Source organism: Pseudomonas sp. DSP3-2-3 (assembly GCF_049898225.1).
In the GTDB taxonomy this organism is placed as follows: domain Bacteria; phylum Pseudomonadota; class Gammaproteobacteria; order Pseudomonadales; family Pseudomonadaceae; genus Aquipseudomonas.
The window spans coordinates 55,491-113,161 of record NZ_JAFCXH010000018.1 but is presented as its reverse complement, the minus strand read 5'-3'; the positions used below and the strand labels follow the sequence as shown (position 1 = coordinate 113,161).

50 protein-coding genes and 1 pseudogene (2 of these 51 cut by a window edge) are annotated in these 57,671 nt (G+C 57.6%); 26 read left to right on the top strand and 25 right to left on the bottom strand.

Annotated features, from left to right (window positions below):
* The 7 genes from ACP7E4_RS20390 to ssuE all read left to right on the top strand — a co-directional run.
* Positions 1–539, top strand: partial view of a glycosyltransferase family 4 protein gene (locus ACP7E4_RS20390; protein ID WP_426117445.1) — the 3' portion only. The gene continues 712 nt to the left of window position 1, outside the view; only the last 539 of its 1,251 coding nucleotides appear in the window; the start codon falls outside the window, past its left edge; the stop codon is at positions 537–539.
* Between the two features lie 93 nt (positions 540–632).
* Positions 633–1,943: a hypothetical protein gene (locus tag ACP7E4_RS20385; RefSeq protein ID WP_426117443.1), complete on the top strand. Its 1,311-nt coding sequence runs from the start codon at positions 633–635 to the stop codon at positions 1,941–1,943.
* Positions 1,944–2,067: 124 nt separating this feature from the next.
* Entirely contained in the window at positions 2,068–3,186 is a 1,119-nt protein-coding gene (locus tag ACP7E4_RS20380) for a glycosyltransferase family 4 protein (RefSeq protein WP_426117441.1), read from the top strand.
* A 138-nt stretch (positions 3,187–3,324) separates the two neighbouring features.
* Entirely contained in the window at positions 3,325–4,542 is a 1,218-nt protein-coding gene (locus tag ACP7E4_RS20375; protein ID WP_426117439.1) for a glycosyltransferase family 4 protein, read from the top strand.
* 13 nt (positions 4,543–4,555) lie between these two features.
* Entirely contained in the window at positions 4,556–5,968 is a 1,413-nt protein-coding gene (locus tag ACP7E4_RS20370) for an undecaprenyl-phosphate glucose phosphotransferase (protein ID WP_426117437.1), read from the top strand.
* 155 nt (positions 5,969–6,123) lie between these two features.
* Positions 6,124–7,212 carry a polysaccharide biosynthesis/export family protein gene (locus ACP7E4_RS20365; protein ID WP_426117435.1) on the top strand — a complete coding sequence of 363 codons (1,089 nt, stop codon included), beginning with the start codon at positions 6,124–6,126 and terminating at the stop codon, positions 7,210–7,212.
* A gap of 270 nt (positions 7,213–7,482) precedes the next feature.
* Complete coding sequence (gene ssuE / locus ACP7E4_RS20360) at positions 7,483–8,064, top strand: NADPH-dependent FMN reductase (protein WP_426117433.1); 582 nt, start codon at positions 7,483–7,485, stop codon at positions 8,062–8,064.
* A 10-nt stretch (positions 8,065–8,074) separates the two neighbouring features.
* Here ssuE and ACP7E4_RS20355 read toward each other — a convergent pair whose 3' ends face one another.
* The 4 genes from ACP7E4_RS20355 to ACP7E4_RS20340 all read right to left on the bottom strand — a co-directional run bounded on the left by ACP7E4_RS20355 (position 8,075) and on the right by ACP7E4_RS20340 (position 11,743).
* Positions 8,075–8,680, bottom strand: coding sequence for a LysE family translocator (locus ACP7E4_RS20355; RefSeq protein ID WP_426117431.1), 606 nt, complete (start codon positions 8,678–8,680; stop codon positions 8,075–8,077).
* Positions 8,681–8,814: 134 nt separating this feature from the next.
* The gene (locus ACP7E4_RS20350) at positions 8,815–9,090 is read right to left on the bottom strand and encodes a hypothetical protein (protein WP_426117429.1); all 276 of its coding nucleotides are present in this window, start codon (positions 9,088–9,090) and stop codon (positions 8,815–8,817) included.
* A gap of 252 nt (positions 9,091–9,342) precedes the next feature.
* Positions 9,343–10,713, bottom strand: a complete 1,371-nt coding sequence (locus ACP7E4_RS20345) for a gluconate:H+ symporter (protein WP_426117427.1) — start codon at positions 10,711–10,713, stop codon at positions 9,343–9,345.
* A 121-nt stretch (positions 10,714–10,834) separates the two neighbouring features.
* Entirely contained in the window at positions 10,835–11,743 is a 909-nt protein-coding gene (locus tag ACP7E4_RS20340; protein WP_426117425.1) for a LysR family transcriptional regulator, read from the bottom strand.
* Positions 11,744–11,870: 127 nt separating this feature from the next.
* Here ACP7E4_RS20340 and ACP7E4_RS20335 point away from each other — a divergent pair, with 127 nt between their 5' ends.
* The 3 genes from ACP7E4_RS20335 (at position 11,871) to ACP7E4_RS20325 (ending at position 14,790) form a co-directional block, all read left to right on the top strand.
* A complete protein-coding gene (locus tag ACP7E4_RS20335; RefSeq protein ID WP_426117423.1) occupies positions 11,871–12,572 on the top strand; it encodes a CoA transferase subunit A in 702 nt (233 codons plus the stop codon).
* 71 nt (positions 12,573–12,643) lie between these two features.
* The gene (locus ACP7E4_RS20330) at positions 12,644–13,300 is read left to right on the top strand and encodes a CoA transferase subunit B (RefSeq protein WP_065834704.1); all 657 of its coding nucleotides are present in this window, start codon (positions 12,644–12,646) and stop codon (positions 13,298–13,300) included.
* Between the two features lie 71 nt (positions 13,301–13,371).
* Positions 13,372–14,790, top strand: coding sequence for a short-chain fatty acid transporter (locus tag ACP7E4_RS20325; RefSeq protein WP_426117420.1), 1,419 nt, complete (start codon positions 13,372–13,374; stop codon positions 14,788–14,790).
* Between the two features lie 45 nt (positions 14,791–14,835).
* On the opposite strand, the gene ACP7E4_RS20320 is transcribed toward ACP7E4_RS20325, so the two are convergent.
* From ACP7E4_RS20320 to ACP7E4_RS20295, 6 genes and pseudogenes are all read right to left on the bottom strand, one after another.
* Positions 14,836–15,348 carry a MarR family winged helix-turn-helix transcriptional regulator gene (locus ACP7E4_RS20320; RefSeq protein ID WP_426117418.1) on the bottom strand — a complete coding sequence of 171 codons (513 nt, stop codon included), beginning with the start codon at positions 15,346–15,348 and terminating at the stop codon, positions 14,836–14,838.
* 99 nt (positions 15,349–15,447) lie between these two features.
* The gene (locus ACP7E4_RS20315; RefSeq protein ID WP_426117416.1) at positions 15,448–16,014 is read right to left on the bottom strand and encodes a YbhB/YbcL family Raf kinase inhibitor-like protein; all 567 of its coding nucleotides are present in this window, start codon (positions 16,012–16,014) and stop codon (positions 15,448–15,450) included.
* 111 nt (positions 16,015–16,125) lie between these two features.
* A pseudogene (locus ACP7E4_RS20310) lies at positions 16,126–16,556 on the bottom strand (hypothetical protein); the annotation flags it as partial.
* 97 nt (positions 16,557–16,653) lie between these two features.
* Complete coding sequence (locus ACP7E4_RS20305) at positions 16,654–17,568, bottom strand: AraC family transcriptional regulator (RefSeq protein ID WP_426117414.1); 915 nt, start codon at positions 17,566–17,568, stop codon at positions 16,654–16,656.
* An 82-nt stretch (positions 17,569–17,650) separates the two neighbouring features.
* Positions 17,651–18,346 carry a fumarylacetoacetate hydrolase family protein gene (locus ACP7E4_RS20300; protein ID WP_426117412.1) on the bottom strand — a complete coding sequence of 232 codons (696 nt, stop codon included), beginning with the start codon at positions 18,344–18,346 and terminating at the stop codon, positions 17,651–17,653.
* Between the two features lie 128 nt (positions 18,347–18,474).
* Positions 18,475–19,410: a 2-hydroxyacid dehydrogenase gene (locus ACP7E4_RS20295; protein WP_426117410.1), complete on the bottom strand. Its 936-nt coding sequence runs from the start codon at positions 19,408–19,410 to the stop codon at positions 18,475–18,477.
* A gap of 316 nt (positions 19,411–19,726) precedes the next feature.
* On the opposite strand from ACP7E4_RS20295, the gene ACP7E4_RS20290 reads away from it, so the two are divergent.
* On the top strand, positions 19,727–20,155 hold the full coding sequence (locus ACP7E4_RS20290) for a DUF4160 domain-containing protein (protein WP_426117408.1): 429 nt from the start codon (positions 19,727–19,729) through the stop codon (positions 20,153–20,155).
* The gene (locus ACP7E4_RS20285) at positions 20,152–20,601 is read left to right on the top strand and encodes a DUF2442 domain-containing protein (RefSeq protein WP_426117406.1); all 450 of its coding nucleotides are present in this window, start codon (positions 20,152–20,154) and stop codon (positions 20,599–20,601) included. The genes ACP7E4_RS20290 and ACP7E4_RS20285 overlap by 4 nt, the downstream gene beginning before the upstream one ends.
* Before the next feature lie 12 nt (positions 20,602–20,613).
* On the opposite strand, the gene ACP7E4_RS20280 is transcribed toward ACP7E4_RS20285, so the two are convergent.
* Positions 20,614–21,957, bottom strand: coding sequence for a diguanylate cyclase domain-containing protein (locus ACP7E4_RS20280; protein ID WP_426117404.1), 1,344 nt, complete (start codon positions 21,955–21,957; stop codon positions 20,614–20,616).
* A gap of 290 nt (positions 21,958–22,247) precedes the next feature.
* On the opposite strand from ACP7E4_RS20280, the gene ACP7E4_RS20275 reads away from it, so the two are divergent.
* Positions 22,248–23,363, top strand: coding sequence for a glycerophosphodiester phosphodiesterase (locus ACP7E4_RS20275; RefSeq protein WP_426117481.1), 1,116 nt, complete (start codon positions 22,248–22,250; stop codon positions 23,361–23,363).
* Between the two features lie 475 nt (positions 23,364–23,838).
* Entirely contained in the window at positions 23,839–25,182 is a 1,344-nt protein-coding gene (pssA, locus tag ACP7E4_RS20270) for a CDP-diacylglycerol--serine O-phosphatidyltransferase (protein ID WP_426117402.1), read from the top strand.
* A gap of 171 nt (positions 25,183–25,353) precedes the next feature.
* Here the strand turns inward: pssA and ACP7E4_RS20265 are convergent, their stop codons facing one another.
* Together ACP7E4_RS20265 and ACP7E4_RS20260 are read right to left on the bottom strand one after the other, a co-directional pair.
* A complete protein-coding gene (locus tag ACP7E4_RS20265; RefSeq protein ID WP_426117400.1) occupies positions 25,354–28,914 on the bottom strand; it encodes a molybdopterin cofactor-binding domain-containing protein in 3,561 nt (1,186 codons plus the stop codon).
* Between the two features lie 13 nt (positions 28,915–28,927).
* Positions 28,928–29,416, bottom strand: coding sequence for a (2Fe-2S)-binding protein (locus ACP7E4_RS20260; protein WP_426117398.1), 489 nt, complete (start codon positions 29,414–29,416; stop codon positions 28,928–28,930).
* Between the two features lie 338 nt (positions 29,417–29,754).
* On the opposite strand from ACP7E4_RS20260, the gene ACP7E4_RS20255 reads away from it, so the two are divergent.
* The gene (locus ACP7E4_RS20255; protein WP_426117396.1) at positions 29,755–31,068 is read left to right on the top strand and encodes an MFS transporter; all 1,314 of its coding nucleotides are present in this window, start codon (positions 29,755–29,757) and stop codon (positions 31,066–31,068) included.
* Between the two features lie 113 nt (positions 31,069–31,181).
* On the opposite strand, the gene ACP7E4_RS20250 is transcribed toward ACP7E4_RS20255, so the two are convergent.
* Positions 31,182–32,156 (bottom strand): aldo/keto reductase, encoded by a 975-nt coding sequence (locus tag ACP7E4_RS20250; RefSeq protein WP_426117394.1) that lies wholly within the window; start codon positions 32,154–32,156, stop codon positions 31,182–31,184.
* A gap of 10 nt (positions 32,157–32,166) precedes the next feature.
* On the bottom strand, positions 32,167–33,435 hold the full coding sequence (locus ACP7E4_RS20245) for an NTP/NDP exchange transporter (RefSeq protein WP_426117392.1): 1,269 nt from the start codon (positions 33,433–33,435) through the stop codon (positions 32,167–32,169).
* A gap of 195 nt (positions 33,436–33,630) precedes the next feature.
* Between ACP7E4_RS20245 and ACP7E4_RS20240 the strand changes: the two genes are divergently transcribed.
* Positions 33,631–33,969: a hypothetical protein gene (locus ACP7E4_RS20240; protein WP_426117390.1), complete on the top strand. Its 339-nt coding sequence runs from the start codon at positions 33,631–33,633 to the stop codon at positions 33,967–33,969.
* Positions 33,970–34,000: 31 nt separating this feature from the next.
* On the opposite strand, the gene ligD is transcribed toward ACP7E4_RS20240, so the two are convergent.
* Positions 34,001–35,563 carry a DNA ligase D gene (gene ligD, locus ACP7E4_RS20235; RefSeq protein WP_426117388.1) on the bottom strand — a complete coding sequence of 521 codons (1,563 nt, stop codon included), beginning with the start codon at positions 35,561–35,563 and terminating at the stop codon, positions 34,001–34,003.
* 21 nt (positions 35,564–35,584) lie between these two features.
* Positions 35,585–36,490 carry a Ku protein gene (locus ACP7E4_RS20230; RefSeq protein ID WP_426117386.1) on the bottom strand — a complete coding sequence of 302 codons (906 nt, stop codon included), beginning with the start codon at positions 36,488–36,490 and terminating at the stop codon, positions 35,585–35,587.
* Positions 36,491–37,249: 759 nt separating this feature from the next.
* On the opposite strand from ACP7E4_RS20230, the gene ACP7E4_RS20225 reads away from it, so the two are divergent.
* The 5 genes from ACP7E4_RS20225 to ACP7E4_RS20205 all read left to right on the top strand — a co-directional run bounded on the left by ACP7E4_RS20225 (position 37,250) and on the right by ACP7E4_RS20205 (position 42,842).
* Positions 37,250–38,263, top strand: coding sequence for a SagB/ThcOx family dehydrogenase (locus ACP7E4_RS20225; RefSeq protein ID WP_426117384.1), 1,014 nt, complete (start codon positions 37,250–37,252; stop codon positions 38,261–38,263).
* The gene (locus ACP7E4_RS20220) at positions 38,260–39,258 is read left to right on the top strand and encodes a hypothetical protein (RefSeq protein ID WP_426117382.1); all 999 of its coding nucleotides are present in this window, start codon (positions 38,260–38,262) and stop codon (positions 39,256–39,258) included. Before ACP7E4_RS20225 ends, ACP7E4_RS20220 begins: the two co-directional genes overlap by 4 nt.
* 1,946 nt (positions 39,259–41,204) lie before the next feature.
* Positions 41,205–41,822 (top strand): hypothetical protein, encoded by a 618-nt coding sequence (locus tag ACP7E4_RS20215; protein WP_426117380.1) that lies wholly within the window; start codon positions 41,205–41,207, stop codon positions 41,820–41,822.
* The gene (locus ACP7E4_RS20210) at positions 41,794–42,363 is read left to right on the top strand and encodes a 2OG-Fe(II) oxygenase (RefSeq protein ID WP_426117378.1); all 570 of its coding nucleotides are present in this window, start codon (positions 41,794–41,796) and stop codon (positions 42,361–42,363) included. The genes ACP7E4_RS20215 and ACP7E4_RS20210 overlap by 29 nt, the downstream gene beginning before the upstream one ends.
* Before the next feature lie 2 nt (positions 42,364–42,365).
* The gene (locus ACP7E4_RS20205) at positions 42,366–42,842 is read left to right on the top strand and encodes a GNAT family N-acetyltransferase (protein ID WP_426117376.1); all 477 of its coding nucleotides are present in this window, start codon (positions 42,366–42,368) and stop codon (positions 42,840–42,842) included.
* A 269-nt stretch (positions 42,843–43,111) separates the two neighbouring features.
* On the opposite strand, the gene ACP7E4_RS20200 is transcribed toward ACP7E4_RS20205, so the two are convergent.
* The 5 genes from ACP7E4_RS20200 to ACP7E4_RS20180 all read right to left on the bottom strand — a co-directional run bounded on the left by ACP7E4_RS20200 (position 43,112) and on the right by ACP7E4_RS20180 (position 48,212).
* Positions 43,112–43,540, bottom strand: coding sequence for a helix-turn-helix domain-containing protein (locus ACP7E4_RS20200; RefSeq protein WP_426117374.1), 429 nt, complete (start codon positions 43,538–43,540; stop codon positions 43,112–43,114).
* A 72-nt stretch (positions 43,541–43,612) separates the two neighbouring features.
* The gene (locus tag ACP7E4_RS20195) at positions 43,613–44,950 is read right to left on the bottom strand and encodes an MFS transporter (protein ID WP_426117372.1); all 1,338 of its coding nucleotides are present in this window, start codon (positions 44,948–44,950) and stop codon (positions 43,613–43,615) included.
* 102 nt (positions 44,951–45,052) lie between these two features.
* Positions 45,053–45,991, bottom strand: a complete 939-nt coding sequence (locus ACP7E4_RS20190) for a hydroxymethylglutaryl-CoA lyase (protein ID WP_426117370.1) — start codon at positions 45,989–45,991, stop codon at positions 45,053–45,055.
* Positions 45,988–47,181, bottom strand: a complete 1,194-nt coding sequence (locus tag ACP7E4_RS20185; protein ID WP_426117368.1) for a CaiB/BaiF CoA transferase family protein — start codon at positions 47,179–47,181, stop codon at positions 45,988–45,990. Before ACP7E4_RS20185 ends, ACP7E4_RS20190 begins: the two co-directional genes overlap by 4 nt.
* A gap of 116 nt (positions 47,182–47,297) precedes the next feature.
* Positions 47,298–48,212: a LysR substrate-binding domain-containing protein gene (locus ACP7E4_RS20180; protein ID WP_426117366.1), complete on the bottom strand. Its 915-nt coding sequence runs from the start codon at positions 48,210–48,212 to the stop codon at positions 47,298–47,300.
* Between the two features lie 246 nt (positions 48,213–48,458).
* Between ACP7E4_RS20180 and ssuD the strand changes: the two genes are divergently transcribed.
* Both ssuD and ACP7E4_RS20170 read left to right on the top strand, forming a co-directional pair.
* Positions 48,459–49,595, top strand: a complete 1,137-nt coding sequence (gene ssuD / locus ACP7E4_RS20175; protein WP_426117364.1) for an FMNH2-dependent alkanesulfonate monooxygenase — start codon at positions 48,459–48,461, stop codon at positions 49,593–49,595.
* 5 nt (positions 49,596–49,600) lie between these two features.
* The gene (locus tag ACP7E4_RS20170) at positions 49,601–50,701 is read left to right on the top strand and encodes a sigma-54 interaction domain-containing protein (RefSeq protein ID WP_426117362.1); all 1,101 of its coding nucleotides are present in this window, start codon (positions 49,601–49,603) and stop codon (positions 50,699–50,701) included.
* 13 nt (positions 50,702–50,714) lie between these two features.
* Here the strand turns inward: ACP7E4_RS20170 and ACP7E4_RS20165 are convergent, their stop codons facing one another.
* Entirely contained in the window at positions 50,715–51,041 is a 327-nt protein-coding gene (locus tag ACP7E4_RS20165; RefSeq protein ID WP_426117360.1) for an antibiotic biosynthesis monooxygenase, read from the bottom strand.
* A gap of 94 nt (positions 51,042–51,135) precedes the next feature.
* On the opposite strand from ACP7E4_RS20165, the gene soxR reads away from it, so the two are divergent.
* A complete protein-coding gene (gene soxR, locus ACP7E4_RS20160; protein WP_426117358.1) occupies positions 51,136–51,597 on the top strand; it encodes a redox-sensitive transcriptional activator SoxR in 462 nt (153 codons plus the stop codon).
* 54 nt (positions 51,598–51,651) lie between these two features.
* On the opposite strand, the gene ACP7E4_RS20155 is transcribed toward soxR, so the two are convergent.
* Together ACP7E4_RS20155 and ACP7E4_RS20150 are read right to left on the bottom strand one after the other, a co-directional pair.
* On the bottom strand, positions 51,652–53,076 hold the full coding sequence (locus tag ACP7E4_RS20155; protein ID WP_426117356.1) for an FAD/NAD(P)-binding protein: 1,425 nt from the start codon (positions 53,074–53,076) through the stop codon (positions 51,652–51,654).
* Between the two features lie 208 nt (positions 53,077–53,284).
* Positions 53,285–53,848 carry a helix-turn-helix domain-containing protein gene (locus ACP7E4_RS20150; protein ID WP_426117354.1) on the bottom strand — a complete coding sequence of 188 codons (564 nt, stop codon included), beginning with the start codon at positions 53,846–53,848 and terminating at the stop codon, positions 53,285–53,287.
* 104 nt (positions 53,849–53,952) lie between these two features.
* Between ACP7E4_RS20150 and ACP7E4_RS20145 the strand changes: the two genes are divergently transcribed.
* Together ACP7E4_RS20145 and ACP7E4_RS20140 are read left to right on the top strand one after the other, a co-directional pair.
* On the top strand, positions 53,953–54,876 hold the full coding sequence (locus tag ACP7E4_RS20145; protein WP_426117352.1) for a DMT family transporter: 924 nt from the start codon (positions 53,953–53,955) through the stop codon (positions 54,874–54,876).
* 158 nt (positions 54,877–55,034) lie between these two features.
* Positions 55,035–57,671, top strand: partial view of a monovalent cation/H+ antiporter subunit A gene (locus tag ACP7E4_RS20140; protein ID WP_426117350.1) — the 5' portion only. It continues 294 nt past the right edge of the window; the window shows 2,637 of its 2,931 coding nt (coding positions 1–2,637); the start codon lies at positions 55,035–55,037; its stop codon lies beyond the right edge, outside the window.

Below are 57,671 nucleotides of genomic sequence, written 5' to 3'. Positions count from 1 at the left end.
CGGAGCCTAAAGGCGTGCGCTGGCTGATCGAGCAATTCCAGACGCTGCCCTTTGATGCAACGCTGCAAATTGCCGGTCGCGGGCAAACGGACGACGAGGCCCGCTTCAAGGCGTTGGCGGCGGAATCGCCCCGCATCAGTTTTGTCGGCTACCAGACACCCGAGGCCTTCTATAAACAGATCGATGTGGCCATCGTGCCATCGATCTGGAATGAGCCATTCGGCATGGTCGCCGTCGAGGCCTGCGCTTATGCAAAACCGGTGATTGCCAGTCGCATGGGCGGTCTGCGGGAGATTATCCAGGACCAGCTCAACGGTCTGTTGTGCAGCCCGGACGACCCGGACTCCCTGGGGCTGGCCATGCTCAAACTGCACCAGCAACCGGCTTTGCTGGCACGCTTGAGTTCCCAGGCCCGGGTCAGCGTTGCTTCGCTGCTGGACATGGATCTGATGCTCGACAGCTACCAGAGTATCTTTGCGCAGACCCTGTTGGACAAGATCGTACGGCACGATGAGCCGTCGGTTTCCGATCGCGGCTAGGTCAACCTCGCTACACGTCTTGCAGTGTTATCCATCGGCCCGTGACTCACCTGAGCAAGCGCTCCGGACCGTGCCTCTTCATTGAGACAAAATATGCCCAAGCCGCCCATCGCCCGATCGCGACCGCTGACGATGCTTGTGATTTGCCTGTTCATGAGCTGTATGGCACTGGCCGATGAGCGATTCATCATCGGCGTCGATACTCATTTGATGAACAAAAGCAGCTCATCGGCCAAGGCACTGCAACTGCTCGAAGAAGCCGGAGTCGATTCGGTCCGCGATGATGCCTACTGGTCGACCGCCGAACCCCGACGCGGCATGTTGCGCATCGACCCGGCCTGGCAAGCGTATTTGAGCAAGGCCCAGGAACATCGACTGCGCCCCTTGCTGGTGTTGGGTTACGGCAATACGTATTACGGCAACTACGCCAAACCTCGTACTCCACTGGTCAAGGAAGGTTTTGGCAACTACGTGTCATTCGTGGCCCGGGAACTGGCCGACAGTGTGGACTTTTACGAAATCTGGAATGAGTGGGATAAAGAAAATCCCGTGGACCCGGGCTTCGCCAGGGACTACAGCAATCTGGTAGAAGAAACCGCGCTGCGCATCCGTCAGCAGAAAAAACCGGTAACGATTCTTGCCGGTGCGGTGACCAGCCTCGGCATGGACCTGGGCTTCGCCGACCGGCTGGTGGAGGCCGGTGTACTCAACCACGCAGACGGCCTTTCGCTGCATCCTTATGTGCATTGCCGGCATGAGGAACGACATACCCCGGAACGCTGGATCGCCTGGCTGCGCTGGGTGGACGCTGATCTCAGGGCCTTGGCCTCGCGCCCGGTGCCCTTGTATCTGACCGAGATGGGCTGGCCCAGCAACACCGGTAAATGCGGCCTGAGCGAACAGACCCAGGCCGCCTACCTTGCGCGCAGTTTCTTCCTTGCCCAGACGCTGCCGGATATCAAAGGGTTGTGGTGGTACGACTTATTCAATGATGGCAATGACATCAACGATCCGGAGCAGAACTTCGGTCTGCTCAAACAGGACCTGACGTTGAAGCCGTCGTACCTGACGCTCAAGGCAATCAGTCCAATCCTGCATGAGTACCGCTACGACGCCGAAAAAAGCCGCGAGCTGGATTCAACCTACCTGCTGCGTTTTGCCAAAGGCTCGGAGCAGGCGCTGGTGGCCTGGACAACCGGTGAGCCGCGCCTGATCCGGGTCGAGGCAAGCAGCGTCCAGCGCGGCAACGTCCTGCTGATTGACAGTGGCAAACCGGGTAAAGGGTTGATCGATACCGGCATTGCCTGGGACTGCAACGACAGCCGTTGTTCGGCCCAGGTGCCCATCGACGAGTTTCCGAAAATCATCAGTCTGGGCAGTAAGCCACCGCTGTTTGCCCAATGAGTTATTAGTCCAATAACGACGGCGCACGGCGCCCAGGTATCGCGCAGTGCAAGCAGCCCATCGGTCAAGGCCTGCTTGCGCGAACCCCTTAATCGACCCAATTCTCTTTTCAGGTCGCGCCCCAATGATTGTGATCAATGCCCGTTTTCTGACCCAGGAAATACGCGGAGTGCAGCGCTTCGCCGAGCAGACTTGCCTGGCCCTCAAACAGCTGCGAGACGATGTGGTTTTCGTCGCCCCCCACGACATCAAAATGCATGAAAGCGCCAAAGCGCTGAACGTGCAATGCATCGGTCGCAACAGCGGCCACCTGTGGGAACAACTGGATTTGCCGCTGTACCTGTACCGCCATGGCAGCCCGTTACTGGTCTCGCTGACCAGCACCGCGCCGATCTGGTACAGCAATCAGATAGCAACCCACCTGGACATCAATTACATACGCTACCCGCAAAGTTATTCCCGAGCGTTTCGCACCGCTTACCGCGCCCTCACCCCGGTGCTGCTGTCCCGGCTCAAGGCGCTGATGACCGTGAGCCAGTTTTCCAAGGGCGAGATTGCCAGCTTTTATGGTTTCCCGGAGAACCGGATCTACGTCATCCCGGCTGCGGTCAGCGACGCGTTCGTACCGGCGCATGCTGCTGCCGATCAGCCTGAATACCTGCTGGCGGTTTCTTCGCCCAGCGCCCACAAAAACTTCAACCGCATGATCCAGGCGTTTCTCAGCCTGCGCGGCCAGGAAAACGTTCAGCTGCATATCGTCGGTGGCGGCAACGATGTCTTTGCCGACCCCAACCTGCAACGCCTGGCCAGCCGCGATCCGCGTATCCACTTTCTCGGGCGACTCAACGACGCTGAATTGATCGCGCAGTATCAGGGCGCAACGGCGTTCGTTTTCCCCTCGTTGTATGAAGGGTTCGGCATTCCGCCCCTTGAGGCCCAGGCCTGCGGTTGCCCGGTATTGGCCGCCAACGCTGCGTCGATCCCGGAAGTGCTGCAAGCCAGCGCGTTGTATTTCGACCCGCTGGACGTCAGCCACATGGCCGCGGCCATGGAGCGCATTCTGACCGACCTGCCGCTGCGGCAATCCTTGCGGCGTCGCGGTTTGACCAACGTCCGGCGCTTTTCCTGGGAGGAATCAGCACGCCGGGTTTCGCAACGTATCGACGCGCTGATCAACGCGCAATCCGATCCCGCGCCAACATCTCGAGGGCCGGTCACAGACCCCTCGTCAGGCAAGTCTTGAAACGCCGAGGGAACGGCCAGTGCTTTCACTGCAAGTGATAACGCCTGGCTCACCAGGGCAAATAACTCAACAACGACACGCCAAGACGCAGCCTGCCCGCGTCTGAAGTGGAGCATGTGCCAATAGAAGGGAAACCCAATGAGAATAGCTATAGTCCACGACTGGCTAGTGACCTACGCCGGTGCCGAGCGCGTACTGGCTTCGCTGCTGAAGGTCTGGCCCGAGGCCGATCTGTTTTCCGTGATTGACTTTCTCAGCGCCCAGGATCGCGCCCATCTTGGCGGCAAGGTCGCCAAAACCACGTTTATCCAACGCCTGCCCAAAGCCAGGACTCACTATCAACGCTACCTGCCACTGATGCCGCTGGCCATCGAACAACTGGACCTGTCGGGCTACGACCTGATCATCAGCAGCAGCCACGCCGTGGCAAAGGGCGTGCTCAGCGGCCCTGATCAACTGCACATCAGTTACGTGCATTCGCCCATTCGTTATGCCTGGGATCTGCAACATCAATACCTGCTGGAGTCCGGCATGAGCACCGGCTTCAAGAGCAAACTGGCGCGCATGGTCTTGCACTACATCCGCATGTGGGACCAACGCACTTCAGCCGGCGTGGACGACTTCATTGCCAATTCGTACTTCATCGGCGGGCGGATCTCCAAGGCCTATCGTCGCGATTCAACGGTGATTTACCCTCCGGTGGATACCGTCAATTTCACGCCCCAGGACACCAAGCAGGACTATTACTTCACCGCGTCGCGCATGGTCCCCTACAAACGCATGCCGATGATCATCGAGGCGTTCGCCGCCATGCCGGACAAGCGCCTGATCGTGATCGGCGACGGCCCGGAAATGGCCAGGGCCAAGGCCATTCACGCACCCAACGTCACGCTGCTCGGGTTTCAGCCGTTCGCGGTGTTGCTGGAGCACATGCGTAATGCCAAGGCCTTTGTCTTTGCTGCAGAAGAAGACTTCGGCATTAGCCCGGTGGAGGCCCAGGCCTGCGGCACGCCAGTGATCGCGTTCGCCAAGGGTGGCGCTCTGGAAACTGTGTGCGGCCTGGATCATCCGCAACCGACCGGGGTGTTTTTTCACCAACAAACCATGGCTGCCGTGGTTGCCGCCGTGGGCGAGTTCGAAGCTGCACAGTCGCGCATTACCGTCCAGGCCTGCCGGGCGAATGCCGAGCGTTTTTCCTGCGAGCGTTTCGAGGAAGAAATCAAATATTTCGTCGAAAGCCGCCTGGCCGCCGCACGCCTGGCACGTCAACCGGCGCAATACCGCATGCCGCAAGCCACCCCGATCCTGGTCAACAGCGACCTGAGTGCACGTGTCGTCCCGATCAAATCTGTCTGAGCGAGCAACGTCTATGCGTACGCAAGTTCGCGGCATTCTTCATGCGCATCAATCCCTGCTGTCGGTTGCCCATCGCCTGCTGGACCTGACAGTGATCGTGCTTGGCGGCTACTGGCAAAGTCAGCACGACCCCTCGGTGTCCAGCGCCGAAGCCTGGCTGCAAATCCTGCTGGCGGTGCTGGTCTTTCACTGGCTCAGCGAGTTTCATCAGATGTACGGCTCGTGGCGCGGCGAACGCATCCTTCGTGAGCTGACCAAGGTGTTCAATTACTGGGGACTGACCTTCGTCATCCTGCTGTCCGTGGATTACCTGCTACTCAACCATGTGCAACTGCCGGATGACAGCCAGATGACCTGGTTCGCCTCGGTACTGGCGGTGCTCTGCGGCTATCGGCTGTTGATTCGCAGCGGCCTGCATGGTTTGCGTCGGCGGGGTTTCAACACCCGTCGGGTAGCCATCGTCGGCACCGGCCACGTCGGCGAGCGCCTGGCGGAATCGATTTCCGGCGCGCCCTGGATGGGCCTGCGGCTGTTGGGATTCTACGACGTGCAGCCACAGCAACCGGACGCCAGCGGCATCGAGGCTCAGGTTCCGGTGCTGGGTGATCTGAATCAACTGATCGAAGATGCGCGCCAGGGCCGTATCGACAAGGTCTACATCACCCTCGGGATCGACGGCCAGCCGCATTTGCATGACCTGGTCAAAGGACTGAGCGATACCACCGCGTCGGTGTATGTGATTCCTGACGTGTTCATGTTCGAACTGCTGCACGCCCGTAGCGAGAGCATCAATGGCCTGGCGAGCATCAGCATTTTCGACTCGCCCATGGACGGTGCCTGGAGTCTGGTCAAGCGCATCGAGGATATTCTGCTGTCCAGCGTCATCCTGTTGATGATTGCCCTGCCGCTGCTGCTGATTGCCATTGCGATCAAGCTCACTTCCCCCGGCCCGGTGTTGTTTCGCCAGCGCCGCTACGGGCTGGATGGCAAGCCGATCATGGTCTGGAAATTTCGCAGCATGAGCGTGCAGGAAAATGGCGAAGTGGTTCGCCAGGCCACACGCAACGACTCACGCATCACGCCGCTGGGCGCATTTCTGCGGCGCACATCGCTGGATGAGCTGCCCCAGTTTTTCAATGTGCTGCGCGGCGACATGTCCATCGTCGGCCCGCGCCCGCATGCGGTGGCGCATAACGAGCAATACCGCAAACAGGTCAACGGTTACATGCTGCGCCACAAGGTCAAGCCAGGCATCACCGGGTGGGCGCAGATCAATGGCTGGCGCGGCGAGACCGACACCCTGGACAAGATGCAGAAGCGCGTCGAATACGACCTCGAATACATCGAGCACTGGTCGCTGTGGCTCGATCTGAAAATCATTCTGTTGACCCTGTTCAAGGGCTTTCTGAACAAGAACGCCTTCTGAACCCAATCATTCCCACAAGAACAATGTCCGGGGCTACAAGCTCCGCGGGAGGTGCGCGCATCCGCAAAATCACACATGAAGTCAATGTCGGTGTTGGTAAGGGAAGCAATGAAATCACTGTGGTGCCAAGCGCACCTTTAGGAAGGAAGAATTATATGAAGCTAACCCTAGCTGTTGTGCTGCTCTCCAGTCTGATTTTGCAAGGCTGCGCTTTCGCACCCGGGCAGCACATGACTCCAAGTGACGTTGAAAAGAAAGACCCGGACGGTCCGGATGTCCATCTGGTCAACATAACTCCGCAAACGCTGAAACAGCAGCGACAGCAAGCAACGGCCTCAACCAAGGCATTGCCCACCGAACTGCTGAACTACAAGACTCCCGAGTACGTCGTGGGCCCTGGTGACACGCTGCTGGTGATCGTCTTCGAGCACCCAGAGTTGACCGCACCCGGCTCCCAGGACCAACTCGATGCCAACAGCCGGGAAGTATTGAGCGACGGCACGCTCTATTTCCCTTATGTCGGCAGAATCCAGGCAGGTGGCAAAACAGTCGGGCAGATCCGCGAACAATTGCGCATGGGCCTGTCGCCGCAGTACACCGAGGTCAAAGTCGACGTCAAAGTCCTGCGCTACAACAGCCAACGCGTATTGCTCTCCGGCTCTTTCAAATCTCCCGGCCCGCAATCGATCACCAATATCCCGCTAAGCCTGGTCCAGGCAATCAGTACTGCTGGTCTTGACCTGACTGATGCCAACCTTGCAGGTCTGACCCTGCGACGCGATGGCAAGGACTACGTGATCGACGTCGATGCGCTCAATCGCAAAGACTCGCAACTGAGCAAAATCTTCCTCAAGAACGGCGATTACCTGCACTTGAACAGCAATTCGAAGAACAAGATCTACGTCATGGGCGAAGTCCAGCGACCACAGGTCATTTCCTTCGGCACCACCAGCGTGACACTGCTTGAAGCCCTGGGTAATGCCGGCGGCCTGAGCCCGGACAGCGCTGACGGTGATGCGGTGTATGTCATTCGCGGAGCCGACAATCAGGCGAACGTCGGTGCCACTGTCTACCACCTTAACGCCGAAAAACCGACCGCCTACATTCTGGCCAAAGACTTCGAACTCGCCGCTCAGGATGTGGTGTTCGTAGGCCCGGCCAACATCACCCGCTGGAGCCGCTTCGTAAGTCAACTGCTGGGCTCGGCCAACGTCATTCAGACCGGCGCTGCGTTCCGCAACTGATTCCTCGGCACCACTTCCTCGGCATCGCAACAAAGCAACAGAACGTCCCCGCATATGCCGACTGCGGGGATTTTTTTTGCCCGCGATTTGGCGGGTAAGTGTTGCCCCGGCAACAGCTATTCAACAGTTAAGGATTCATTCAGCACTGCTCGCTTTCACCGACGGTTTTAACAATCCGGATTAAGTCTTTTAATTCATGCAGTTAGCACTCTTCGGAGAGCTGGCATGCATGCTGCTTTATTCCACAGACGCTTTAATAAGGAATACCGCATGCTAGTCGTTTCACTCTCAGGTAGCCCCGCTCTCAAATCCCGTTCCGGCGTTGTGCTTGAGCACGCACGTCGCTGGCTACAGAACCAAGGGGTGGATGTCACCACGTTGCGCATTCGTGATTTCAACGCCGAAGATTTGTTGTTCGGGCATTTCGACAGCCCGCAAGTCATCGACTTTATCGAAGCGGTTAAAAAGGCGGATGGCTTGCTGATCGGCACACCGGTCTATAAGGCGTCGTTCTCCGGGGCGCTGAAAACGCTGCTGGATCTGCTGCCGGAGCGCTCGTTGCACGGCAAGGTCGTCCTGCCCCTGGCAACCGGCGGCAGCATCGCGCACATGCTTGCCGTGGACTACGCACTCAAACCGGTGCTGTCGGCACTCAAATGCCAGGAAGTGCTGCACGGGATTTTCGCCATCGATACGCAGATCCGCTACGCCGACAACGAACAGGGTGGGGAACTGGACGAAATCCTGACCGAGCGTTTGCAGGAAGGCCTGGAGCATTTCTATCTTGGCCTGCAACACCGACTGCAAGCCCGACAGAAACAGGCGGGCGGGCATCTGCGCCTGGCATTGTAGAAAAGTCGATTTAACCTTCCAGTAGCGGATACAACGACACCACCAGCAAGGTTGCCATCACGCCATTGAAAACCCGTAGCCAGAACGGATCACGCAAGGCGTTGCGCAACAGGCTGCCGCAGCCGGCCCAGACGCAGACGCTCGGCGCGTTGATCAAGGCGAAAATAGCGGAAATCACCACGACGTTGGTGAAGTAACCCTGCAATGGCGTGTACGTGCTGATCGCGCCCACTGCCATGACCCAGGCTTTGGGGTTGACCCACTGAAACGCTGCCGCTTGCAGAAAGGTTTGCGGCTTGCCTTCATGACCATCTGCATCCGAAGCCGGGCCGGACGTCGCGATTTTCCACGCCAGGTACAGCAAATAAGCGGCGCCGGCATAACGCAATACGCTGTACAGCATCGGATAAGTCTTGAACGCTGCGCCCAAACCCAGGCCGACCGCGAGCACCAGGCTGAAAAAGCCGGAGCTGATACCGAGGATATGCGGGATCGAACGGTTGAAGCCGAAGTTCACGCCAGAGGCCAGCAACATCATGTTGTTCGGACCGGGCGTAACCGATGTGACAAACGCAAACAGCGCGAATGCCAGGAGTAAATCGAAAGAGAGCGTCATGAACCGATCCGTGGACTAAAGGGCAGGCCATCAACCCTAGCGGAGCGTCAGTTCAAAACACACGAACAGTTGGGTAAAAGTTGGAGCAGTACAGTTTGTTATTTACTGCAATTGCTCGCGACTGTTATCGAGACTCAACCTTGACGATCCTGAATGACTTCAGCGCGTTCGACGCTGATCTCACCGTGATTGTCGAAGGCACGTGCTGCTTGCAGCGTAGGTTCAGCCATCAACTGGGCTTTTCTGGCTTGATACTCATCGAACGACAAGCCGCGACGGTTCAAGTCTTCAAGGGCCAACTGATGGGTTTCTTCAGCGGTGTAAGGGCGCAGTTCGACTGCGTGGTGGGTCGAGCAGCCGGAGACAACAGCGACGGAAAGTAACAGGGCAACGGCGAGAATGCGGTTCATGGGAGTCTCCAAGATGACTCGTTCGGGAATGAGCCAAGGCTACGCCCGCCACCGTTTTCGCAGAAATCACTGCTCTTGATAGTCGTTATTGTCGGGGAGGTTCAACGGCACAGTGGGAGCGAGCTTGCTCGCGAAGCAATGTCTCAGGCACTGAATCTCTGCCGGATCTACTGGCCCCTTCGCGAACAAGTTCGCTCCCACACGGATCGTGCTTCACAACATTGTATCTACAGGATCATTTCGTGGCTTTGATCACGTCAACCACTGCCACAACAGTAACGTCCCCACCAGACCCACCACCGAGACAATGGTCTGCAACACGGACCAGACCAGGATGGTCTCCTTGAGCTTCAAGCCGAAGTATTCGCGCACCATCCAGAAGCCTGCGTCGTTTACGTGGCAGAAGAACACCGAACCGGCGCCAATCGCCAAGGCCACCAGCGAGCTTTGCGTCGCCGCCAGGCCGGCCATCATCGGCGCCAGAATGCCTGCGGTGGTAGTGGTTGCCACGGTAGCCGAACCGGTGGCCTGACGCAGCGCCACCGCGATCAGCCAGGCGAGCAGCAGATACGGCATGTGCGCGCCTTCGGCCACCTTGCTGATGGTCTGGCTCACGCCAGCGTCCAGCAAGGTTTGCTTGAGGCCGCCGCCAGCGCCAATGGTCAGCAACAACACCGCAATCGGCGCGAGACTTTTACGCAAGGTGCCGCCCACATCTTCCCGGGAAATCCCGTTGGCCCAACCCAGGCAAATCACCGCCGCTACCACCGCCAGACCGAGTGCAACCAACGGTTCACCAAGGAACTTCAAGGTCAGCGCCGCAGTGCTGTGCGGGTCCATGGCGACTTTCGCCAAGGTGCTGCCGAGCATCAGGATCACCGGCAACAGGATAATCAGCAGCGAAACGCCGAAGCTTGGCTGGCGCTTGGCTGTTGGCTTGGCAGAAAACAATTCACCCAGCTCGGCGGGCTCCTTGACGTCAAGACGCTTGGACAGCCAGTTGCCATACAGCGGGCCGGCAAGAATCACCGCCGGAACCGCGATGCAGAATCCCAGCAACATGGTCAGGCCCAGATCGGCGTGCAATGCGCTGACCGCAATCAGCGGTCCAGGATGCGGCGGCATCAGGGCGTGCAACGTAGTCATCCCCGCCAACGCCGGAATGGCGATTTTCAGCAACGGCTGATCGGAACGGCGGGCCATCACGAAAATGATCGGCACCATCAACACCAGGCCGACTTCGAAAAACAGCGGCAGGCCAATCACCATCGCCACCAGCGCCATGACCCACGGCAGCGCGCGGCCCTTGCCGAACCCGAGCAATGTAGTGGCGATACGATCCGCCGCACCGGATTCGGCCATCAACGCCCCGAGCATCGCCCCCAGCGCGATGATCAGACCCGCCTCGCCCAGAATTGCCCCAGCGCCTTTGCTGAACGCCTTGGCAACTTCTTCCGGCGGTAAACCGGCACCGACGCCGGCGATAAACGTACCGATCAGAATCGACAGGAAGGGCGGAAGTTTGGTGGCGCTGATCAGAACGATGATCGTCGCAATGGCGATCAGGCAACAGATAATCAAACGGGTGTCATGCACAAGCCAGGCGGCTGACGACGCATCCAAAGGGTTGACTCCTTATCACGGGTTTCGGCAGAAACATTTAGTTGTAATTTTGCTGCACGATACCGGAAGGCCCTTGGGACCAATGTGAAGTTTGTGACAGTTTCGCCAACCGACCCTTGTTCTAGAGCGCTTCCAGCCTGGGTTGTTGTGACAGCGCGCATTCGATCAAGACATCCCGAAGCGCCTGGGCAGCGGCCGATAGCTTGTGATCGGCGAGCATCATCAGGCCGATCCGCCGCTCGATACGCGGTTCGACCAACGCAATGCAGCGTGCACCCAACTCCTGCATCTGCTGAATGCACAACGACGGAACGGCGCTAACCCCAAGCCCGTTGGCCACCATGCGTCCGACCGTCGACAGTTGATGACTTTCAAACGCCACCGACAATTTGCCATGCTGCGTTTGCAGACTCTGTTCCAGCAGCAGACGCACCGCGGAAGGCCGTTGCAGGGCGATGAAGTCCTCTTTCAACAACTCCTCCCAGCTCAGCTCGGCACGCTGGGCGAGGGGCGAGTCCAGCGGCACCACGGCAACGAAGCGGTCGGTATAGAACGGCGTGAACACCAGCGAATTGCCCGCCTCTGGCTCGAAGCCGATGCCCAGCTCGACCCGCCGATGACGAACCATTTCCAGCACTTCTTCGTTGATCAGGTCATGCACCGCCACATTGACCCGTGGATAGCGACTGCGAAACACCTTGAGCGCGCCGGGCAGCAGATTGCCCGCAAAGGAAGGCATCGCCGCCACCGACACCCTGCCCAGTTGCAGGGTAAAGCGCTGACGCAACAGCTCTTCGGCATTATCCCAATCGGCCAGCAACTGCCGCGCCAGCGGCAACAAGGTTTCGCCCTCCGGCGTGAGGCTGACGCTGCGCGTGGTGCGACTGAGCAGTTGCCCACCCAAATCCTCTTCTAGACTCTTGATGGTCAGGCTCAGGGCCGGTTGCGAAAGGTGCAGCCTTTCCCCCGCCTGGGCGAAGCTCAGATGTTGCGCCACGGCCAGAAAAGCTCGGAGCTGCTTCACGTTCATATATTTTCTTTCTTTATTAATCGATCAGAAAAACAAAATTAACAAATCATTGGTCCCGAGAGAAGATGCAGCGAACGCTCCTCCGACGCCCAGGCAGTCGGTAACAACTATAAAAGGCGGATCAATCATGGCTGGACTCGACAAACGAGTTGCGACTTATCAAGAAGCCCTCGCTGGGCTGACCGACAACATGACAGTGCTTTCCGGTGGGTTTGGCTTGTGCGGCATCCCGGAAAACCTCATCGCAGAAATCAAACGCATGGGCGTCCGAGGACTGACCGTTGTTTCCAACAACTGCGGCGTCGACGGTTTTGGCCTGGGCATCCTGCTCGAAGACCGGCAGATCCGTAAGATGATCGCCTCCTATGTCGGTGAAAACGCCTTGTTCGAGCGCCAGTTACTCAGCGGCGAACTGGAAGTCGAACTCACTCCCCAAGGCACCCTGGCCGAGAAAATGCGCGCAGGCGGCGCCGGCATTCCCGCCTTCTACACGGCAACCGGATACGGTACGCCGGTCGCTGATGGCAAGGAAACCCGCCAGTTCAATGGCCGCAACGTGATTCTTGAAGAAGCAATCACCGGCGACTTCGCTATCGTAAAAGGCTGGAAAGCCGATCACTTTGGTAACGTGGTTTATCGCCACACCGCACAGAACTTCAACCCGGTGGTCGCCACCGCAGGCCGGATTACCGTGGTCGAGGTTGAAGAAATCGTCGAGCCGGGCGTGCTGCTGCCTTCCGAAATCCATACGCCTGGCATCTACGTCAATCGGGTGATCCAGGGCACTTTCGAGAAGCGCATCGAACAGCGCACCGTACGCAAAGCCTGACGCCATCGCTTTGCGTTCTTCCGGCGCTTGCTTGTGCAGGCTGCGATAAAACAACAAAGAGATTTCAGACCATGGCACTTTCCCGCGAACAAATGGCTCAACGCGTCGCACGCGAACTCAAAGATGGCTACTACGTGAACCTGGGTATCGGCATTCCGACCCTGGTCGCCAACTACGTGCCTGACGATATCGACGTAATGCTGCAATCGGAAAACGGCTTGCTGGGCATGGGCGCTTTTCCGACTGAAGAAACCATCGATGCCGACATGATCAATGCTGGCAAGCAAACGGTGACCGCACGCATCGGCGCGTCGATTTTTGACTCATCCCAATCGTTCGCCATGATCCGCGGCGGCCACGTGGACCTCACCGTGTTGGGCGCTTTCGAAGTCGACGTGGAAGGCAACATCGCCTCGTGGATGATTCCCGGCAAATTGGTCAAGGGCATGGGCGGCGCCATGGATCTGGTGGCCGGGGCCGACAACATCATCGTCACCATGACCCACGCGTCAAAGGATGGCGAGTCCAAGCTGTTGGGCCGTTGCAGCCTGCCGCTGACCGGCGCCGGGTGTATTCGCAAGGTGCTGACTGACCTGGCTTACCTGGAAATCGAAAACGGCGCGTTCATCCTGCGCGAACGTGCGCCCGGGGTAAGTGTTGAGGAAATCATCGCCAAGACCGCCGGCAAGTTGATTGTTCCGGATGATGTCGTGGAAATGACGTTTTAAGCGACCGCACTATACGTTTTGACCTCGGTTTTGGTTTCACCCCCTAAAAATAAATTCAAGAGGTAAACGCTGTGGCCGCCGACATCGAAGAAAGCCGCTATGCCCGTTTTGCCCTGCGTTGCGCGAAATTCGCCGAACGCTGGTTTCCTGATTCCTGGGTATTTGCTGCGCTGGCGGTGGTCATCGTCACCGTTGCGACCCTGGCTATGGGTGCCCGCCCCGCCGAGGCTGCCAAGGCGTTCGGTGACGGTTTCTGGAGCCTGATCCCGTTCACCATGCAAATGGCCTTCGTGGTGATCGGCGGCTATGTCGTCGCCAGCTCACCGCCAGCGGTCAAATTGATCGATCGTCTGGCGCGAATCCCGAAAAACGGCCGCTCGGCCGTGGCTTGGGTGGCGCTGATTTCCATGGTCGCCTCGTTGCTGAACTGGGGCCTGTCGCTGGTCTTCGGTGGTTTACTGGTGCGCGCCCTCGCCCGTCGAACCGACTTGCGCATGGATTATCGCGCTGCCGGTGCTGCGGCGTATCTGGGCCTCGGCGCGGTCTGGGCATTGGGCCTTTCTTCTTCGGCTGCGCAACTGCAAGCCAACCCCGGCAGCCTGCCACCGTCGATCCTGGCCATTACCGGGGTCATTCCGTTCACCGAAACGATTTTCCTCTGGCAGTCCGGCGTGATGCTGGCGGTGCTGGTCATCGTCTCGCTGGTGGTGGCGTATGCCACGGCGCCTGGCCCAAACAGCGCCAAGGACGCCAAGGCCTGCGGCGTCGATCCAGCCTTCAGCCTGCCAGCCCTGCCCCCGCGTACTCGTCCCGGCGAATGGCTGGAATACAGTCCGCTGTTGATTATCCTGATGGTATTGCTCGCGTCCGGCTGGCTGTTCAACGAGTTCTCGACCAAACCGGCCATTACCGCGATTTCCGGCCTGAACACCTATAACTTCCTGTTCATCATGCTCGGCGCGCTGCTGCACTGGCGGCCACGCAGCTTTCTCGACGCCGTAACCCGCGCTGTGCCCACGACCACGGGCGTAATGATCCAGTTCCCGCTGTACGGCTCGATTGCAGCATTGATGACGACGGTCAAAGGCAGCGACGCGCAAACCCTGGCGCATCACATCTCGACATTCTTCACCAGCATCGCCTCCCACGACACCTATGCGTTGCTGATGAGTGTGTACTCGGCAGTGCTGGGTTTCTTCATCCCGTCGGGTGGTGGCAAGTGGATCATCGAAGCGCCCTACGTCATGCAGGTCGCCAACGAGCTTAAATATCACTTGGGCTGGGCGGTGCAGATCTACAACGCGGCCGAGGCCTTGCCGAACCTGATCAACCCGTTCTACATGCTTCCGCTGCTGGGCGTACTGGGTTTGAAAGCCCGCGACCTGATCGGCTTTTCGTTCGTACAGCTGCTGGTGCATACGCCGCTGGTACTGTTTCTGTTGTGGGCGCTGGGCACGACATTGAGTTACATCCCGCCAATGATGCCGTGACCTGAGTGTGCAACCACGCCTGGCAAAGGCATGTGCCGGGCGTGGTTACCCGGGCAATCCGGGCGAATCCACCGCCTCATCGCCGTAATCCAGGGCGGCAACCTTGCCCAGCAACTCACGCAGTTCGCAGGCTTGCTGCTTGCCGAGTCTGGTTTCGAAACACTGCTGAGCCTCTTCCCACAGCGCCTGGGATTCCAGCAGTTTATCCACGCCACACTGGGTGAGCCGCACACGACGGCTGCGTCTGTCGTCGGCATCGACCTCCACCGACACCAGCCCGTCACGCTCCAGTGGCTTGAGATTCTGTGCAAGCGCCGAGCGATCGATGACCAGAATCGCCGCCAGCTCAGTCATCGCCGGGGCCTGGTGGCGGGCGATCTGGATCAGGATCGAGCGCTGGGTCGAACGCAAACCACTGGGCGCCATGACGGCATCGTAGAGTTGGGAAATACGCCGGGTCGCCTTGCGCAAACTGGTGGCATGACAAAGCACTTTGGGTGGCACTCGCAAACTGTCGGGAATGTGCAGCTCAGGTGCAGTATCGGGGCGGTGATTCATAAAATTTCCTGCCGGGAAACATCAGTCGGAAGTGGCGCGGACTGGAATGCTGGCACAGCCTGACGATTTGCGACACTCACAGTGTAATTACTGAGCACCTCAAGATCGCTCATGAACCCCGTCCAGTCGGCCTCGACCAATTACCGCCCCGTCCATTGCCCTGAGCAACTGAGTGCGATTCGGCGGACTTTCGAAATACAAGGCGCGATCAAGTGCCAATAACTGAAAGCTGTAGCGGTGCGGACCGTGACCGGGCAACGGGCTCGGCCCGGAATAACGGGTGCTGCCGAAACTGTTGCGCCCCAGCGTCACCAACCCACGAGAGGCGCTGCTCAATGCGCCAACCGGCAAGCCGTTGAGTTGCGGCGTGATACCGACGGCAATGGCATGCACGAAGGCAAACGGCAGCGCGGCATCGCCGTCTTCGATGATCAATGCCAGCTCCTTGGTGCCGGGCGGCAAACCTGTCCATTCAAGAGCAGGAGATAGATTGCCACCTGCCGCCGACCCCACATGAGACGCCGGAATCTGCTCCATCGAAGCGAACGCCGGACTGCGCAGCTCAATATTGACCGGCGCAAACGCCACGGCTTTCTGGTTCCAGATCAGTTTGTTTTCAGTCGCGCTGCGCCCGCGCAACACTCGACCCAACAAGCGACTCAGCATTTAACTTCCCCGGCTCATGACAACAGTATGTAGAGGACGATAGCCCTACCTCGCCATTTACAGAAGCGTTGTCTCAGAGTCGACGTTTATAGGCGACTCGTTGGAGCGAGATCAGCGGCGGCTGCACTCCAGACAAGCGCCCAGGAAGGCGGCAACCAGCGGCGGCAGACGCCCGTCAAGGGCAGTGCGCTCAGGCTGGAACAGGCTGGCGACGAAAAACGGATGGCCTTGCAGTTCGATGGCGCGAATCTCGCCGTTTTTATCCCTGCCGCTCACGCCCAACGCCCCGGCGAACAGCTCCTGATGCAGTTCCGCCCGCAGGCCATAGCGACATTGATAGCACTCGGCGATGTCCAGCTTTCCATACGCCTGGGCAATCAACGAACCGGGGCGCAAGCGGATGTCAGCAACAACCTCCAGCAGCGAGCAAGTCAGCGGTGTGATGATCGCATTGGCTGATTCAGGCGAGGTTTCCGCGTGCTCGGCGTCCTGCCAGCGTATTCAATCAACGCATGCTGGAAGCCGCCGCAAGTGCCCAGAAACACCTCTGGGAATTCCATGTTTGGGGGCAACCCCAAAATGCCGCCGATGTGTTGTCTGCACCGACGTCTTCCCGGATAAATCCGGTCCCACGAACAATCAGCACTGCGATCCTTCCCGCGCTTGCCGCCGAAACTGTCCCGGCGGCATGCCGTTCACCTGGCGAAAGCGCCGCGAGAAGTAGGCTTCATCGGCGAAACCACAGGCCTGGGCGATATGGCTGATGGGTTGGGTGCTGTTGCTCAAGTGACTGCGCGCCAGACGCATGCGCCGTTCGAGCACCAGTTCCGAGAAGCTGCTGCCGGTTTCCTTGCGCAATAAATGGGTCAAATAATTGGGCGACAGAAACGCTGCGGCCGCTGCGTCCTTCAGGCTAATGGCCGGGTTATCGATATGCTGGCGAATGTAATCCATGACGCGGCCCAAGGCATCGCGCCGACCGCGTTTGTGCGCCTTGCCCGTCGACAGCGCGATCAACTGGTCCTGATAGAGATCGCAGACATGCCCAATCAATTGCAACAGGCAGCCGCGCAGCAGCATGCCAGTGCCCAGCTGGCGCGTGCGGTCCAGGTCACGCATGGTCTGCAGCAAGCCTTGCAACCTTGCGAACTGGTCGTCAGCGAAAATGAAATCCAGGTATTCCTGAAAGCGAAACGGTGCCAGTTCCGGGGCTTGTTCCATGGGCACGTCTTCCAGGTCCAGCGGGTCGCAATGCAGGTGCTGCAGCAGAAAATCCTGGGAGAAATTGATCAGCATGAAATTCCCGTCTTCAGGATGGGGAATCACGTGCAGTCGATGCGGCAGGATGAACGCCAGGGTATTGCGCGGGAACGGTCGAACCGCCCCGCCGATGTGTTGCACGGTATCGCCACCCAGGTTGATCTGGATCTGGAAATACTCATGGCGATGGGGCGTCGTCAGCGCAGGCCGGGCGGATTTGTCACGGATGTAGAAATCATCGCGATCACTGCGCTGCTGCATATCGTAGGTAGGGATGCTGGACAGACTGACCATCGGTGACGCACCTGATTCGCGGGGCCAAGACCGTTGCATGGTAGTGCAAGGGCAACGGTCGGACCAAGGGATTCGTCGTGCTTCAGCGCGCTGCAATGGTCAGGGAAAACTGCCCGATGCCTTCGACGCCACCGGTGAGTACATCGCCAGCTTGCAACGCGCCAACGCCCGCTGGCGTGCCGGTGTAGATCAGGTCGCCAGCCTTGAGCGCAACAGACTGGGAGATATACGCGATCACATCCTTGACCGACCAGATCTGATCAGCCAGATCTCCGCGCTGACGCTCGGTGCCGTTGACGTCCAGCCAGATCAAACCTTTATCCGGATGCCCGATGCGGCTGACCGGCACCAGAGGCGTAGCTGGCGCTGACTGATCGAACGCCTTGCCCCATTCCCACGGCCGCCCGGCCTTTTTCGCCACACCTTGCAGGTCACGCCGGGTCAGATCCAGGCCGACGGCATAACCCCAGACATGATCCAAGGCGTCTTGCGGCGCGATATCAACACCGTCCTTGCCAATCGCCACGACTAACTCGACTTCGTGATGCAGATCCTGGGTCAGCGGCGGATAGGCGATGCTGCCATCGGCGGCGACCACTGCATCGGCAGGCTTCATGAAGAAGAATGGCGGTTCACGGTCTGGATCGTGACCCATTTCCCGAGCATGCTCGGAATAGTTGCGCCCGACACAAAAAACCCGGCGGATGGGAAACCGGCGGGTCGTGCCCTCGACAGCCAGCGACGGGGATTCAATCGGTGCAATGACAAACTCGCTCATGGTCCTCTCCTTGAGGGCAGTGCCTGATCGAATCAGGCGATGAGCAGAGTCTGGGCATTTACCCGGCCAACGACTTGTACAGATCCACCGGGCTTATGGACGAAACAACGCAAGTGCAGCTCGAACGATCAACTGTGCACCGGCGTCAAGACCGGCTTGCCCGCGAAGAATGCCAGCAGATTATCCGCGACCAACTGCACGGTCCCACGGGACGCTTCCGGCGACAGCCCTGCCACATGGGGCGAGAGGATCACGTTGTTCAAACTCTTGAGCGCATCCGGTACTTGCGGCTCGTCGTCAAAGACGTCCAGCGCCGCGCCTGCGATCCGCTGCTGCTGGAGGGCCTGGATCAGCGCCTCGGTATCAATGACGCTGGCGCGGGCGATGTTGACGATAAACCCTTCAGACCCCAAGGCATCAAGGGCCGCGCGGTCGATCAGGTGCTGCGTAGCCGCCCCGCCAGGCGTGGCGACAATCAGGAAATCCGAGGCACTCGCCAATTCCAGCGGCGTCGCGCAATAGGTGTAATCCACATCATTGCGCGGCGTGCGGCTGTGATAATTCACCAGCATGTCGAAGCCCGCCGCTCGACGAGCGATGGCCATGCCCACCGCGCCGAGACCCAGGATACCCAGACGCTTGCCCTCGAACGATGGACGCGTCAGCTTGCGCCATTCGCTGCGGCGCACCGATGCATCGCCTTGGGGAATGTCGCGCACGATGGACAGCAGCAACGACATCGCATGATCGGCGACCGTCGGCGCATTCACCCCGGCGCCGTTGGTCACCACAATGCCCCGGGCTTCGGCCGCAGGCAGGTCGACGCGCTCATAGCCAGCGCCGATCACACAAATGATCTTCAAGTCGGGCAACGCGTCCATCTCGTGCGCTTCAAATCCCAACGGCCCGCGCGTCAGCACTGCGGTGATTTCCACGCCACGCGTCGCAATTGCCTCGGCGCGCATCGCTGGCGTTGGCGCAAGAATCAGCCGAAAACCACTGTTTTCCAGAATCGGCAAATACTCGTTAACACTTTCGACCAATACCAGGACCGTCGTTGTCATGCTGGGCTCCAGAAAAATCCGCTGAAAGACGCAGACAGTAACCCGACTCTGCGCGCTTGGGCAGAGGTCTTTGCCGGATTCCAGATGTGGCGCTGAAAGCGTAGGCATTCAAAGCAGTTCAAGTCGGAAAATTCAGCGCAGCGCTAAGGACACTATCCGGCTCGTTGCGCCGTTAAATCTTGTATCGCCTGCAACGTGGTCAGCGCCGCTGATTTGCGCTGAACTCTGGTTGCGCTCAAGCCCATGCACAGGACATCAGCCCCTTTGCATCATTTTTTTTGAGCGTAGACTCTTAAACCTAACGGATGGGTTATTGATGCGTATATGCAAACACAAAGGACTGACCATCGCGGTATTAACCCGAAACGAACATTGTCCTCCTCATGTGCATGTCGGGAATTCTGAGTGGGATGCGCGTTTCCTGTTCACCTTCTGGCATAACGGCGTTCGACTCTGGGATGTGGTTCCGGCGCAGAACGAACCCTGTGTCGCGGCGCTGGAAGAGCTTCGTCGGCTCATACGTCGCCGAGATATTCTGCGCAAGGCAAGAGAGTGTTGGTGGCGAAGTCGACAGACGCTTTGCCTGGAAAATCAGCAGTGGGACATGAACTCGGCGCGAGTGGTAAGCCCACGAATGCAACCGGATGAAGCATTGGCGATCCTGTCGGAAGACTTCGACGCCAGCGCTTATCGAACCCGATTACGACTGGCAGGCGAGCCTGCATTTTTGGAAATTGAATTATGAAAACAGTGAAAGCCGCAGACCTGTTCGATGAAGCGGTCACCGAACAGGGGCTGCAACAAGCCAGGGAGCAAGGGCGCAAGCGGCGCAATGCCGGTCTGCTGGCATCCACGGTGGAGTTCCTGCCGACACAAAAAGCTTTGCTGATCGGCTTTGCCGATCAGTGCGCAATCGCGTTGCCAATCAAGAATTACCCCGAACTGGCGCACTTGAGCATTCAGGAGCTTGAAAGCCTGGAGTTGGGTTTCGGGGGCAGTGCGGTGTGCCTGGAAGCACGAGATCTGCATGTGTCGATCGCCGAGCTGATTTCCGCCAGCGTGCCGCTGATGGAGATGGCCGCCACCATGATCGCCGCCCGCAATGGCAGCCGCAGCAGCAGCGCCAAAGCTCAGGCCGCTCGGGAAAACGGCGCGAAAGGTGGGCGCCCACGCAAGCTGGTTACCGGCTGATGAGCACTGGCTTCAACCTTGAAACCGGTTGCCGCCCTTTTTCTTCGCCTGGTACATCGCTTCGTCAGCATATTTGAATAACTGCGCCAGATCCGCGCCGTCGTCCGGGAAGTGGGCGACGCCGATGCTGGGCATTATCGGCCATTCGATGCCGTTGAAGTTGATGGGCTCGTTGAGTGCGACAAGGATTTTGGTGGCCACGATATTGGCGTCATCGTCCTTGCTGATGCGATCGAGCAACACGATGAACTCGTCCCCGCCAATCCGCGCGACCGTGTCCGATTCACGTACGCATTGGGTAAGACGCCGGGCGACCTCCTGCAAGAGTACGTCACCTGCGGCATGTCCAAATGTGTCGTTGACCAGCTTGAATTTATCCAGATCCAGATAAAGCACCGCCAACCGTCCTTCGCAAAGCCGTGCACGCTCCAGGGAACCGAGCAGGCGCTCATGCAACAACATCCGGTTGGGCAAGTGGGTCAACGGGTCGAATTGCGCCATCTCCTGCAAACGCTCGTGCATCCGCTGACGCTCGATGGCGGCGGTTGCCTGATTGGCGATGAACTGCAAAAGCTCCTGATCCTGTTCGCTGTAGTGCCCTTCGCCGCTGTGGCCTTTAACTATCAATGCGCCGATGGTACCGCTTTGCGCATTGAGCGGCACACCTAGCCAGCACGATGAATTGTCCTCCATCAAGCTGATCAGGGTTTGCGACAGCGCAGCTTTCCTTTGGCCGCAAAAAAGCACAGCGGAACCGCTGGCGGCGATTTCCAGCGCCAGAGTTTGTGCCACCGGACTTTGCCGCAGCGGGTCCTGCTCGTCGACGTGATAGGGGAAGTTCAACTGCGCACGGAGCGGATCGAACAGCGCCACCGAGAAATTCTGCGCAGGCAGCAATGTGCCGATGATTTCATGCATGTGCCGAAACAACTCGACCAGATCTCCCGCCGTATGAGCCGCTTCGGAAATATCGAACAGTGCCTGGCGCAAGGCCTCGGAACGCTTGAGCTCGGTGATGTCACGGGCTACCGCAATCCGTAAACGGTCCACCTCCGACCAGCGCGCCGACCACATGATGTGAACGACGTGCCCGTCTTTATGAATGTAACGATTCTCGAAATGCAACTTGGGCTCGCCGGTCATGATCTCCCGAGCCGCCATTAACGTGCGCTCACGGTCATCCGGGTGAACCAGGTCAAGCATCTGCTTGCCCACCAGCTCTGCGGGTGAATAGCCGAAAATCCGCTCACTGGCGGCACTGACATACACATAACGGCCTCGCGAATCGACTACGCAAATGGCGTCCATGAGCATATCGACGAAACCCACCAGCGCTGCGTAAGTATTGGTTTCCATAAAAAGACTGCCTGGAAAGTTCTAGCGTTCACGGGGCGGACTCATTTGCCGTGCAAGCTGACATCAAATGACGACCCATAGTGCCCAAATGCGTGCCAATGAGCCACAAACGTCTCAAAAAGCCTGCATTTGAGTGCGACACGATCCATCCGTGAGCGACAGGTGCCTTGCTGGGCTTGCTCGATACTGTTAAAGCTTTGCGCGGATCAAGACAGTCATCCATGACGATCAGAAGGAATTACACGCCCATGTTGAAAGGAATGTCGATAAATCTGTTCCGTAAAACGCCGATGGCCCACCTGTTGGCCGCGAGTGTCGTCGCAGGCTTGATGCTGTCGTCGGCCGTGGCGGTTTCCGCCGAAGCGCCAGGCAAGGCCTTGAGTGACAAGATCGGCTTGCCATGGCCTGCGGTCATTGCCCATCGCGGCGCCTCGTTTGACGCTCCGGAAGAGACCATCCCGGCCTACACCGTGGCCCGTGAACTGGGGGCGGATTATCTGGAAATGGACATCCAGCGCACCAAGGACGGCGTGTTGATCGCCTTGCATGACGACACGCTGGTACGCACCACCAACGTCGCCGAAGTTTTCCCCGCGCGCGCCAAAGATCCGATCAGCACGTTTACCCTCGCCGAACTCAAGCAGCTCGACGCTGGTTCCTGGTTCAACAAAGCCTATCCCGACCGCGCGCGCGCCAGCTATGCCGGGTTGCAGATCCTGACCCTGGATGAAGTAATCGACATCGCCGAAGGCGGCAGCAACAAACCCGGCCTGTATATCGAAACCAAAGTCCCTGCGCAGTTTCCCGGCATTGAAGCCGACCTGAAAAAGAACCTGGAGAAACGCGGCTGGCTGACTTCGCGACCGGCAGCCGGCGCCGGCCATGTAAACGTGGCGCACATGCCGGGCCGTGTGGTGTTGCAGACCTTCGAGAAACCGAGTCTGGAGCTGCTGCAACAAGAGATGCCACAAGTACCGAAAGTGCTGCTGTTGTGGATCGGTGAAGGATCGATCGAGCCGAAATCCAACGTGGCCTTCAAGGATTCCGGCTTTAAAGACAAGGCCAGCTATTACGGCGCGCAGGAAGTCAAATCCGAAGCGGAGTTTGCCGCCTGGATGGATTGGGCCAAGGCACACGGCGCAATTGGCACCGGCCCTTCTACCAAGCTCACCCACGGTGGCGATCAGAGCTACATGGATCTGGTCAAACCCTGGATGAACAAAATGGCCCACGACAAAGGGCTGGTGGTGCATCCCTATACCGTCGATGACGAAGTGGATTTCAAGAAAGTCAGCGATGACGGCGTGGATGGCTTCTTTACCAACCGCACTTCCGAGCTGCTGAAGTTCTACGGTCGGCCAGCAAAGGAAAGCATGGATGCGATCTTGAAGCGCAACGGCTACTAAGCTGGCGCGATCATCTGACTGACGGGGCAATGACCCCGTTGGAGCGAGGCTTGCCCGCGAAGGTATCAGTTCTTGTCTGGAACTTCGGCGGATATACCGGCCTTTTCGCGGGCAAGCCTCCAACGGATCTACGCAACATTCACGATAGGACGTACAGCCGCTGTATTTGCGTCTACTGGAATGCCGTCTTCCCGGATAAATCCGGTCCCACACAATCAGCGCGATCCAGTGGGACCGGCTTTAGCCGGGAAGGCGTCGGTTCAGACAATACATCTGCGGCGCCTGACGGTTGCCCCCAGACATAGAATCTCCAACAGATTCACTGGAACGCGACGGCGGGAGCGAACCTGTTCGCGAAGGCATAAGCCGCGCTCCAACACAGCCGGGGTCTGGCGATCATCCGCAGAGCATCCACGACCTGACAGTAACTCTGGTGTAAGCTCGTGCGCTGTTGGTTTACCCCTTCGAGAGGCTTATGCGGTCCAACTTCCGACGCTCTACCCTTGCAGCGCTGCGCGGTTTTGTCTTGCCTGGCGATGCCCTCACGATTCTGCCCACTGCCGCTGATTACCGTCGCTGCCTGCTGGAGAAAATCGCCTTGGCGGCCCGGCGCATTTACATCATTGCCTTGTATTTGCAGCAGGACGAAGCCGGCCAGGAAATTATCGACGCACTGTACGCTGCCAAAGCCGCCAGGCCCGAGCTGGATGTGGTGGTGCTGGTGGACTGGTTCAGGGCGCAGCGTGGCCTGATCGGTGCAGGCCGCCAGCCGGGCAATTCCACCTGGTATCAGGCGCAGAATCTGGAGTATGACGAGGAAGTCCCGATCTACGGCGTGCCGGTGCAGACCCGCGAGCTGTTCGGGGTCTTGCACTTGAAAGGCTGCGTGATCGATGACGCCGTGATCTACAGCGGCGCCAGCATCAATAACGTCTACCTGCACAAGCTCGACAAATACCGTCTGGACCGCTATCACGTCGTGGACAGCAAGCCGTTGGCCGACGCTTTCCAGGCCATGGTGCAGCGCGACATCCTGCCGTCTGGAGCAGTGCATCGCCTGGACCTGCCTTCGCCGCCGACGTCCCGCAGCCTGCGTAGCGAAATCCGTGCTTTTCGCAACCATCTCAAACGCGCCGTGTACGACACTTCAGCCGGCGTCGAGGAAAACGGTGAGTTGCGGGTCATTCCCTTGTTGGGAGTCGGCCCACGCAACCCGCTCAATCGCACGATTCTCGAATTGATTGCGGCGAGCAAAATCCAGCTGACCATTTGCACGCCTTATTTCAACGTGCCGCTGGCGGTGACGCGGGAAATCAACCGTGCCCTCAAGCGTGGCGTAAAGGTCGATATCATCATTGGCGACAAGAAGGCCAATGACTTCTTTATCCCGCCTGATGAGCCATTCAAGGTCATTTCCGCACTGCCTTACCTCTACGAGATCAGCTTGCGGCGCTTTGCCCAGAAGCATAAAGGCTCAATCGCCCGTCACCAATTGAACCTGCATCTGTGGAAGGAAGGCGATAATACGTTCCACCTCAAGGGCATGTGGGTCGACGACCGCTACACCTTGCTGACCGGCAACAATCTGAACCCTCGGGCCTTCAATCTGGACCTGGAAAACGCTCTGCTGATCGACGACCCCAAGGGTCAATGGATCAGCGCACGGCAAGCCGAGATCGAAAGCTTGATGCGCAACACCCAGCGCGTCGGCAAGTACGACGAGCTGGATACCCTCATGGAATATCCTATCGCCGTCAGAACCTTTCTGCGTCGGGTCAGCCGGGTGCGTGCCGAGCGGTTGCTGTACCGCATTCTGTGAGGTGCGCCTGAAGCTTTCGGGGGACAAGTCCCCCTCTCATCAAACATCGAGAACCCCGTGGGACCGGATTTATCCGGGAAGAGGCCGGGGCATTCACTGCATTTCGTCGTTCGAAATGCCGCCTTCCCGGATAAATCCGGTCCCACCTCAAGGTCATTTCAGGTCATGCCTTCAATGCGCTCCCGGATTGGCCCGCAACTGGGCCACTTTTTCCCTGACGCCGGACCAATGGGGTTGGTTCGGCGCAAATCGGTTGCGCAAGTACGCCGTCAATTCGCTGATTTGCGTATCGGACAAACTGTCCTTGAAGCCTGGCATATAACCCAGATCTGGAGTCGCCGGGGTCGCAATGCCGCTCAGGATGATCTTCAGCAAATTGTCGGGTTGCTGGCTGTGCAGGTTGGTGTTGCTGGCCAGTGATGGGCTGACACCGAACAACTTCGGCCCTTTTCCATCCGCATGACAGCCCTGACAGGCGCCTTCGAAAATGCGCTTGCCGCGATTCAATGACGCGACGCCTGGGCTCGAATCGGCTGTCGCGCTGGGCCGCGATTGTGGCGGAACCGACGCCGACGTATCCAGCGAAACCAGATAGTTAGCCATGGCACGAATGTCAGCGCTGGGCAATTTGGACAACTCACTGACCACCGGCCCCATAGGTCCGGCCGCCACGCCATGGGCATCGGAATAGCCGGTGCTCAGATAGGTGAACAGTTGCTCCTCGGTCCACGGCGTCGGTCCTCGCGAAAGGCCATTGAGCGCCGGAGCGTCCCAGCCATCCACCGCGCCGCCAGCCAGAAACCAGACACCTGCTTTCTCTGCCCCGAGCGCGTTACGCGGCGAGTGACAGGCCGCGCAATGCCCAAGGCCGTTGACCAGATACGCACCGCGATTCCATTGCTCGCCGCGTTCGGGTTGAGCCTGGAATTCGCCGCTGCGCAAAAACAACCCATTCCAGCCAGCCAGCAAAGGGCGCAGGTTCCACGGATAACGCAGCTCGTTGCTTCTGGCCGGCTGGCTGACGGGCGCCTGCGCCATCAGCCAGGCATACAGCGCCTGCATGTCGGCATCCTCGATATTTCTGAATGCGGTGTACGGGAATGCCGGATACAGATGCTTGCCATCGCGACTGATGCCCTCGCGCATGGCCCGCTCGAAAGCCGGATACGACCAGTTGCCGATCCCGGTTTGAGCGTGCGGAGTGATGTTACTGGTGTAGAGGGTGCCAAACGGCGTTTGCAGCGCTCGCCCGCCCGCATTGGTTGCTCCATCCGGCGCGGTGTGACAGACCGCGCAGTCACCCGCCGCCGCCAGCAACCGGCCACGTTCCAGGGTAACGGCTGACCAGGTGCCTGGATCAGGCGGCGCAATCGGCGCGATTTCAGCTCGCCACGGCAATGCGCTGCCCAACAATACACCGAGTGCCAAAATGATCGAGCCAAACCACCCTCTGAAGCGTTTGGCTTTCGCAGGTGCAGACACAGGACCCTCGGTTTTGGCCTCCGCACCGTTAAGCGCCGCTAGCACCCGCTCGGCAGTGATCGGCAGTTCGCGAAAGCGAATTCCGGTGGCGTCGTAGAGCGCGTTGGCAATGGCCGCCGCGCTGGGCACGGCCGCCGACTCCCCTGCGCCCATCGGCGGCTCGTTCTGGCGCGGCATCATCAGCACATCGATGTCCGGCACCTGCGCAAAGGTCAGGATGGGATAACCGCCCCACTCCTTGCTGGCGACCGTAGACCGTTCGAACGTCACCTGTTCCTTGAGCACGCGGCTGGTGGACTGAATGACATTGCCGTGAATCTGATGTTGCACCCCCGCCGGGTTGACCATCATGCCGGCGTCATGGCCCACCACCACGCGCGTCACCGACACTTCACCGCTCAGCCTGTCCACCGCCACGTCGGCCACCCACGCTGCCCACGCGGCGCCGGAGCCGGGAAACTTGCTGTGCATATAACGCGCATAAGCAAAGCCGCGCCCGCGCAGCACGTTGTCCTCTTCAGGTATCGACATCGGTTCGCTGCGTGGCGTCCACTGCGCGCGGGCAGCGGTGGCCCTGACCAACTCCGCGCCGCGTTCGTCTCGCAGGTAACGCAGACGATATTCGACAGGATCAACCCCCGCCGCGAAGGCCAGCTCATCGATATAGGATTCATGAGCGAAGGTATTGGGCAGCGCCGACACACCGCGCATCCACGACGCGCGGACCACGGGCGCCATGTCGTTGATGGTGACGCGCATATGTTCGAAATCATAAGGCGCAACCGAGGTGCGGTCGCCCATCTCGAACATCGCCGCCACCGGTTCGACGCGAGCGGTCAGCAACAACGCCAGAGTCGGCGCGTCGTTGGACGGATAACTGGTCTGGAAGTCGTAACCGGCCACGCCACCGTCAGCGTTCAGGCCGCCATCGACTTCCATCAGTTGCGCCGCGCCCTTGGGTTCCCAGACATGTTCCTGTTCCCGAGTCAGCTGCACGCGCACCGGTAAACCGACGGCGCGGGACAGCAACGCGGCGTCAGCGCTCACATCATCGGCGCAGTTGCGTCCGTAACAGCCGGAAGCCTCCATGCGGATGATCTCGATGCGCTCGTCAGGACATTCCAGCAGCCAGGCCAGGTCAGCGCGCAGCAGGTGCGGGTTCTGCGTGCCCGACCAGACGCGCAAGCCCGCTGGCTGATAGTCCGCCAGTGCGCAAGATGGACCGATGGAGGCGTGCATCTGGTACGGCCAGACATAGCGACGCGGCATGCGCTGGCTGGCTTGGGCGAGTGCGTTTTCGATATTGCCCTGATCCAGCACTACTCGCTGCACGCGGGGGTTGGCGCGGATCGCCTGGGCAACATCATCCATGTCCGGCAACTTGTGATTCCAGTCTTTCCAGGTAACTTTCAGCAGTTGCGCAGCCTTGGCGGCCTGTTCTTCGCGCAACGCAACCACGCCGACAAAATCACGAATCACCACCACCCGGACCACGCCGGGAACATGGGCAATAGACGCTTCGTCGACTTCCAGCAGGCTGTTGCCCACGAAGTCACCGCTGTCCAGGCCCGCATAAGGCGGACGAATCACTCGACCGTGAAGCATGTTCGGCAAGCGCATGTCATGCACATAGGTCAGCTCGCCAGTGGCTTTGCCGGGAATATCCACCCGTGCCGCACCCTTGCCGACCAGGCGATAGTCCGCGACATTTTTCAGTGGTGCAGTGCCGGAAATGCCCAGTTCGTCGTGCTCATCCGCTACCAGCTCGGCAAAACTCAGCGTCCGGCCGTCAGCCGCCAACACCTTCCCAGACTCGATGCGCAACGCTTCAAGCGTGACGTTCAGACGCTCAGCGGCGCGTTGCAGCAGAAAGCGCCGCGCTTCTGCGGCGGCATTGCGCAACGGGATCGCGGCAATCTGGATGGTCGCGCTGGCGATGGTCGGTCCCTGATCCGGTGCATTGGCGGTGTCGCCCAGGATCATGCGCACCTGATCCAGCGCCACATCCAGTTCTTCGGCAACGATCTGCGCCAATGCCGTGCGAATTCCCGTGCCCAGGTCGACATGACCATTGAATGCATAGACATGGCCGTCATCGTTGACCGCAATGAACAGCGCCTTCTCGGGTTTCCTGAACGCCGGCACGCCGCCTTTCGCCAATGGCATCGAGGGCGGCTCGATGGTGTCGATGATCAGCAGCACGCCGGTCTTGGCCAGCAATTGGTCACGGTTCAGCAAGGCTTGAGGCATGAGGGTGATCCGTTCAAAGCGACTGGCGCGCGGCACGCCGCACCGCACGAAGTATTTCAAGGTGGGTGCCGCAACGGCAGAGATTGCCCGCCAGCTCGTGGCGAATCTGTGCGTCAGTGGGCTGGGGGATACGATCAAGCAGCGCCTTGGCGGTCATGATCATGCCGTTCATGCAGTACCCGCATTGCGCGGCCTGCTCGTCGATGAACGCCTGCTGCACCGGATGCGGACGCTGGCGGTTGCCTATGCCCTCCAGGGTGGTGATTTCCCGCCCCTGGGCGCCACTCAGAGGAAACACACAAGCGCGCGCGGCAATCCCGTCGATGGTCACCGTGCACGCGCCGCACTCCCCCAACCCGCAACCGTATTTCGGGCCGTTGAGTTGCAAGTCATTGCGCAGCACCAGCAACAGCGGCGTATCAGGCATCGCGGTGACAGCAGCGGTCTGGCCATTGACCCGCAAGGTCACCGTCCTTTCAGGCGCCATGACGGGCTCGCCCATGGATTGCTCTCCCTTTTCAAAAAGCCATCCATGGCGCTTGTGAAGTGGTCACTTCATGAAATATGAGCAGCAATGGAGCATGTGATGAACATCACTATTTAAACCCAAATTGCCCTGTACTTTTTGATCTCCCAAAGCACCGAGTAGAAGCTTTGGCGTACTTTCACCGCCTCAAGCCGCTACTTACGGGTATTAACATTGTTACTACAGACGCTTCCTACTGCTTTTAGGGACGAATCATTCAAACAGCGAGTACATTTCTGCTCACATTTGTTCAACAATCCTTCTATCTTCGCCTGCCACCTACTGATCAGCCCTGCCGCTTCCAGGACAAATCCATGCCCCCAGCAGATGTAAAAAGCACAACGACCGACCTCAACGACCCCATCAAGGCGCTGTACCGAAAGATCACCTGGAAGCTGATCCCGTTCCTGTGCTTCTGTTATCTGGCGGCCTATCTGGACCGGATCAACATCGGCTTCGCCAAATTGCAGATGCTCGATCAACTGCACTTCAGCGAGACCGCATTCGGCCTCGGGGCCGGGCTGTTTTTCGTCGGTTACATCCTGTTCGAAGTGCCCAGCAATCTGGTTCTGGAGAGAATTGGGGCGAGGATCTGGATCGCCCGAATCATGATTACCTGGGGCCTGCTTTCGGCATGCACGATGCTAGTCACCACGACGACCCAGTTCTATGTGTTGCGCTTTCTGCTTGGCGTGGCCGAGGCCGGCTTCCTGCCGGGCGTACTGTTTTACCTGACCACCTGGTTTCCCACGTATCGACGGGGCCGGATCATTGCGCTGTTCATGCTCGGCCTGCCGCTGTCGAGCATCATCGGTGGCCCGTTGTCCGGCTGGATCATGAGCCACTTCGACCAGACCGCCGGGCTGCGCGGCTGGCAATGGCTGTTTCTGCTCGAAGCGGTGCCGAGCGTGCTGTTGGGGGTTTTGACCTTCTGGTTGCTGCCGAATAATCATCGCCAGGCCCGCTGGCTGGATGACACGGAAAAGCGCCTGCTGGAAAGCGAACTGGCTCTGGATGCCGCCGATGAAAAGGGCAGCAAATACAGCTTTCGCGACGGGTTCTTCAATCTCAAGGTCTGGATGCTCGGTGGTATCGACTTCTCAATGCTGCTCAGCGCCTACGCCATGGGTTTCTGGATGCCGACGTTCATCCGCAATGCGGGCGTGACTGAAACCTTCCATATCGGTGTGCTGACCGCACTGCCGAGCATTGCCGCGCTACTGGGCATGCTGTTTATTGGTGCCAGTTCGGACCGGCATCGGGAGCGGCGTTGGCACATCATTGTGCCGTACCTGATTGGCGCAGCGGCCATGGCCGGCAGCACCTTTTTCACCCACGACGTGGTGGCAACCGTGCTGCTGTTCGCGATCGCATCAGCGGGAATATTCGGCGCGTTGCCAGCGTTCTTCAGTCTGCCTGCGACCTTTCTCAAAGGCCGCGCTGCAGCAACCGGATTCGCTCTGGCCTGCTCGTTGGCCAACATCGCTGGCCTGGTGAGTAATTCACTGATGGGCATTGCCATGGATGTCACCGGCAGCAGCGCTGGCGTCATGTGGTTCTTCGCGGTGTGCCTGGTGCTGAGCAGTCTGTTGGTAGTGGCGTTGCCAGCGAAGGTGGTGAATCGCTAGCGGATGCTTTTGTGGGACCGGATTTATCCGGGAAAGGGCCGGTGAAGACTCAGAAGCTTCAAAGTCTGCACTGGCCCTTTCGGGAATAAATTCCCTCCTACAGGCCGATACCGCTATCCCACCAACCCTATCAACTGCTGGCGCTGGGCATCGGTCAGCATCGGACCGAATCCGGCGCCAGCGTTTTCCGCCATATAACGCGGATTGCCAGTGCCCGGAATCACGCAGGTAACCGCCGAATGGGCGAGCAGAAACTTGAGTGCCAGTTGCGCCCAGCTCGTCACTTCAACCTGCGCCGCCCAGCCCGGCAACGGCTTGCCCTTTAGTCGACCCAGCAAACCACCGCCGCCGAACGGCCGATTGCAGATCACCGCGACTCCACGTTCGCGACAAAGGGGTAACAGCCGCGCCTCGGCGGCCCGGTCGTCCAGCGCATAGTTGATCTGCAGAAAATCCAGCTGCTCGGCCTTGAGCACCGCTTCGACATCGGCATACGCCGACGAGGTGTAATGAGTGATGCCGATGTAGCGAATGCGGCCTTCTTCTTTCCACTGGCGCAGTGTCGGCAGATGCGTTTTCCAGTCGAGCAGATTGTGAATCTGCATCAGGTCGATGCGCTCGGTGCGCAGCAACCTGAATGATTCTTCCATCTGCGCGATCCCCTCCTTGCGACCGCGCGTCCAGACCTTGGTGGCGAGAAACGCGGGCGAACTGGGTTGATGAATCGACAGCAGCTCGCCAGTCGACTGTTCCGCGCGACCGTACATGGGCGAGCTGTCGATCAACGTGCCGCCAGCGGCGAACAGCGCATCGATGACAGCCGGCAGGCTTTTGTAGGCCGCACTTGAGGTTGCCACATCAAAACCGCGATAAGTGCCCAAGCCAATCATTGGCAGCGGTTCGTTGCTGGAGGGAATCGCGCGGGTGAGCATTTTTCTGGCTCCTGTCGGCAAGGTTGAAGGTGACGTCGGCGAAGGAATGGTCGGCGGCCTGGGCTCGCCAGCTGCCGTGTCGAACGCGAAAGCCGCTGATAGGCCAGCCGCCAGCGTGAGAATTCTTCTGCGCGTGAAAACAGCAGGGTCGGACATGAGTTTCCCCTTATCTGTCGTTCGTGGTCGCCCGCTGCGCCTGGCGCTTTGCCAGCCAGAAGCACAGCCAGGCCCAAAGCCCGGCAAAGGGCACGATAAACATAGCCAACAGCCCGAAACCCGCACCCAGCGCCGTCAATCCAACGGACAACCAACCACTCGCGGCGTCTCCGCCCCGGTACACCACGGTTTCGATGACATTCTTGGCCTTGTACTTTTCTTCCCGGCTCACCACGGTCCACAGCACTTCTCGACCGGGTCGGACAATGGCGAATTCCACGGCACGACGCAGGCCTTGCGCCAGCGCAACGGTGGCGGGCACCGGCGCCAGGGCCATTGCGGTAAAAGCCGCCACCGTCGCCAACGGCAGCGCCACCAGCGCACCGCCGATACCGACGAAGCGGATCAACGGTGCCGTCAGCAACAGCTGAAAGACCAGCGTTAACGCCGACACAATCAGGTCGACCGTGGCAAAGAATTGCGCGCGACTCGCCACATCAGCGTAGCTGCCAGCCACAATCCGACCCTGCTCGAAATACAACAAGGTCGCCGCGCTGGTGTGCAGCAACATGAACAGCACCATCCCGATCAGATACGGCGAGCGCATGATCAGCGTTATTCCCGCCAGCATGCTGCCGCCCATGCGCTGCTCATCCCTGGTCACGCTCCGGTCTTGAGTCAGGGTGCGATTCAGCAACGCCCGGTAACATTGCACTGCGGCTTCAAGCAACAGTGCGGCGGCGAAGGTCAAGGCAATCGGGCCAAGACGGGTCGCCATGGTTGCCGCGAGCAACGGCCCGATGAAGGTGCCAAGCGTGCCGCCCGCAGCAATGAAACCGAACAGCCGTCGCCCTTGCTCGCTGGAAAACCGGTCCACCAGCACACTCCAGAAAATGGAGACGATGAACAGGTTGTAAATGCTGATCCAGACGAAGAACACCCGGCCGACTGTCACGGGCGCAATGTGGTTGGCGATCAGCACCCCGAACACCAGCATCGACAACGCGATCAGGCGATAGACCAGAGGGACAAAGCGTCTGGGCGGTAATCGGGACACTAGCGCGCCGAACAGCGGCACCATCACCAGCATCGCCACGAACGTCGCGGTGAACAGCCATTGCAGTTTATCGGCGCCGCCTTCCAGCCCCAGCGCATCGCGCAACGGTCGGACCAGGTAATAGCTGGCCAGCACGCAGAAATGGAAGGCGAAACCCAGCAGCAAGGCGACCTTTTCCGCAGGTTCCACCTTGACCCATTTCAACGTGGCGGCAACCGGCATCACCGCGAATCAGCATGGCGACAGTGCAAAGATCCGTGAATCGGCATCGCGACTCTCCCTGACGGCTATTGATTGATCGACCTTGCCTGGCCGGGTCGGTTCAACAGGCGTCCGTCCGGATCAAGCCCTTGCGGTTTGAACGACTGCCGCAGCGGTACGTCAGACCTACAACCCGCCACGAAGAGCAATAACCCATTGAGCACTGTCATTTCCACCGAGCAACTGGCCACTGTCGATCTGCGCATGATTAATGAAATCTGGCTGTCGTCATCTCCAGCACCGCAGGAAAACGATCCTCTGCAAGCCAAGCTGTGCCTGTGGCGCGGCGAGCAGTTGTTCACCCACGACATGATGAGCGAAGGTACTCATGGTCAGAACGTCAATCGTCTATGGCTGAGTGTGGAGGATATTGAAGACCAGACCATGATCCGTAGCGTCGAAGAAGCCGTTCGCCAGCGTCTGGTACAGATGGACATGCAGGGTGAATTCTATCCAGCGGAACAGGCCGATACTCACCAGTTCCATGGCCGCTGAAGCGAGTGAACGCGCGGCAGACTCTTATGGGCTAGCGCTTGTGTCCCAGCTGCGCCCACATTTTTTTGCTGATTCGCTGGCGATTCGAGTAGCCGGCCCAAGGGTCGGACTTCAGTGTGCTCAGACGCTCCTGCAAGTTGCCGACATTCCATTGCCCAGCTGAAGCCAAACCCTCCAGTTCCTCACGCGCGATTGGCACCGATACCGGCAAACCCGGCCGGGCGCGGACCGAATAGGCAACCACCGTACTCGCGCCACGGGTGTTGCGCAGGTAATCGATAAACACTTTTCCCACGCGGTTTTTCGGGCCCATGGTTGCCGTGAAGCGTTCGGGCAATTGTTGGCTGATGAATTCGGCGATGGCCTTGGCAAAGGTTTTTACGGTGTCCCAGTCTGCCTGCCGCGCCAACGGCACGATGATGTGCATGCCCTTGCCGCCGCTGGTCTTGATGAACGCTTCGAGTCCCAATTCGTCGAGCACCGACAGCGTCATTTGCGTCGCTTCGATGATGCTGCGCCACGGCAGCTTGTCGTCGGGATCGAGGTCCAGCACGAAGTGATCCGGTGTTTCGATCCGATCACTGGTCGCGCCCCAGCGGTGCAGTTCGATCATCCCCATCTGCGCCGCGCCCACTAGCGCCGGCACGGTGTCGATTTCCATCAGCCGCGCATGACCGGGGTCCAGTCCAGGCTTGAGCTGTTTGATATTCGGGATTTTCAGGCGCTCGGCGTGTTTCTGGAAAAACTGTTCGCCCTCCACACCTTCGGGGCAACGCAGCAAGGCCACTGGCCGGTTCTTCAAGTGCGGCAGGATCCAGTCGGCGACGGTTTCGTAATAGCGGGCGAGATCAACCTTGTGAGTACCGCTCTCGGCGTCGATCACCCGGTCTGGATGACTGATGCTGACGCCTGCGACGTCGATGCGGTTTTTCGCTGATTTGGCGGCCTTCTTCGGCGGAGCAACCGGTTTGCGTTTGGCCTTGACCGGCTGCGCGGGCGCCTTTTCCTTACCCACCAAAGCACCACTCACCACACTTTGCGGTTGATCCTGCACGATGTCGTATTCATCACCAGAACGGGCGACCTGATCTTTTTCCTTGATCAGCAGCCATTGCGGCTTGTCGCTGCTGCCCTTGAGCCGGGTGCGGACCAGCGTCCAGTCACCGGTGAGTTTTTCTCCGACCAGCGTGAATTTGAGCTTGCCCTGCTGATAGGTGTCATGCGGATCACCGTGAGGTTGCCAGATTCCCCGATCCCAGACGATCACGTCACCGGCGCCGTATTGCCCTTCGGCAATGCTGCCTTCGAAACTGGCGTAACCCAAAGGATGATCTTCAACCTGCACTGCCAGGCGCTTGTTGGTCGGATCAAGGCTCGGGCCTTTTGGCACTGCCCAGCTTTTGAGAGTACCGCCCAGCTCAAGGCGAAAATCGTAATGCAGATTGCGCGCGTCATGCTTGTGAATGACGAAACTCAAAGCCTTCCCGGCGTCCTTGCCCTTTTCCTTGCTCTTGCCGCGGGCAGGCGACTCCGCGGGCTCGGAAGTGATGTCGAAATTGCGCTTGCGTGCGTATTCACTCACCGGCTTGGCCATTGTCGATCCTCTAGCCTGTTGTCAGGAAGCCTTGGTGGTTTTCTTGCGCGCCGGGGCTCGACGTTTTGCCGGTGCCTCGGCGGCTGTCTTGGTAGTGGACTTGCTGGCCGGTTTGGCCGGACTTTTACTGCCAGCACTTTTACCCGCCAGACTGCGCTTGAGCAGCTCGGTAAGGTCGATGACATCAGCGCTTTTACGCTCAGTGTCTTCGGTATCGGTTTCCACCGTCTCGAGTTTGCCTTCGCGCGCCTTGGTTTCCACCAGATGCATGATCTGATCCTGGAAGGTGTCGCGATAATCCTCCGGCTGCCAGTCAGCGCTCATGTCTTCGACCAGGCGCTTGGCCATGTTCAGCTCCGCCTTGCTGAGCTTCACGTCGGTGACCGCATCGGTCAGCTCCAGCGTCTCCAGGCCGCGCACTTCCGAAGGCCAGCGCAGAATCACCAGCACCATCGCCGACTCCAGCGGCATCACCGCCGCCAGATGCTGGCGGGTGTGCAGCACCACATTGGCCAGGGCGACCTTTTTGGTTTCATTCAGGGTTTCGCGAAGCAACGCGTAGACCTTTTCGCCGCGTTTGTCCGGCGCCAGGAAATACGGGGTTTCGATGTGTTGCAGAGGGATTTGCTCGCTGTCGACGAAGCCGAAGATTTCGATGGTCTGGGTCGACTTGGGGTGCGCGGCGCGAATTTCCTCTTCGCTGAGCACCACGTATTGGCCCTTCTCGTACTGCACGCCCTTGACGATGTTTTCCTTGGTCATCTCCTTGCCGGTGACCTTGTTGATACGCTTGTAGCCCACGGGCTCCATGCTGCGCTTGTCGAGCCAGTCGAAATCAACGCCTTGCGAAGACGTCGCCGACACCAGCGCGACGGGAATATGCACCAGCCCAAAACTGATCGCGCCTTTCCAGATTGCCCTTGCCATCGCCTGATTCCCTGTCTGAGGTGTTTAAAAGTGACAGGAGCGGCGCGGCAAAAGTTTCGAAGGAACGACGGGCGTTACAGACAGGAAAAGGCCTGTCGCCTCCACAGGACGCTTTCTGATCTGGCGTTTCGCCGTACCCTTGGACAACCGGCCCGTTCACCTTCGCTGCTGCCTCTGTTGAAATCCTGCCCCGGCAGCCATGTGCAGACATTTATAAGCTTGCGCCAGCGTATTAACCGCCCTCAGCGAGCAGGCAGACACGCACCTAGGTGCGGCAGGTAATAGGGACGTGCTAGCAGTGGCATGTCAGCCGACTCTGCAACTACTCAAGAGGACGGTCTTACTTAAAATAAAAAGTAGGAGCACCCCATCGATTTATGTAGGACATCAGAATATTTATCCTTCTTTCCTCACATATAAATATTATTCAGGCACAAATGATGGGGGAATTGTGGCCAAAATGGAAACAGTGAACTTGCCTATAGAATTGCTTACCAAAACAACCGGACTAGCTGAACGGATAGTTTTTAAAATGCATGCTTGACGACCTTTCCAGAGGTGTCTAGTTTATTAACGGCATCTTTAGAAAAAGATGTTAATTTAATATCGGAGAAGTAAAAATGACTACATCAACTGATACTCAAGACTTCAAACTTGTAGAACGTAATGAGGGTGCATTGCAGCATGGTGACGGCGGTGTTAACCATTAACTAAAATAAAGAGGAGCGATAGGGAGGCAAGCCTCCCTATCTAAGCGCCATGATTACGACAAACAAAGACCTGAGAATTGATACCTTTGACGGTAAAGACCTAGCCTATTTGGTGAGCTCACCTAACAGATATGAGATCTGTCGCGAGGTAAGCACCCTTCTGTTCGACATCAAGTTATATCCTGTATCTAAATCACGATTCATTACAGAGGGCGATGATGTCAACGTAGCGACAAGGGAAAAGCTACTGGATCATCGACTGGCTGTAAGAGTAGGCGCTACTGATATAGCCAAACCAGATAATGGGAATAAATACAATTGGAGACTTGCTTCTGAGTATCTTAAAAGAACATATGATTATCCATTCTTCAACTATAGTAAAGATGGATGGCGGAAAGATTCGAACATGATGTCTAGCTATCTTAGCGGGGAGACTGAACAGCAAAGATTCAAGTCCGTAACTGGAGCAGTCTACGAGCCACACATCCTTGCTGCCAACGAAACCCTTAATGCGTTGTGCATAAACAGGGAAGAAGTAGGACTGACGCCTGTGTTTAACATGGTGGTCGCCACGTTTGGTACACAGTCGCTCCGGGATGTAACAGGGAGCAAACCAATCAGCAGAAAATGCATACCCAGCGGAGGCGGCCGGCACCCCACAGAAGCTTATGTTATCGAAATGGATGGGCGTAATGCCTTCCATTATTGCAGCGGAAACAATTCTTTTGCAAATCTAGGCGCTGATATCTCTCGTAGTACTTATCGAGATGCGTTCGGGGAGCCAGAGAAATATGTAACGTTTCCAGTTAAGTACATAATTGTTCTAACAAGCATATGGGAAAGAAACATGTTTAGGTACAGGGAACCTAGGACTTTCCGATCCGTTCACCTGGATGCAGGCCATGCAGTCTCAAATCTAGAACTATTGGCCGATAAAGCGGGATACCTCTCGAAGGTTCAATATGGATTAAACTCGAAAAAGATTGAGGAGCTTTTTCACTTAAACCCTCTCGAGGAGGGTGTAATGTGTGCTTTGATGCTAGGCGCGAGGAAGCAGGAATGAAAAATAATTTACACTTAGATTTTTCCTTAGACAAAGAAGCCGTTGAAGTCCAGGACTTAATAACAGGCCAAGTCTACGAAGCAAATAAAAATCTTTTAAAACGATTATGTGAAGATACGTTTGAGACTGAAATCAAATCGAAAAGACAAGGAGTTGATCTGTGCTCCCGCCAAATCAAACATTGGCTGACCCGCGGTTGGGACGCAGCCCTTCCACTGTATCTTTCTTCTCGATGCATCCAATACGTCGACAGCGACATTGACAGAGAACAGGTACTGGAAAAACTTTTTTCAAACTATCTAGAAGAAGGTGCGTGTCCGAAACTGACTCATAAAAGCAATAAGTTAATCCAGATAGCATTACAAACCGACTTAGAAAAAACATCTGAATGTTTTGCGAACTGCTACGAAGCAATGGCAAAGAGAAGAACCAGACGCTCATTCGGAATGCTTGGGTTGTCTAGAAAAAAAGCCCTTTCGATTTTTTCGGATGCAACGCTACGCATCTCAAGGACATTCGACCTGAGAAGGACAACATCAACAGAAGAGCGGCACGTAATAAGTTACGGCTGCGCATTCAATATTTATGTAATAATTTACAACATTAACGAATTACCTGAGGGCATCTACGAAATTGACGCCGAGACAGCAACAATAAATCTTTTTCGGGAAGGATGTTTCAGGAGCGAGATGCATGAAATAAATTGGGGTATGAAGGCAGCATTAACTGCGAACTACACTATTGTCCTTACAATCAGCCCTGATATATATGCTTGGAGGTATAGGCATGATCGAGCGTTGAGAAGCCTCATGATCGAAGCCGGAAGAATCATGCACGAATTTGTTATCTCAGCCGCATGCTTTAACGTACAGGGTGTTGTAACACCTGCAACTGCGGACCATAAGCTTTCAACGCTACTGCAGATAGACGACACACAAGAGCTTCCATTCTATACAGGCACTTTTGGAGCTGTATATCGTGAAAAAGACAGCTGACAATAATGGATACTATATTGTTTTATCCGGATTTGCGGACATAAGCAAACCACTGTTATCAGTCATAATCTTGCAAAAACTCTGGACATCAAATTTTGGATTCGTAAGCCTAAACATTGATGTTCTCGCTTTTTTTTCTGCCTTGCTCACGCCCTGGTTCATTGTGTATATACAGATGGCAAAAAAAGAAATTCATACGGCCTATTCTAGCGTTCTAGCGATTGTGTATCCAGCAGCGTGCTTGACAGCGGTCACGTACATAGTGGTGTCGCTAATCTTACTGCATTTAGCAGGAGGGCTTAGGCTGGATACCGCGACGTTTATAATTCTTCGTGCGATATCGCTTACTCTATCAACAGTAAACTCACTAAACCAATGCGTACTTATCAAGTATGACAAGTGTCGAGTTGTTTTGATAACGCAAACACTTCTGCTATTTTGGGCAATCTTAATATACCTTTCCTTTGGAGTATTATTGGATGACGAAAACCTGGTTGGGACGGGGTTAGCTTTACTAATAATGGATATCACCACCTATTACTACAGTTCGAAAAAGGCTACAAAGTTAACACCCCGTTCAGCCCGTGGAAACTGGTTTAAGTACAAGAGCGTATCTCATAACTTGAGTGCACAAAGGGCCATCCTGATCCCGGAACTAGGTACAGCACTTACGATCTCGGCGTCGTTACTATGCATTACTGCGGCTACGTTTGTCACGACGGGTCTGGAATATCAACAATATCGCACCCCGCTGGCCTTCATGGCTGCGATGTGGCTAATATCTAGCAAAATAGTTAACTTGTTAATATCCACCGCAACTCCAAGCGCAAGTTTTTTTTCATTATCTGACTTCCTATATACAGTAAGATTCACGTGGTACGTGCCTTGTTTATTACTATCGATTGCTTACTGCCTATACCCTCCGCACACTGATGAGTTATTCCTCAAAATTGCAACCCCTATTCTATATTTCCCTGCCATGATCGCGGTTATTTCAATCAACGGCACGATCAGGCTAGGGGGCAAGAATATGCTGCTGTACCGCGCTAATTTGCTAATGCTCACAATCTACTTTTTTCCTGCATCCATCTTCATAACGTTCAAATACATCCCTCTGGAGTTGGTCATTCATGCTGTTGGCGTTAGCTATTTATTCCGAATAGGGCTTATATACTGGCTACATTTTAAAACTAACTTTCCGGGAGATATTAAATGGAGATAGCTGGTTACTCAAAGAAAAAAAGACTATTAATCTGTTACAACCTTTCCTTAAGTACTACACGCACAAAGAACAACGTTACACTCAAATACTTAATTTCTCATACACCATGCAATGTAGAGGAAAACATCGGATGCTTGTACAGCGCAGCACTCTTCCTGGAAAATCGTCACACCTGCTATGACTCGGCGGGAGCTATAAAGGCAGCAAACAGACTACTAGCATCAAAACTGTTTGGTAGATTTGAAACTGGAGCTCATCTAGCAGAGGATGATATAACACTTATTCAGAAACTAAGTAGTTCTGAGCAGTATTTTGCTCATCGAATAAGGGATGTATTTCGTAATCGAGGACGGACGGACTGGGGCTTCAAAACTTTAGGGCATGGGGCAATTCGACTCTACCCCTCCAATGGAGGAATTCACTCATTGAGGCCTATTATAATACTTAAAGATACTATAATAGAGTATTACCCCCATTCAGATCGCATTACTGGCTCTTTAACAAGCAACCTTCAGAACGAGGGTCGTCTGGAAATAATAATGGAGTTAGATAGAGTGCTTGAGAAATACAGTGACGCCGGTGCTTTTGTCGCTATCTACCTGGAGCTGGGTCATATGCTATCAACCTTGAACCATCACCTGCCCAAATGTTTAAAAAACCTGACGCTGACCGCATGCAGATCGCGTGACAATAACATGGCACTATGCATTGCAAGGATAGAACTATGACTGTAATCAGTATCGACAAGCATTGGGCTTCGATGCTAATAGACCAAGACCTGTTTTTGTTGTCACTGGTCCTCTCAGGCCTCAATGATGTTAAATCCTCTCTTTCAATGTCTTTGTTTGGCGACAATCAGTTCTGTCGTCGCTTTGAGACTGAATTTGACCTTAAGGAGGTCAATTGGGAAGGAAGGCGTACTTCCCGAAGCTTAACGGGAAGAGACTTAAATATCTATCAAAAAACGAAACTGATTCAGGCTATGGAATTGATGGTCGATCATACAAGTTTAGTATCGCCTTCTCTAGATGTACGCAAATTGACGGACGTGGAAGTGAAGCCGCTAGTAACTGAGTTTCGCTCACAGGCGACCATTAATGAAAACGCATTTTGCATTGGTTTTTTTATGTCACCCAAAGAGTTTACCTCCGCGAGGGACAACTGGGTGTTCATTGGTGCGGCATCGCAGTTACTTTGTGTACTGGCTCATAAAATCGGCTGCGGTGTATTTCTGTCTCATGGTGTAGAGCAAATAAAGTATTCTTATCCACTTCGCAACCTGGAATATGTTCTGTTTTTTTATGGAGAAAGTTATGTCAGACCAACAGATTCTAATTTATGACGACTTGGTACCTTCGACGCTGCGCAAAAAACTATCATTGCGATTGAACCAGCCAATTTGGCAATTTGGCTGGAGGTCAAATGTTGCTTCCGATAAGTATTGTTACTGGCATTCGCATTTTGCGGGGGGAGGCATAGTAAACAGGTCGTCTTGCGCGACCGAACTTAAATCCCTTTCATCATCTCCGATCTATGAATTGTGGCAAATTCTCGGCGCCGTTTTATTGCAGGGGCATGAGCCGCTCCGAATTTACGCAAACGCTCATACTTTTGGCGCGGAAGGGTATTGTCACAAAGACAATGAAAATAGTGTCAACTATTTTTCAACGATTTACTACGCTCATTCTGATTGGGACAAAAACTGGGGCGGTGAATTAATCTTTTATGATTCAAATAACGAGATTGTAAAAACGGTGTCTGCCAAGCCTGGACGTATCGTGCATTTTCCCGGTCATATCATTCATAAGGTTTCTGCATTAACCAAGGAATGCGCTCACCTAAGGATATCTTTGGTTTTTAAAACTCAAACCGGAGGTGCATAGTGATGAAAACGAATATCCAAAGCCGTGAAGCAAGAACCGAAGACATCAAGGCAATGATTGATGTCTTAACGCGTTCCATCACGGAATCTTGCATATTAGATCACTGCAATGAGGCCGGTTTGATCGAGTCCTGGCTTTCCAATAAGACTGAAGCGCACTTAATGAAATGGATTAAGTCCCAATCCCTTTTTTTAAACGTTGCTACTATTGACGATCACATTGCGGGTGTTGGTATGGTTACAACAGCTGGAGAAATCTCTTTATGTTATGTGTCACCAGACTTCCTCCGCTGTGGGGTAGGCACGATCCTGATAAATGGCCTTGAAAGCTACTTATTGGGGATGGGCGTAACCAGAAGTGTGCTCACCAGCACGATTAGCGCATTGAAGTTCTACTTACGCAGGGGTTATGAGGTTAGCGGTAATACAATGTGCATCCATGGTATCACAGGGACCCCTATGCGGCGTGACCTAAGGTGAGAATCCAATTTAGGGCGCACTTGGGTATTATTTTTCTTCAAGTGCCTGCTGAATCCGAAGACTATTTGTGTCTGGTTCCTAGACCTGCCGGAGCGGTTATGGCACCTATTGTCCAACTATCGTACCTCCTGAAAAGTGAGTGGTGATTGAGCGACAAACGCAGGGCCAGGCGATTAGTACATCTGGCCCTGCTCATTGAGGCGAAACACACATGAATCAACCAGACGACGACGCTCCGATAGAATCGAGTCAGTAGTGACCCCATGCAGTCATTTAGCAATGTAATGAATAACCGCGCCGGGTGACAGATGAAAGCGCGTCGCCAGGCGAGCAACCATTTCAACGGTCAATTTGCGCTCCCCATTGAGAATACGCGACACCACGCTTTTATCGCCGATCTCCGGAAGATCGGCACCTGTCAGCTTGTTCTGCAGCATCAACGCCTTGATCAGGTCCACTTCGCTCAAGCCTTCGATACGCGCATTGAACGCAGACAGCTGCGGTGCCCTGTTCTCGTAGAGCTCAACTGTGTCACACAAGATATCAAGCAAGTTGCTTTCGACCGGAGTCAGGGCTTGGCCGTCGGTTAACTTCTCAATGACGTCCAACTTGCTCTGATAATCCTCGGGCGAATCAATGTGATTAACAAGACGTTCGCCTAAGCAATTCATGCCTTTCATGTCCTTACGTATATGCATCAGCATCTCTGTAGATTTTTTTGCTGACACTAGCCATGGGTTGCCAAAATGGCAACCTTCATGAACTCAGTCCTAACCCTCATTCTTATCCAACGTCCGCAACTTCGTCGGCAACCCCCACAGCAACAGCGCGGCGGCGAGCAGGCTGGAGACGCCGATGACGTAGAGCGCTGGCGTGGTGCTGCCGGTCAGGTCTTTGATGCGGCCGACCATCACCGGGCTGACGATGCCGCCGAACTGGCCGAGCGTGTTGATCAGGGCGATACCACCGGCTGCACCGGCACCCGCGCCAGCCAGCAGTTTTGGAGGTAAGGTCCAGAATGCCGGGATCGAGGCGACGATGCCTGCGCCGAGCATGGCCAGAGAGATGATCAGGAACACCGTGTGCTGGGCGAAAATCCCGGCGCTGAAGAAACCCACGGCGCCCAGGACCACCAGCCCGCAGACGTATTTGCGCCGTTCGCCGCTGGAGTCGGACAGACGACCGACCACCACCATGCTGATCGCACCGAAGATGTACGGAATCGCCGTCAGCAAGCCAATCACCACCGGGCTTTCCGTGCCTGCACTGCGAATCAGTTGTGGTGCCCAGAAATTCAGGCCGTAGGACGCCACCTGGATCAGGAAGTAAATCAGCCCCAACATGAGGAAGCCGGGCATCTTCAGCGCGCTCAGCAGTGAGCCGCCATGTTTGTGCGGTTCATGTTGCGCGACGCGACTGGAGAGGTAGGTTTTTTCTTCAGATGTCAGCCAATGGGCGTCGGCGATCTTGTCTTTGAGTACGAGCAGCACCAACAATCCCAGCCCGATGCAAGGCAAGCCGCCGAGCAGAAACAGCCAATGCCAGCCGCGCATGTCGAGCAAACCGTCCATGTGCCCCAATACCAGACCAGAAACCGGCGCGCCGATCAGCCCGGCGAACGCTGAAGCCAGGAACAGAATCGAGGTGATTCGGCCACGGTAGGTCTGCGGAAACCACAAGGTCAGGTAATACAAAACGCCCGGAGCAAAACCGGCTTCCATGGCGCCGATGATGAAGCGCAGTACGTAGAACTGCCATTCAGTGTTGACGAACACCATCAAGGCCGTCGCGACACCCCACGACATCATGATCCGGGCGATCCAGCGCCGCGCGCCGACCTTGTACAGCATCATGTTGCTGGGCACTTCGAACAGCACATAACCGACCACGAACAGCCCGGCACCCAGACCATAGGCGGTATCGCTAAGGCTGAGGTCCGCCTGTAACTGAAACTTGGCGAAGCTGATGTTGATGCGGTCGAAAAATGCGAACAGGTAGCACACCATGATCAGCGGCATCAGCCGCCATGCCACTTTGCGAACCAGCGATTTTTCGGCGTCGGCGATCTGCGCGGGCGTACTGCCTGCGTTCAAAACAGAAACGGTCATGTGCGTGTCTCCAGGCGGCCCCTTCAAAGGAGGCCGTTTGTTTTTGTTGTCTGGTCGGAAGGGGCACTGGCCCCGTTCAAGCGCTAACGGTATTGCGTTGACTCAACCCGGCAGGTTGGTCGGTGCTGGATGCAGGTCGCTATTGCGGCCCGCCTTGGCGACCTGACCGGGCATTTCATGGCCCAGCACGTCCGGCAATTGCCGGGAAAGTTTCAGGAGGTGCGGCAAGTCGATACCGGTCTGGATACCCATTTCCTCGCACATATTCACCAGATCCTCGGTGCAGATGTTCCCGGATGCACCCGGTGCGAACGGGCAACCGCCGAGGCCACCGAGGGACGCATCAAAGCGCCGCGCCCCAGCCTCATACGCTGCCAGCACATTGCTCAGGCCAAGCCCTCGCGTGTTATGAAAGTGCAAGGTCAACGCCGCTGCCGGAACCCGGCTCAAGACTCGCTGGACCAGCCGATGCACCTGACGTGGATTGGCCATGCCGGTGGTGTCCGCCAGACTGATGCCTTGCATGCCCAGTTCCAGGTAGGCGTCGACGATTTGCAGCACGCGGTCTTCGCTGATCGGTCCTTCGAACGGGCAACCAAAGGTGGTGGCGATTGAGCCATTGAGGCTCAGGGTCGTACCGCGAGCCAACGCCACCACATCGCCGAATGCTGTCAAGGATTGCTCGCAACGCATACGCATGTTTGCCAGGTTGTGCGTCTGGCTGGCGGACATCACCAGATTCAACTCATCGGCGCCCGCATCCAGCGCACGTTGCGCGCCCTTGAGGTTGGGAATCAGCGCGACGTAGATGACGCCCGCCTGACGACGAATGCCACGAAAGACTTCATCGCCATCGCGCAGGGCCGGAATCGCCTTGGGAGAAACGAAAGATCCTGCTTCGATCCGGGAAAAGCCTGCCAGTGACAGCTGATCAATCAGCGCGATCTTGTCGGCGGTCTCCACCCACTTCGGCTCGATCTGCAAGCCGTCGCGCGGGGCAACTTCCTGGACGATCAGGCGCTCGGAAAAGTCAGTGATCATTGCACCACTCCTTCCTGCTTGAGACGTTGGATGTCGGCAGCGGTAATGCCCAGACTGTCGAGCACGCTGTCGGTGTGCTGGCCCAGGCTCGGCCCTTGCCAGTTCACTTCACCGGGTGTTTCCGAAAGTTTGGGAACGATGCCAGGCATTTTCACTGCGGCACCGCCAGGCAGCTCGGCATCAAGGATCATGCCTCGCGCCTGATAGTGAGGATCGGCCACGATGTCGGCGACGTTGTAGATCCGCCCGGCAGGGACTTCGGCCTGCTCCAGCACGCGCAGCACTTCGTCGATGGGCAGACTGGAAGACCAGACACTGATTGCTTCGTCGAGCAGCGCGCATTGAGCGGCACGGCCATCGTTGTGGGCAAATTCCGGGTTGTCGCCCAAATCGCTGCGCCCGATGGCCAGCATCAGCCGCTTGAAGATCGGGTCGCTGTTCCCGGCGATGACCACATAGGCACCATCGGCGGTCGGATAGGTGTTGGACGGGGCAATGCCCGGCAAGGCACCACCGCTGCGCTCGCGAATGTGACCGAGCATGTCGTATTCGGGCACCAGGCTTTCCATCACGTTGAATACGCTTTCCGCCAGGGATACATCAACAATCTGCCCGTCGCCTTGCCCGGTCTTGACCCGCAACAATGCCATCAATGCGCCCATCACCGCGTGCATCGACGCCAGAGAATCTCCGAGGCTGACGCCAACCCGGGCCGGTGGCGTGCCCGGCGTGCCGGTGGTGTAACGAATCCCGCCCATGGCCTCGCCGATTGCACCGAAGCCTGGCCGGTCACGATAAGGGCCGGTCTGGCCGTAGCCGGAAATCCGTACCAGCGTCAATTTCGGATTCAAGGCATGCAGCACGTCCCAGCCCAGGCCAAGTTTTTCCAGGGCGCCGGGGCGCAGGTTTTCGATCAGCACGTCGGTGCTTTCGGCCAGCTGCTTGACGATGGCAATGCCTTCGGGGGACTTCAGATTTAGCGCGAGGGATTTCTTGTTGCGTGATTGCAGGTACCACCACAAGGACGTGCCTTCATGGAGTTTTCGCCATTTGCGAAGAGGATCACCCTGCCCCATGGCCTCGATCTTGATTACTTCGGCACCGAACTCGGCCATCAGCCGGGCAGCGAAAGGCGCCGCGATCAAGGTGCCGATTTCAATGACGCGAATGCCGTTAAGAGGGGCAGTCATGGTAGTTACCTCTTTTATTCTTGGAATATGGGCCCAGCGTAGAGGACCGGGCGCGGATAAATCCAACCTTCAGTTGGCAAAGGTCGTTCGCGAAACGCGAACGACCGGGTCCCCTCCTACCGGTTTTCAAGACCGCGCAAATGCTCAAACAGCATTCGGCTTACCGGGGACAACGCGTCCTGCTCGCGAGTGACCAGAACCAGCGTGCGCTCGGACCAGTCGTCGTTCAACGCGACGGCAGTGAGGCCCAGTGCGCGACCAAACAATTCAAAGGCCTTGAGCGGCAAAATGCCAATGCCCATGTCGGCCTGAACCATGCGGCACACCGCATCGAAGCCCGGCACATGGATGCGCAGGCGCAACACACGCCCCGCTGAACGGGCCGCCGCCTGGGTGCGCATATGGATCGAACTGGCGGCGTGCAGGCCGATATGATCGCTGTCCAGCGTATCGACGAACGCCACCTGATCCAGCCTGGCCAGTGGATGATCGGGGCGCATCACCACGACAAGTTTGTCGCGGCGATATGGCACGCTGTACAGGTCGTGGGTGTCTGTGTCGGCGGAACAGATGCCGATGTCCGCGACGCCATCGATCACGCCCTGAACCACGCCGGTGCTGGGGCGCTCTTCGAGGTCGACCTTGACCTGCGCGTGGCAGGCGATGAACTCGTGCAGGTCTTCGGGCAGAAACTGAATAATCGCCGAAAGATTGGCCTGCATTCGCACGTAACCGCGCAGCCCTTGCACGTGTTCGCCCAGTTCCATGCCCATCTTTTCCACATCGAACAACATCCGTCGGGCGTGGTGCAGCAGAGTTTCCCCGGCGGCTGTAAGGGTCATGCCCTTGGCGTTGCGCACAAACAAGCCGATTCCCAGCGCATCCTCCAGCTCCATCAGACGCTTGCTTGCGGCGGAAACCGCAATCGCCTCCCGCGCCGCAGCGCGGGTCAAGGTGCCTTCTTCATGCACCGCGACAAACACCTGCAGGGTGATCAGGTCCAGACGGCGGATAAGGTTTTTGTGCAGCATGAGCGCAAGTCTCAAAGAGTAGATCGGAGTAGACCGGCCGAGGATATAGGCAAACAACGGCGCACAGGGCTTCAACCCGCATCGCTACGGCTTCGGCGGCTCTTGTTTATTCCTTTAAGATCTAAAAATATGGATATACGTTCTTTTGCGGAATAAACCAGGCGCTTTATAACTGCACCCTACTGCTGACTGAGCAACAGCTGTTCAACAGGTACAGCACCCGCCCGAACACTTAAAGGATTTGTCATGGATGTTTTCTGGTTTCTTCCAACCCACGGCGACGGCCACTATCTAGGTACCACCAAAGGCGCGCGACCGGTCACGTTGAATTACCTGAAGCAGGTGGCCCAGGCTGCCGACGATCTCGGTTACCACGGCGTCTTGATTCCCACCGGACGTTCCTGCGAAGACTCGTGGGTGATCGCTTCGGCCTTGGTGCCGCTGACCGAACGCCTGAAATATCTCGTGGCGATCCGCCCAGGCATCATTTCCCCGACGGTGTCGGCGCGCATGGCCGCAACCCTGGACCGCTTGTCCGGCGGGCGCCTGTTGATCAACGTCGTAACCGGCGGTGATCCTGACGAAAACCGTGGTGACGGCAGCTTCCTCGATCACAGCGAACGCTACGAAGTCACTGACGAATTTCTGCAAATCTGGCGTCGTGTGCTGCAAGGCGAAGCTGTGGATTTCGAAGGCAAGCACCTGCGCGTGCAGAACGCCAAGGCGCTGTATCCACCGATCCAGAAGCCCTATCCGCCGCTGTATTTTGGTGGCTCGTCCGAGGCCGCCCACGATCTGGCTGCCGAGCAAGTGGATGTTTACCTGACCTGGGGCGAACCGCCCGCAGCGGTTGCGGAAAAACTTGCCGATGTGCGTGAGCGGGCTGCGCGCAAGGGTCGCACGGTGAAGTTCGGCATTCGCCTGCATGTGATCGTGCGCGAGACCAGCGCCGAAGCCTGGCAAGCGGCCAGTAAACTGATCGAACACATCAGCGACGAAACCATTGCCGCTGCGCAGAAGTCCTTCTCGCGCTTTGATTCCGAAGGCCAACGGCGCATGGCGGCCTTGCACGACGGCCGTCGCGACAACCTGGAAATCGCCCCGAACCTGTGGGCCGGGGTCGGTCTGGTACGCGGCGGTGCCGGCACGGCGTTGGTGGGCAACCCGCAGGAAGTGGCGGAGCGCATCAAGGAATACGCTGACCTGGGCATCGAAAGTTTCATCTTCTCCGGTTACCCGCATCTGGAAGAAGCCTATCGCTTCGCCGAGCTGGTCTTCCCGCTGTTGCCGGAACCATATCGCAGCCTGGCCGGACGCGGCATCACCAACCTGACCGGACCGTTCGGCGAAATGATCGCCAACGATCTGCCGCCGCAGAAGTGAACCCTATGCAGTTACTGACGTTGCCGCCCAACCCGGCGCTGGCCACCTCGATCCGGGCCACCGCGCAGGTGTTCGAAGACCCGAAATCCAAAGCCCTGCTGGCGCATTTGCAGCAGGTTGCGCCCAGCGACGCCAGCGTCTTGATCATCGGTGAAACCGGCACCGGCAAGGAATTGGTGGCGCGGCATATCCATAATCTGAGCGAGCGGCGTAATCTGCCTTTCGTTGCCGTCAATTGCGGGGCTTTTTCCGAATCGCTGGTCGAGGCCGAGCTGTTCGGCCATGAAAAAGGCGCTTTCACCGGCGCCCTCGGCGCCAAGGCGGGCTGGTTCGAAGAAGCCAATGGCGGCACCTTGTTCCTCGATGAGATCGGCGATTTGCCCATGCCGATCCAGGTCAAGTTGCTGCGCGTGTTGCAAGAACGCGAAGTGGTGCGTCTGGGTTCACGCAAAAGCATTCCGATCAACGTCCGGGTGCTGGCGGCCACCAACGTGCAGCTGGAAAAAGCCATCAATGCCGGACATTTCCGCGAGGATTTGTACTACCGGCTGGACGTGGTCAATCTGGAACTGCAACCGTTGCGCGAACGTCCCGGTGATATCCTGCCGCTGACCCGGCATTTCATCGAGGTTTACAGCCGCCGTCTGGGCTACGGTTCAATTCGGCTGAACAGCGAAGCCGAGCAGAAACTCAAAGGCTACAGTTGGCCGGGCAACATTCGTGAACTGGAAAACGTCATTCATCACACCTTGCTGGTGTGCCGCGATGGGGTGATTCAGCGTGATGATCTGCGCTTGTCCAATCTGCGTATCGAGCGTCAGGAAGACTCAGCGGCCCTTGACGACTCGGCTGAAGCCCTGCTGAACCGGGCGTTCCAGAAACTGTTCGAAGAACAGGCTGGCGCGCTGCATGAAAAAGTCGAGGACGCGTTACTGCGTGCGGCCTATCGTTTCAGCCACTGCAATCAGGTTCACACCGCCGCACTGCTGGGCTTGAGCCGTAACGTCACCCGCACTCGGCTGATCAATATCGGCGAACTGGCCGTAAACAAACGGCGTCCCGGTGAAAATCTGCAAGGCGACCGGTTGATGCAGCTCTCGGTCTGACGCTCGCCCTGCCCTAGCGGGTCGGGGTAACCCGGCCCAGCACTTGATAGGCGTTAAAGTTGACTGCGGTGACGCGGTGTTCGCGCAGGAACGCCGTGAAATCCTGCTCGGCGCTGCGCAAGGCTTCTTCACTGGCCGTCCTTGATTGCCACAACACCTGATTGAGCACGCGCCGACCGTCATCGCTGGCCTGGACCGTGGCGCTGATGAATCCCGGATAGGTGCAGGTGAAACGCTCGACCTGATCGAGCAGCGCCGCGACCAATGCCGGCTGCTGGCGCGAGTCGGTCGTGAACTCGATAAGTTGATTGACCAGGCGATGGCTCACAGGTTGCGTCATGTCATTTCTCCACTGTCTTGACCAAAGTCGATTGCGAACTCAGGCCTCGAAGGGTAAAACCTCTAGTTAACTAGAGGTCAAGCAGCAAATCGCCATGAACGATGCCAAGCCGATAAACCCGAATCGACAGCTCACCGTCGGCCAACTGGCGACCCGCAGCGGCGTGGCCGTGACGGCGTTGCACTTTTACGAAAGCAAGGGGCTGATCAGCAGCCAGCGCAATGCCGGCAACCAGCGGCGTTATCCCCGGGAAATGCTGCGGCGCGTGGCGTTGATCAAGGTGGCGCAGCGTTTGGGCCTGCCGTTGGCCAGCATCCACGCAGCCTTGCAAACCTTGCCCGAAGGCCGCACACCCACTGCCGCCGACTGGCACAAGCTGTCGGCGCAATGGAAAACCGAACTGGATGACCGGATCAATCGGCTCACCGCGCTGCGTGACCAGCTCACCGGGTGCATTGGCTGCGGTTGCCTGTCGATGGATGCCTGTCCGCTACGCAACTGGGGGGATAAGTTGGGCGAGCAGGGTTCGGGGCCGCAATTGCTAGAGGGGGAATAGGGAATAAGGATTATGGCCACGATCAAGCCCCGCTCCAACGACGTCGGCGAGGTATTAACCCGCCAGCCGCGCAGCCAGGGCTTTGGCCTGTAGCGCCACGTCGGTCACGGCGGTGCTTTCCCACCACACGCCGCGCAACGGCGGACCCATGGCGAACAGCCGCGAAGATATTTGCCCTTGCGCATCCAGCACTGCACCGCCAGTGTCCGCAGCGATGCCCAATGCCAGCGGCCCTGGCTGAATCAGACCACGGGCGAGCAACTGTCGAGGCAGCGGGCGGTCGACCCGCCGCCAGTCGTATTCGATTCCCGTGGAGTTGATCAACGCATCCCCGGTCACCAGCGACGTTTCCTGCTCACCGCGCCGACGAATGCGAATCTGCAACTGACCTGAAGGCAGCGTTTCAAAACCTTGCAACGAAGCAGCCTGAATAGTCACGCGCCCCTGTTTGATCAATTGGCTAAGCACTGCAGCGCCAGGCGGCGGCGAACGGTGATGGTGGCTCTCCCACCATGGCCGCACATGGCGTACGAATTGGCGACGCTGCACGTCAGTAGCCTGATTCCACAGTCGTCCGATATTGGCTCGCACCGTGTCCAGCGGCGCTTGCCAGTCGATACCGTTCTCGATGGCCAATTCACATTGCTCGCGCAACTTGCGCACCAATTGCCGGGTACTGCGAATGCTCGGGTCCTCGGCGAGAAAATCCACCCAGATCGGTGGTTGACGGCGCACATGGGGCAGCAGCCCGTGGCGCGAGAATATTTCGACAGGTCCGCGATGGCCGGCCTGCTGCAACGAGACCACGGCATCAACCATGGTCAAACCCGAACCGATGATCAATACCCGCGATAGGGGATCGAGCTGGCGCATGGCACTGACATCCCAAGGGTCGACGGCCGCTGCGTTGAGCCCGCTGGATTGGCGTTGCGGCGTGCGCGCAGCGGCATACATGCCGGTTGCCAGCACAGCGTGGCGACCTGAGAGTCGTTGACCGTCGGCGAGATCGAGCGTCACCCCGGTTTCACTGACTTGCAGATCCACCACTTCGCCACGCACATGCTCCGCCGAGGAACCCCGAGTCGCGCCAAGCACACGGGCCTCGGCCAGGCGCTGTTGCACATACAGGCCGAAAATGCCCCGAGGCGGAAACAACTCGGCAATCGGCACGTGCTGTTGATCGGATTCAGGCCAGCCACCGCCAGCGATGAAATCAGTCAGCCATTGGGTCAGATCATCGGCATTGTCGGGATCGACGCTCATCCGCGCCGCATTGCCGTTGAGCGTATGGCCCAGTTCGGTGGCGCTGTAGGCTTCGCCTCGGCCCAGCTCTTCCCGTGGTTCGACAATCAGGATATGTCGCGTACCGGGCAGGCGCAGCAGTTGCACGGCGAGCATGCTGCCGCTCAAGCCGCCGCCGACCACCAGGATGTCGGCGCTACGAGAAGGGTCAACGGCTTGCTGAATCGGGGAGATCATTGGGGGTTCACCTAGGAAAGGCCGCGCTCGGGCTGGCGTCGATCCAGATGACAGTGCACAGCCCGTGCCCGCCCTTGAACTGGAGTTGAACGACGCTATCGACACAAGAATCAACGCAAGAATAGCCTGGCGTCGGGATTTGCAAAGTAGTCATTGGTACACAAACTGTTGATCTGCTGTAGCGGGGCAAACAGTCGAGGGTCTCGCGCTACAGCACGACGTTGCGCACAAAGCGCACGGTAACCTCGCCTTCATTTCGATAGCTGTGGGCCTGATTGCTGGCAAACATGAAGAATTCACCCGGGCCAACCTGCCGAACCTCGTCCGTCAGATTAATGGTCAAGCGGCCATGCACGACATACACCTGCTCGCTCCAGCCATCCGGATCCGCTTCGGACTCATAGACTTCGCCGGGTTCCAGGGAGAATTCCCATAGCTCCACTTCACGCCGGGCGGTGGCCTTGGCCAGCAACACCGCTCGACTACCAGGAATCGAACCTGCCCAGGCGATTTCGTTGATGCGACTGGGATCACGTCCTTCCGGCGCCTGAATCAGATCGCTGAACGCGACATCCAGCGCCTCGGCGACCCGGTCCAGCGTCGCGAGGCTGACGTTCTTCTCCCCTGCTTCTATCGCCACCAACATGCGTCGACTGACACCGGATTTTTCCGCCAGCGCGGTCTGGCTGAAATCCAGTGCATTACGCAGGCGACGCACATTTTGACTGACGTGTTGCAGCACGGGTGCGCGTTGGGAATGGTCGTCATTCACTATCGTTTGCTCTCTTGACCTGATTGCGCAGTATACTGCGCACCTTTTGACGCATGATGCGTTGTGCCTTGGCGATACGCAAGGCGATCAAGCCCGGTGAAAGCATGAAGTCTACCCTGATGAAGCCACGACTCAGCAAAGCAGAATTGGTATTGGTGCTGATCACCTTGATCTGGGGCGGGACATTCCTGCTTGTGCAACATGCCATGACCGTCAGTGGACCGATGTTTTTTGTCGGCCTGCGCTTTGCTGCCGCCGCCTTGATCGTCGCGGCGTTCTCAATGAGTGTCATGCGCGAGCTGACCCTGGTCGAACTCAAGGCCGGCATCGCCATCGGTGCCGCGATCATGCTCGGTTACGGCTTGCAGACCATGGGCCTGCAGACCATCCCCAGCAGTCAGTCCGCGTTCATCACGGCGCTGTACGTGCCATTTGTCCCGCTGTTGCAGTGGCTGGTACTCGGGCGGCGCCCGGGATTGATGCCCAGCATCGGCATCGCCCTGGCGTTTGCCGGTCTGATGCTGCTTTCAGGCCCCAACGGTGCGGCGTTGCAGTTCAGCTCCGGGGAAATTGCCACGGTAGTGAGCGCCATCGCGATTGCAGCCGAGATCATTCTGATCAGCGCTTATGGCGGCAAGGTCGATGTACGCCGGGTTACCGTGGTGCAACTGGCAACCGCGTCGCTGCTGTCGTTCCTGATGGTGGTGCCCACGGGCGAACGCCTGCCGGATTTCTCCTGGCTGCTGGTGATCAGCGCCATCGGCCTGGGTGCCATGAGCGCAGTGATTCAAGTGGCGATGAACTGGGCGCAACGCACCGTCTCGCCAACCCGCGCTACCGTGATTTATGCCGGCGAACCGGTCTGGGCCGGAATCTTCGGACGCCTGGCCGGTGAACGTTTGCCAGGCATCGCCTTGCTCGGCGCGGCACTGATCGTCGCCGGGGTGATCGTCAGCGAGATGAAAAGCCGTGGCAAACCAGCCATCCAGCAGCAACCCGAAGAAGAGCGTCTGAACGAAGCGGACTGATCCGGCAACCGGCTTTAATCTGTGTAGCAAATGTTTATTTTGTAGGCCGCAATCAATCGCAGTCTACAAAGCTTGTAGGATTCTGCGACACCTTGGTGTTTGGTGATGCCGGGTGCAGCACGTATGATCCTTGACATTTCCCCGCAGATTAGAAGCCTATGTCCCTGATAGTTCTACTGCTTCTGCCGTTTATTGGCAGCTGTCTGGCGGCACTTTTGCCGCACAACGCACGCAATGCTGAATCGATTCTGGCCGGAGTGGTCGCACTGACCGGCGCAATTCAGGTGGCATTGTGGTATCCGCAAATCGTTGATGGCGGCGTGATTCGCGAAGAATTTTTCTGGCTGCCGAGCCTGGGCCTGAATTTCGCCCTGCGCATGGACGGCTTTGCCTGGCTGTTCTCGATGCTGGTGCTGGGGATCGGCACGCTGGTTTCCCTGTATGCCCGTTACTATATGTCACCGGATGACCCGGTACCGCGCTTCTTCGCGTTTTTTCTGGCATTCATGGGCGCCATGCTCGGACTGGTGATGTCGGGCAATTTGATCCAAATCGTGTTTTTCTGGGAACTGACCAGCGTTTTCTCCTTCCTGCTGATCGGTTACTGGCACCACCGCGCCGATGCACGCCGTGGCGCTTATATGGCACTGATGGTCACCGGCGTCGGCGGCCTGGCGTTGCTGGTCGGCATGATGCTGCTCGGTCACGTGGTCGGCAGCTACGATCTGGACCGGGTGCTGGCCTCTGGGGAAGCTATTCGTGCCCATGCCCTGTATCCGGTACTACTGACGCTGATTCTGATTGGCGCCTTGAGCAAGAGCGCGCAATTTCCGTTTCACTTCTGGCTTCCTCACGCCATGGCGGCACCGACGCCGGTTTCCGCGTATCTGCACTCAGCAACCATGGTCAAGGCCGGGGTCTTCCTGCTGGCGCGCTTCTGGCCGGCGTTGTCCGGTAGCGAGCAGTGGTTCTGGATCGTCAGTGGCGCGGGCGCCTGCACGCTGATTCTTGGCGCGTATTCGGCGATTTTCCAGAACGACCTCAAGGGCCTGCTCGCCTATTCGACCATCAGTCATCTGGGACTGATCACCTTGCTGCTGGGTCTCAACAGTCCATTGGCCGCAGTGGCGGCAGTGTTCCACATTCTCAACCACGCTACGTTCAAGGCCTCGCTGTTCATGGCGGCGGGCATTATCGACCACGAAAGCGGCACCCGGGATATACGCCGGCTCAGCGGCCTGATCACTTTGATTCCCTATACCGCGACGCTGGCGATGGTCGCCAGTGCGTCCATGGCCGGAGTACCGCTGCTCAACGGTTTTCTGTCCAAGGAAATGTTCTTCGCCGAAACGGTGTTCATCTCTTCCTCCGCCTGGGTCGAGATGGCGCTGCCGATCATCGCGACCATTGCAGGCGTGTTCAGCGTGGCGTACTCGTTGCGCTTTACCGTGGATGTATTTTTCGGCCCCAAGGCCACCGATCTGCCGCACACACCCCATGAGCCACCACGCTGGATGCGGGCGCCAGTGGAGTTTCTGGTTCTGGCCTGTCTGATCGTCGGGATCTTCCCGACCCACTCTGTCGGCCCGTTGCTGGCGGCAGCCGCCCAACCGGTGGTCGGCGGTACGTTGCCGGAATACAGTCTGGCGATCTGGCATGGCTGGAACGCACCGATGATCATGAGCCTGATCGCCATGGCCGGCGGCATCGCCCTGTACCTGCTGCTGCGCCCGTCATTCAAACAGCACCGCTTCGCCGGCCCGCCGCTGGTCAATCGCCTCAACGGCAAGCGCCTGTTCGAACGCTCGCTGGTGCTGCTGACGCGCTGGGCACGCCGCTTCGAGCGGCAGATCAGCACCCGTCGCCTGCAACCGCAGCTATTCCTGTTGGTGTTGGCGGCCTTGGTCGGCGGCTTCATTCCGATGTATTTCAGCGGCCTGACCTGGGGTGATCGACCGAAGATCCCTGGTTCCGGGGTGTTCGTCACGTTATGGCTGATCGCGATCGCCTGCGCCCTGGGCGCTGCATGGCAGGGTAAATATCACCGCCTGGCTGCGGTAATCATGGTCAGCGTCTGCGGCTTGATGACCTGTATCACCTTTGTCTGGTTTTCCGCGCCGGATCTGGCCCTGACCCAACTGGTGGTGGAAGTGGTCACCTCGGTGCTGATTCTGCTCGGCCTGCGCTGGCTGCCACGGCGTAACGAAGATGTGGCGCCATTGGTCAGCACGCGCACGCGTGCCAGAGCGCGTCGGGTTCGCGACCTGATCCTCTCGACGCTGGTCGGCGGCGGCATGGCGTTGTTGTCCTATGCGATGTTGACCCGCGCCACGCCGAATGTGATCTCGTCGTTCTACCTGAGTCGGGCGATTCCGGAAGGTGGCGGCAGCAACGTGGTCAACGTGATGCTGGTGGATTTCCGTGGCTTCGATACCTTCGGCGAAATCACTGTGCTGGCTGCCGTGGCGCTGACGGTTTTTGCTCTGTTGCGGCGCTTCCGCCCGCCGAAAGAGAGCATTCCCTTGCCTGCCCAGCAGCGCCAGCTGGCCCGGGACGTGGTCACCGATCTGGTCAATCCGCGCAGCGCCAGCGATACCGCGCTGGGTTTCATGATGGTGCCTGCCGTGTTGGTGCGCCTGTTGCTGCCGATTGCTTTTGTAGTGTCGATGTATCTGTTCATGCGCGGGCACAATCAGCCGGGCGGCGGTTTTGTCGCCGGGCTGGTGATGTCAGTGGCGTTCATCCTGCAATACATGGTCGCCGGCACGCAGTGGGTTGAAGCGCAGATGCGCCTG

Excerpts from the sequence above, each read along its gene's own strand:
- ACP7E4_RS20285 (WP_426117406.1), top strand. The coding sequence starts at position 20,152 with ATGAAAACAGTGAAAGCCGCAGACCTGTTCGATGAAGCGGTCACCGAA.
- ACP7E4_RS20220 (WP_426117382.1), top strand. The coding sequence starts at position 38,260 with ATGAAAAATAATTTACACTTAGATTTTTCCTTAGACAAAGAAGCCGTT.
- ACP7E4_RS20230 (WP_426117386.1), bottom strand. The coding sequence starts at position 36,490 with ATGGCAAGGGCAATCTGGAAAGGCGCGATCAGTTTTGGGCTGGTGCAT.
- ACP7E4_RS20265 (WP_426117400.1), bottom strand. The coding sequence starts at position 28,914 with ATGCCTCAAGCCTTGCTGAACCGTGACCAATTGCTGGCCAAGACCGGC.
- ACP7E4_RS20370 (WP_426117437.1), top strand. The coding sequence starts at position 4,556 with ATGCGTACGCAAGTTCGCGGCATTCTTCATGCGCATCAATCCCTGCTG.
- ssuE (WP_426117433.1), top strand. The coding sequence starts at position 7,483 with ATGCTAGTCGTTTCACTCTCAGGTAGCCCCGCTCTCAAATCCCGTTCC.
- soxR (WP_426117358.1), top strand. The coding sequence starts at position 51,136 with ATGAACGATGCCAAGCCGATAAACCCGAATCGACAGCTCACCGTCGGC.
- ACP7E4_RS20155 (WP_426117356.1), bottom strand. The coding sequence starts at position 53,076 with ATGATCTCCCCGATTCAGCAAGCCGTTGACCCTTCTCGTAGCGCCGAC.
- ACP7E4_RS20385 (WP_426117443.1), top strand. The coding sequence starts at position 633 with ATGCCCAAGCCGCCCATCGCCCGATCGCGACCGCTGACGATGCTTGTG.
- ACP7E4_RS20205 (WP_426117376.1), top strand. The coding sequence starts at position 42,366 with ATGAAAACGAATATCCAAAGCCGTGAAGCAAGAACCGAAGACATCAAG.
- ACP7E4_RS20245 (WP_426117392.1), bottom strand. The coding sequence starts at position 33,435 with ATGCCGGTTGCCGCCACGTTGAAATGGGTCAAGGTGGAACCTGCGGAA.
- ACP7E4_RS20355 (WP_426117431.1), bottom strand. The coding sequence starts at position 8,680 with ATGACGCTCTCTTTCGATTTACTCCTGGCATTCGCGCTGTTTGCGTTT.
- ACP7E4_RS20320 (WP_426117418.1), bottom strand. The coding sequence starts at position 15,348 with ATGAATCACCGCCCCGATACTGCACCTGAGCTGCACATTCCCGACAGT.
- ACP7E4_RS20305 (WP_426117414.1), bottom strand. The coding sequence starts at position 17,568 with ATGGTCAGTCTGTCCAGCATCCCTACCTACGATATGCAGCAGCGCAGT.
- ACP7E4_RS20340 (WP_426117425.1), bottom strand. The coding sequence starts at position 11,743 with ATGAACGTGAAGCAGCTCCGAGCTTTTCTGGCCGTGGCGCAACATCTG.
- ACP7E4_RS20195 (WP_426117372.1), bottom strand. The coding sequence starts at position 44,950 with ATGACCGTTTCTGTTTTGAACGCAGGCAGTACGCCCGCGCAGATCGCC.
- ACP7E4_RS20215 (WP_426117380.1), top strand. The coding sequence starts at position 41,205 with ATGACTGTAATCAGTATCGACAAGCATTGGGCTTCGATGCTAATAGAC.
- ACP7E4_RS20170 (WP_426117362.1), top strand. The coding sequence starts at position 49,601 with ATGCAGTTACTGACGTTGCCGCCCAACCCGGCGCTGGCCACCTCGATC.
- ACP7E4_RS20280 (WP_426117404.1), bottom strand. The coding sequence starts at position 21,957 with ATGGAAACCAATACTTACGCAGCGCTGGTGGGTTTCGTCGATATGCTC.
- ACP7E4_RS20200 (WP_426117374.1), bottom strand. The coding sequence starts at position 43,540 with ATGCATATACGTAAGGACATGAAAGGCATGAATTGCTTAGGCGAACGT.
- ACP7E4_RS20180 (WP_426117366.1), bottom strand. The coding sequence starts at position 48,212 with ATGCTGCACAAAAACCTTATCCGCCGTCTGGACCTGATCACCCTGCAG.
- ACP7E4_RS20225 (WP_426117384.1), top strand. The coding sequence starts at position 37,250 with ATGATTACGACAAACAAAGACCTGAGAATTGATACCTTTGACGGTAAA.
- ligD (WP_426117388.1), bottom strand. The coding sequence starts at position 35,563 with ATGGCCAAGCCGGTGAGTGAATACGCACGCAAGCGCAATTTCGACATC.
- ACP7E4_RS20145 (WP_426117352.1), top strand. The coding sequence starts at position 53,953 with ATGAAGTCTACCCTGATGAAGCCACGACTCAGCAAAGCAGAATTGGTA.
- ACP7E4_RS20375 (WP_426117439.1), top strand. The coding sequence starts at position 3,325 with ATGAGAATAGCTATAGTCCACGACTGGCTAGTGACCTACGCCGGTGCC.
- ACP7E4_RS20330 (WP_065834704.1), top strand. The coding sequence starts at position 12,644 with ATGGCACTTTCCCGCGAACAAATGGCTCAACGCGTCGCACGCGAACTC.
- ACP7E4_RS20380 (WP_426117441.1), top strand. The coding sequence starts at position 2,068 with ATGATTGTGATCAATGCCCGTTTTCTGACCCAGGAAATACGCGGAGTG.
- ACP7E4_RS20165 (WP_426117360.1), bottom strand. The coding sequence starts at position 51,041 with ATGACGCAACCTGTGAGCCATCGCCTGGTCAATCAACTTATCGAGTTC.
- ACP7E4_RS20255 (WP_426117396.1), top strand. The coding sequence starts at position 29,755 with ATGCCCCCAGCAGATGTAAAAAGCACAACGACCGACCTCAACGACCCC.
- pssA (WP_426117402.1), top strand. The coding sequence starts at position 23,839 with ATGCGGTCCAACTTCCGACGCTCTACCCTTGCAGCGCTGCGCGGTTTT.
- ACP7E4_RS20250 (WP_426117394.1), bottom strand. The coding sequence starts at position 32,156 with ATGTCCGACCCTGCTGTTTTCACGCGCAGAAGAATTCTCACGCTGGCG.
- ACP7E4_RS20290 (WP_426117408.1), top strand. The coding sequence starts at position 19,727 with ATGCGTATATGCAAACACAAAGGACTGACCATCGCGGTATTAACCCGA.
- ACP7E4_RS20190 (WP_426117370.1), bottom strand. The coding sequence starts at position 45,991 with ATGATCACTGACTTTTCCGAGCGCCTGATCGTCCAGGAAGTTGCCCCG.
- ACP7E4_RS20300 (WP_426117412.1), bottom strand. The coding sequence starts at position 18,346 with ATGAGCGAGTTTGTCATTGCACCGATTGAATCCCCGTCGCTGGCTGTC.
- ACP7E4_RS20185 (WP_426117368.1), bottom strand. The coding sequence starts at position 47,181 with ATGACTGCCCCTCTTAACGGCATTCGCGTCATTGAAATCGGCACCTTG.
- ACP7E4_RS20260 (WP_426117398.1), bottom strand. The coding sequence starts at position 29,416 with ATGGGCGAGCCCGTCATGGCGCCTGAAAGGACGGTGACCTTGCGGGTC.
- ACP7E4_RS20275 (WP_426117481.1), top strand. The coding sequence starts at position 22,248 with ATGGCCCACCTGTTGGCCGCGAGTGTCGTCGCAGGCTTGATGCTGTCG.
- ssuD (WP_426117364.1), top strand. The coding sequence starts at position 48,459 with ATGGATGTTTTCTGGTTTCTTCCAACCCACGGCGACGGCCACTATCTA.
- ACP7E4_RS20350 (WP_426117429.1), bottom strand. The coding sequence starts at position 9,090 with ATGAACCGCATTCTCGCCGTTGCCCTGTTACTTTCCGTCGCTGTTGTC.
- ACP7E4_RS20365 (WP_426117435.1), top strand. The coding sequence starts at position 6,124 with ATGAAGCTAACCCTAGCTGTTGTGCTGCTCTCCAGTCTGATTTTGCAA.
- ACP7E4_RS20210 (WP_426117378.1), top strand. The coding sequence starts at position 41,794 with ATGTCAGACCAACAGATTCTAATTTATGACGACTTGGTACCTTCGACG.
- ACP7E4_RS20315 (WP_426117416.1), bottom strand. The coding sequence starts at position 16,014 with ATGCTGAGTCGCTTGTTGGGTCGAGTGTTGCGCGGGCGCAGCGCGACT.
- ACP7E4_RS20295 (WP_426117410.1), bottom strand. The coding sequence starts at position 19,410 with ATGACAACGACGGTCCTGGTATTGGTCGAAAGTGTTAACGAGTATTTG.
- ACP7E4_RS20335 (WP_426117423.1), top strand. The coding sequence starts at position 11,871 with ATGGCTGGACTCGACAAACGAGTTGCGACTTATCAAGAAGCCCTCGCT.